The 56,527-nt window shown below is 62.2% G+C and carries 53 protein-coding genes and 3 pseudogenes (1 of these 56 cut by a window edge); 24 read left to right on the top strand and 32 right to left on the bottom strand.

The genetic code is table 11. From position 1 onward, the window contains the following. The 5 genes and pseudogenes from EOA16_RS25475 to EOA16_RS25455 form a co-directional block, all read right to left on the bottom strand. Positions 1-2,044: the 5' portion of an ATP-dependent helicase gene (locus tag EOA16_RS25475; RefSeq protein ID WP_127260663.1), read on the bottom strand. 50 nt of this gene lie to the left of the window's left edge; the window shows 2,044 of its 2,094 coding nt (coding positions 1-2,044); the start codon lies at positions 2,042-2,044; its stop codon lies off the left edge, out of view. An 89-nt stretch (positions 2,045-2,133) separates the two neighbouring features. Continuing rightward, the gene (locus EOA16_RS25470; protein WP_127260662.1) at positions 2,134-2,307 is read right to left on the bottom strand and encodes a hypothetical protein; all 174 of its coding nucleotides are present in this window, start codon (positions 2,305-2,307) and stop codon (positions 2,134-2,136) included. Positions 2,308-2,699: 392 nt separating this feature from the next. Next, positions 2,700-3,921, bottom strand: a pseudogene (locus EOA16_RS25465) (M20 aminoacylase family protein). Between the two features lie 18 nt (positions 3,922-3,939). After that, a pseudogene (locus tag EOA16_RS25460) lies at positions 3,940-5,165 on the bottom strand (Zn-dependent hydrolase). Further along, the gene (locus EOA16_RS25455; protein WP_127260661.1) at positions 5,162-6,370 is read right to left on the bottom strand and encodes a diaminopropionate ammonia-lyase; all 1,209 of its coding nucleotides are present in this window, start codon (positions 6,368-6,370) and stop codon (positions 5,162-5,164) included. Before EOA16_RS25455 ends, EOA16_RS25460 begins: the two are co-directional and overlap by 4 nt. Before the next feature lie 221 nt (positions 6,371-6,591). On the opposite strand from EOA16_RS25455, the gene EOA16_RS25450 reads away from it, so the two are divergent. Further along, complete coding sequence (locus tag EOA16_RS25450) at positions 6,592-7,071, top strand: Lrp/AsnC family transcriptional regulator (RefSeq protein ID WP_127260660.1); 480 nt, start codon at positions 6,592-6,594, stop codon at positions 7,069-7,071. Between the two features lie 76 nt (positions 7,072-7,147). Then, positions 7,148-8,290: an NAD(P)/FAD-dependent oxidoreductase gene (locus tag EOA16_RS25445; protein WP_127260659.1), complete on the top strand. Its 1,143-nt coding sequence runs from the start codon at positions 7,148-7,150 to the stop codon at positions 8,288-8,290. Between the two features lie 27 nt (positions 8,291-8,317). Here the strand turns inward: EOA16_RS25445 and EOA16_RS25440 are convergent, their stop codons facing one another. The 6 genes from EOA16_RS25440 to EOA16_RS32755 form a co-directional block, all read right to left on the bottom strand. Then, positions 8,318-10,426: a molybdopterin oxidoreductase family protein gene (locus EOA16_RS25440; RefSeq protein ID WP_127260658.1), complete on the bottom strand. Its 2,109-nt coding sequence runs from the start codon at positions 10,424-10,426 to the stop codon at positions 8,318-8,320. A 218-nt stretch (positions 10,427-10,644) separates the two neighbouring features. After that, positions 10,645-12,522, bottom strand: coding sequence for an ABC-F family ATP-binding cassette domain-containing protein (locus EOA16_RS25435; RefSeq protein ID WP_127260657.1), 1,878 nt, complete (start codon positions 12,520-12,522; stop codon positions 10,645-10,647). 124 nt (positions 12,523-12,646) lie between these two features. Next, positions 12,647-13,096, bottom strand: coding sequence for a MucR family transcriptional regulator (locus EOA16_RS25430; RefSeq protein ID WP_013532467.1), 450 nt, complete (start codon positions 13,094-13,096; stop codon positions 12,647-12,649). A gap of 162 nt (positions 13,097-13,258) precedes the next feature. Next, on the bottom strand, positions 13,259-13,462 hold the full coding sequence (locus EOA16_RS25425; RefSeq protein ID WP_127260656.1) for a hypothetical protein: 204 nt from the start codon (positions 13,460-13,462) through the stop codon (positions 13,259-13,261). Further along, positions 13,455-14,381, bottom strand: coding sequence for a DMT family transporter (locus tag EOA16_RS25420; RefSeq protein ID WP_127260655.1), 927 nt, complete (start codon positions 14,379-14,381; stop codon positions 13,455-13,457). The genes EOA16_RS25425 and EOA16_RS25420 overlap by 8 nt, the downstream gene beginning before the upstream one ends. A gap of 45 nt (positions 14,382-14,426) precedes the next feature. After that, positions 14,427-15,260: a hypothetical protein gene (locus EOA16_RS32755; RefSeq protein ID WP_164754385.1), complete on the bottom strand. Its 834-nt coding sequence runs from the start codon at positions 15,258-15,260 to the stop codon at positions 14,427-14,429. Between the two features lie 110 nt (positions 15,261-15,370). Here EOA16_RS32755 and EOA16_RS25405 point away from each other — a divergent pair, with 110 nt between their 5' ends. Both EOA16_RS25405 and EOA16_RS25400 read left to right on the top strand, forming a co-directional pair. Beyond that, positions 15,371-16,330 (top strand): LysR substrate-binding domain-containing protein, encoded by a 960-nt coding sequence (locus tag EOA16_RS25405; protein WP_127260654.1) that lies wholly within the window; start codon positions 15,371-15,373, stop codon positions 16,328-16,330. A gap of 1 nt (position 16,331) precedes the next feature. Beyond that, the gene (locus EOA16_RS25400) at positions 16,332-16,919 is read left to right on the top strand and encodes a GNAT family protein (protein ID WP_206517366.1); all 588 of its coding nucleotides are present in this window, start codon (positions 16,332-16,334) and stop codon (positions 16,917-16,919) included. Positions 16,920-16,970: 51 nt separating this feature from the next. On the opposite strand, the gene EOA16_RS25395 is transcribed toward EOA16_RS25400, so the two are convergent. Continuing rightward, the gene (locus EOA16_RS25395) at positions 16,971-17,483 is read right to left on the bottom strand and encodes a DinB family protein (RefSeq protein WP_013532473.1); all 513 of its coding nucleotides are present in this window, start codon (positions 17,481-17,483) and stop codon (positions 16,971-16,973) included. A 59-nt stretch (positions 17,484-17,542) separates the two neighbouring features. Between EOA16_RS25395 and EOA16_RS25390 the strand changes: the two genes are divergently transcribed. Continuing rightward, positions 17,543-18,235: a glutathione S-transferase family protein gene (locus EOA16_RS25390; RefSeq protein WP_127260652.1), complete on the top strand. Its 693-nt coding sequence runs from the start codon at positions 17,543-17,545 to the stop codon at positions 18,233-18,235. Between the two features lie 11 nt (positions 18,236-18,246). Here the strand turns inward: EOA16_RS25390 and EOA16_RS25385 are convergent, their stop codons facing one another. After that, entirely contained in the window at positions 18,247-18,504 is a 258-nt protein-coding gene (locus tag EOA16_RS25385; RefSeq protein WP_127260651.1) for a DUF2934 domain-containing protein, read from the bottom strand. A gap of 164 nt (positions 18,505-18,668) precedes the next feature. Here EOA16_RS25385 and ndk point away from each other — a divergent pair, with 164 nt between their 5' ends. Next, positions 18,669-19,091 carry a nucleoside-diphosphate kinase gene (gene ndk, locus EOA16_RS25380; protein WP_013532476.1) on the top strand — a complete coding sequence of 141 codons (423 nt, stop codon included), beginning with the start codon at positions 18,669-18,671 and terminating at the stop codon, positions 19,089-19,091. A 143-nt stretch (positions 19,092-19,234) separates the two neighbouring features. Then, positions 19,235-19,843: a class I SAM-dependent methyltransferase gene (locus EOA16_RS25375; RefSeq protein ID WP_127260650.1), complete on the top strand. Its 609-nt coding sequence runs from the start codon at positions 19,235-19,237 to the stop codon at positions 19,841-19,843. A gap of 31 nt (positions 19,844-19,874) precedes the next feature. On the opposite strand, the gene EOA16_RS25370 is transcribed toward EOA16_RS25375, so the two are convergent. The 7 genes from EOA16_RS25370 to EOA16_RS25340 form a co-directional block, all read right to left on the bottom strand. Continuing rightward, positions 19,875-20,144 (bottom strand): hypothetical protein, encoded by a 270-nt coding sequence (locus tag EOA16_RS25370; RefSeq protein ID WP_127260649.1) that lies wholly within the window; start codon positions 20,142-20,144, stop codon positions 19,875-19,877. 285 nt (positions 20,145-20,429) lie between these two features. Next, on the bottom strand, positions 20,430-21,194 hold the full coding sequence (locus EOA16_RS25365; protein ID WP_127260648.1) for a YbaY family lipoprotein: 765 nt from the start codon (positions 21,192-21,194) through the stop codon (positions 20,430-20,432). 94 nt (positions 21,195-21,288) lie between these two features. After that, positions 21,289-21,765: a molybdenum cofactor biosynthesis protein MoaE gene (locus EOA16_RS25360; RefSeq protein WP_127260647.1), complete on the bottom strand. Its 477-nt coding sequence runs from the start codon at positions 21,763-21,765 to the stop codon at positions 21,289-21,291. A gap of 1 nt (position 21,766) precedes the next feature. Further along, positions 21,767-22,024, bottom strand: coding sequence for a molybdopterin converting factor subunit 1 (gene moaD / locus EOA16_RS25355; protein WP_013532479.1), 258 nt, complete (start codon positions 22,022-22,024; stop codon positions 21,767-21,769). 1 nt (position 22,025) lies between these two features. Next, a complete protein-coding gene (gene pgsA, locus EOA16_RS25350; protein WP_023673449.1) occupies positions 22,026-22,622 on the bottom strand; it encodes a CDP-diacylglycerol--glycerol-3-phosphate 3-phosphatidyltransferase in 597 nt (198 codons plus the stop codon). 97 nt (positions 22,623-22,719) lie between these two features. Next, positions 22,720-24,783 (bottom strand): excinuclease ABC subunit UvrC, encoded by a 2,064-nt coding sequence (uvrC, locus tag EOA16_RS25345; RefSeq protein WP_127260646.1) that lies wholly within the window; start codon positions 24,781-24,783, stop codon positions 22,720-22,722. Then, positions 24,780-25,544: an SDR family oxidoreductase gene (locus tag EOA16_RS25340; RefSeq protein WP_127260645.1), complete on the bottom strand. Its 765-nt coding sequence runs from the start codon at positions 25,542-25,544 to the stop codon at positions 24,780-24,782. Before EOA16_RS25340 ends, uvrC begins: the two co-directional genes overlap by 4 nt. A 412-nt stretch (positions 25,545-25,956) precedes the next feature. On the opposite strand from EOA16_RS25340, the gene EOA16_RS25335 reads away from it, so the two are divergent. Then, on the top strand, positions 25,957-26,619 hold the full coding sequence (locus tag EOA16_RS25335) for an outer membrane protein (protein ID WP_127260644.1): 663 nt from the start codon (positions 25,957-25,959) through the stop codon (positions 26,617-26,619). Between the two features lie 118 nt (positions 26,620-26,737). Here EOA16_RS25335 and EOA16_RS25330 read toward each other — a convergent pair whose 3' ends face one another. After that, on the bottom strand, positions 26,738-27,334 hold the full coding sequence (locus EOA16_RS25330; RefSeq protein ID WP_127260643.1) for a glutathione S-transferase family protein: 597 nt from the start codon (positions 27,332-27,334) through the stop codon (positions 26,738-26,740). Between the two features lie 266 nt (positions 27,335-27,600). Here EOA16_RS25330 and EOA16_RS32940 point away from each other — a divergent pair, with 266 nt between their 5' ends. Together EOA16_RS32940 and EOA16_RS25315 are read left to right on the top strand one after the other, a co-directional pair. After that, entirely contained in the window at positions 27,601-28,317 is a 717-nt protein-coding gene (locus tag EOA16_RS32940) for a hypothetical protein (protein ID WP_206517365.1), read from the top strand. A gap of 464 nt (positions 28,318-28,781) precedes the next feature. Then, positions 28,782-29,093, top strand: a complete 312-nt coding sequence (locus EOA16_RS25315; RefSeq protein ID WP_127260640.1) for a transcriptional regulator — start codon at positions 28,782-28,784, stop codon at positions 29,091-29,093. A 37-nt stretch (positions 29,094-29,130) separates the two neighbouring features. Here EOA16_RS25315 and EOA16_RS25310 read toward each other — a convergent pair whose 3' ends face one another. The 5 genes from EOA16_RS25310 to EOA16_RS25290 form a co-directional block, all read right to left on the bottom strand. Beyond that, positions 29,131-29,967 carry a DMT family transporter gene (locus EOA16_RS25310; protein ID WP_127260639.1) on the bottom strand — a complete coding sequence of 279 codons (837 nt, stop codon included), beginning with the start codon at positions 29,965-29,967 and terminating at the stop codon, positions 29,131-29,133. Further along, the gene (locus EOA16_RS25305; protein WP_127260638.1) at positions 29,964-30,545 is read right to left on the bottom strand and encodes a TetR/AcrR family transcriptional regulator; all 582 of its coding nucleotides are present in this window, start codon (positions 30,543-30,545) and stop codon (positions 29,964-29,966) included. Before EOA16_RS25305 ends, EOA16_RS25310 begins: the two co-directional genes overlap by 4 nt. A gap of 134 nt (positions 30,546-30,679) precedes the next feature. Continuing rightward, the gene (locus tag EOA16_RS25300) at positions 30,680-31,132 is read right to left on the bottom strand and encodes a hypothetical protein (protein ID WP_127260637.1); all 453 of its coding nucleotides are present in this window, start codon (positions 31,130-31,132) and stop codon (positions 30,680-30,682) included. 193 nt (positions 31,133-31,325) lie between these two features. Continuing rightward, on the bottom strand, positions 31,326-32,180 hold the full coding sequence (locus EOA16_RS25295; protein WP_127260636.1) for a 23S rRNA (adenine(2030)-N(6))-methyltransferase RlmJ: 855 nt from the start codon (positions 32,178-32,180) through the stop codon (positions 31,326-31,328). A 62-nt stretch (positions 32,181-32,242) separates the two neighbouring features. After that, a complete protein-coding gene (locus EOA16_RS25290; protein WP_127260635.1) occupies positions 32,243-32,848 on the bottom strand; it encodes a hypothetical protein in 606 nt (201 codons plus the stop codon). Positions 32,849-33,900: 1,052 nt separating this feature from the next. Here EOA16_RS25290 and EOA16_RS25285 point away from each other — a divergent pair. Both EOA16_RS25285 and galE read left to right on the top strand, forming a co-directional pair. Next, positions 33,901-34,938 (top strand): UDP-glucuronic acid decarboxylase family protein, encoded by a 1,038-nt coding sequence (locus EOA16_RS25285; RefSeq protein WP_127260634.1) that lies wholly within the window; start codon positions 33,901-33,903, stop codon positions 34,936-34,938. Next, positions 34,935-36,014 (top strand): UDP-glucose 4-epimerase GalE, encoded by a 1,080-nt coding sequence (galE, locus tag EOA16_RS25280; protein ID WP_127260633.1) that lies wholly within the window; start codon positions 34,935-34,937, stop codon positions 36,012-36,014. The genes EOA16_RS25285 and galE overlap by 4 nt, the downstream gene beginning before the upstream one ends. 667 nt (positions 36,015-36,681) lie before the next feature. On the opposite strand, the gene EOA16_RS25270 is transcribed toward galE, so the two are convergent. Then, positions 36,682-37,185, bottom strand: coding sequence for a DUF995 domain-containing protein (locus tag EOA16_RS25270; protein ID WP_127260631.1), 504 nt, complete (start codon positions 37,183-37,185; stop codon positions 36,682-36,684). A gap of 325 nt (positions 37,186-37,510) precedes the next feature. On the opposite strand from EOA16_RS25270, the gene EOA16_RS25265 reads away from it, so the two are divergent. The 3 genes from EOA16_RS25265 (at position 37,511) to EOA16_RS25255 (ending at position 41,303) form a co-directional block, all read left to right on the top strand. Beyond that, positions 37,511-39,139 carry a glycosyltransferase family 39 protein gene (locus EOA16_RS25265; RefSeq protein WP_127260630.1) on the top strand — a complete coding sequence of 543 codons (1,629 nt, stop codon included), beginning with the start codon at positions 37,511-37,513 and terminating at the stop codon, positions 39,137-39,139. 191 nt (positions 39,140-39,330) lie between these two features. After that, complete coding sequence (locus EOA16_RS25260; RefSeq protein ID WP_127260629.1) at positions 39,331-40,257, top strand: lysylphosphatidylglycerol synthase transmembrane domain-containing protein; 927 nt, start codon at positions 39,331-39,333, stop codon at positions 40,255-40,257. A gap of 44 nt (positions 40,258-40,301) precedes the next feature. Further along, the gene (locus tag EOA16_RS25255; protein WP_245456026.1) at positions 40,302-41,303 is read left to right on the top strand and encodes a glycosyltransferase family 2 protein; all 1,002 of its coding nucleotides are present in this window, start codon (positions 40,302-40,304) and stop codon (positions 41,301-41,303) included. Between the two features lie 157 nt (positions 41,304-41,460). On the opposite strand, the gene EOA16_RS25250 is transcribed toward EOA16_RS25255, so the two are convergent. Both EOA16_RS25250 and EOA16_RS25245 read right to left on the bottom strand, forming a co-directional pair. Then, positions 41,461-41,877 (bottom strand): hypothetical protein, encoded by a 417-nt coding sequence (locus EOA16_RS25250; RefSeq protein ID WP_127260627.1) that lies wholly within the window; start codon positions 41,875-41,877, stop codon positions 41,461-41,463. Between the two features lie 317 nt (positions 41,878-42,194). Continuing rightward, complete coding sequence (locus EOA16_RS25245) at positions 42,195-44,078, bottom strand: cellulose synthase catalytic subunit (protein ID WP_127260626.1); 1,884 nt, start codon at positions 44,076-44,078, stop codon at positions 42,195-42,197. A 623-nt stretch (positions 44,079-44,701) separates the two neighbouring features. On the opposite strand from EOA16_RS25245, the gene EOA16_RS25240 reads away from it, so the two are divergent. Next, positions 44,702-45,625 (top strand): glycoside hydrolase family 26 protein, encoded by a 924-nt coding sequence (locus tag EOA16_RS25240; RefSeq protein ID WP_127260718.1) that lies wholly within the window; start codon positions 44,702-44,704, stop codon positions 45,623-45,625. 114 nt (positions 45,626-45,739) lie between these two features. Further along, on the top strand, positions 45,740-46,225 hold the full coding sequence (locus tag EOA16_RS25235; RefSeq protein ID WP_127260625.1) for a DUF995 domain-containing protein: 486 nt from the start codon (positions 45,740-45,742) through the stop codon (positions 46,223-46,225). A 31-nt stretch (positions 46,226-46,256) separates the two neighbouring features. Here the strand turns inward: EOA16_RS25235 and EOA16_RS25230 are convergent, their stop codons facing one another. Both EOA16_RS25230 and EOA16_RS25225 read right to left on the bottom strand, forming a co-directional pair. Continuing rightward, a complete protein-coding gene (locus tag EOA16_RS25230) occupies positions 46,257-46,706 on the bottom strand; it encodes a DNA polymerase III subunit chi (RefSeq protein ID WP_127260624.1) in 450 nt (149 codons plus the stop codon). A gap of 27 nt (positions 46,707-46,733) precedes the next feature. Further along, positions 46,734-48,245 (bottom strand): leucyl aminopeptidase, encoded by a 1,512-nt coding sequence (locus tag EOA16_RS25225; protein ID WP_127260717.1) that lies wholly within the window; start codon positions 48,243-48,245, stop codon positions 46,734-46,736. 51 nt (positions 48,246-48,296) lie between these two features. Between EOA16_RS25225 and EOA16_RS25220 the strand changes: the two genes are divergently transcribed. The 7 genes from EOA16_RS25220 to rsmA all read left to right on the top strand — a co-directional run bounded on the left by EOA16_RS25220 (position 48,297) and on the right by rsmA (position 56,212). Beyond that, entirely contained in the window at positions 48,297-48,485 is a 189-nt protein-coding gene (locus tag EOA16_RS25220; protein WP_127260623.1) for a hypothetical protein, read from the top strand. A gap of 113 nt (positions 48,486-48,598) precedes the next feature. Next, a complete protein-coding gene (gene lptF, locus EOA16_RS25215) occupies positions 48,599-49,801 on the top strand; it encodes an LPS export ABC transporter permease LptF (RefSeq protein ID WP_127260622.1) in 1,203 nt (400 codons plus the stop codon). Beyond that, positions 49,798-50,883 carry an LPS export ABC transporter permease LptG gene (gene lptG, locus EOA16_RS25210; RefSeq protein ID WP_206517367.1) on the top strand — a complete coding sequence of 362 codons (1,086 nt, stop codon included), beginning with the start codon at positions 49,798-49,800 and terminating at the stop codon, positions 50,881-50,883. Before lptF ends, lptG begins: the two co-directional genes overlap by 4 nt. After that, positions 50,883-53,303: an LPS-assembly protein LptD gene (locus tag EOA16_RS25205; RefSeq protein ID WP_164754384.1), complete on the top strand. Its 2,421-nt coding sequence runs from the start codon at positions 50,883-50,885 to the stop codon at positions 53,301-53,303. Before lptG ends, EOA16_RS25205 begins: the two co-directional genes overlap by 1 nt. A 90-nt stretch (positions 53,304-53,393) precedes the next feature. Next, positions 53,394-54,332, top strand: a complete 939-nt coding sequence (locus EOA16_RS25200; protein WP_164754383.1) for a peptidylprolyl isomerase — start codon at positions 53,394-53,396, stop codon at positions 54,330-54,332. Position 54,333: 1 nt separating this feature from the next. Further along, positions 54,334-55,362, top strand: coding sequence for a 4-hydroxythreonine-4-phosphate dehydrogenase PdxA (gene pdxA / locus EOA16_RS25195; RefSeq protein WP_127260618.1), 1,029 nt, complete (start codon positions 54,334-54,336; stop codon positions 55,360-55,362). 10 nt (positions 55,363-55,372) lie between these two features. Beyond that, positions 55,373-56,212, top strand: a complete 840-nt coding sequence (rsmA, locus tag EOA16_RS25190; protein WP_127260617.1) for a 16S rRNA (adenine(1518)-N(6)/adenine(1519)-N(6))-dimethyltransferase RsmA — start codon at positions 55,373-55,375, stop codon at positions 56,210-56,212. A 124-nt stretch (positions 56,213-56,336) separates the two neighbouring features. Here the strand turns inward: rsmA and EOA16_RS33320 are convergent. Continuing rightward, positions 56,337-56,527: pseudogene (locus EOA16_RS33320) on the bottom strand (ISAs1 family transposase); the annotation flags it as partial.

Raw genomic sequence — 56,527 nt, 5'->3', positions numbered from 1 at the left:
GCCGCGCCGCCCTGCCCTGTACCGCCTGTGCGCTCGGCCACGACACCTGTTGGAATGCGGCAAGGATCGATGCCGGGATGAATCGGGTGCGCGAGGCATAGAGATGGCGGTCGCCGCGCGCCGCCTGGCCATGTGGAAAGAATCGCTGCGGCATGACCAGGTTGAGATTGTCCTTGGCCCGCGTCATCGCCACGTAGAGCAGCCGGCGCTCCTCCTCGATGTCTTCCTTGGTGCCGACGCCGAGATCGGCCGGGATGCAGCCATCGACCGTGTTGAGCACGAAGACGTTCTTCCATTCCTGGCCCTTGGCCGAATGGATGGTCGACAGGATCAGATAGTCCTCGTCGCGATGCGGCGGCCCGGCCTGGTCGCTGGTGGCGTCCGGCGGATCGAGCGTCAGTTCGGTGAGGAAGCGCTCGCGCGAGGCATAGCCCGAGCCGATCTGCTCCAGTTGCAACAGGTCGGCCCGGCGCGTCGTCGCGTCCTCGTGGATGCGCTCCAGATGCGGCTCATACCACAGCCTGATCTGTTCGAGATCGGCCGGCCATTTGGCGCCGGCGCGCAGACCGGAATAGAGCGAGACAAAGCCCGGCCAGTCATCCGCCGCGCGTTGCGGCGGACGCCAGCCGGCCAGCCCCATGGCCTCATCCAGCGCCGTCGTCATGGTCTCGACGATCTGTGCGGCGGCCGAAGGGCCGATGCCCGGCATCAATTGCAGCACGCGGAAGCCGGCGACCCGGTCGCGCGGGTTCTCGGCAAAGCGCAGCACCGCCAGCACATCCTTGACGTGAGCGGCATCGAGAAATTTCAAACCACCGAACTTGACGAAGGGAATGTTGCGCCGCGTCAGTTCGATTTCCAGCGGCCCGCTGTGATGCGAGGCGCGAAACAGCACCGCCTGGGATTTCAGAGCTGTGCCCGCCTCGCGCTCGGCCAGGATCGTGTCGCAGATGAAATTGGCCTGCTCGACTTCGTCGCGCACGCTCACCAGTTTGGGCCGGTCGCTGGATTTGCGCTCCGACCACAGGTTTTTGGTGAAGCGCTCCGAGGCTTCGCCGATCACCGCATTGGCGGCAGCCAGGATCGTTTCGGTCGAGCGGTAATTGCGCTCCAGCATCACCACATCGGCGGCTTGCGCGAACTGGTTGGGGAAGTCGAGGATGTTGCGCACCTCGGCGGCGCGGAACGAATAGATCGATTGCGCATCGTCGCCGACCACCGTCAGCCCGGCGCCATCGGGTTTCAGCGCCATGAGGATCGAAGCCTGCAGGCGATTTGTGTCTTGGTATTCGTCGACCAGCACATGGTCGAAACGCCCACCCAGATGCGCTGCTATCTCGGGCTCCGCCGCCATCTGCGCCCAATAGAGGAGCAAATCGTCGTAATCGAGCACGTTTTGCGCCTGCTTGGCCTCGACATAACCGGCGAACAATTCTTTCAGCTGCTCCGCCCAACCGGCGCACCAGGGAAAGGCGGAACCCAATATCTCGTTGAGCGGCGCCTGTGCGTTGACGGCGCGCGAATAGATGGCAAGGCAGGTTCCCTTGGTGGGGAAGCGCGCTTCCGTCTTCGAGAAGCCTAGTTCGTGGCGGACCAGGTTCATCAGGTCGGCGGAATCCTCGCGATCATGGATGGTGAAGGCCGGGTCGAGGCCGATCTCCAGCGCATAGTCGCGCAGCAGCCGCGCGCCGATGCCGTGAAAGGTGCCGGCCCAGGTCAGCGCATCGGTGATGACAGCCGCATCGCGGCCGAGCACCTCGCCGGCAATGCGCTCGACGCGCCTGGCCATTTCGGACGCGGCGCGGCGCGAAAAAGTCATCAGCAGGATGCGGCGCGGGTCAGCCCCCTTGACGATCAGATGGGCGACGCGATGCGCCAGCGTGTTGGTCTTGCCAGATCCGGCGCCGGCAATGACCAGCAGCGGGCCGGCGATCTTGCCGTCGCCATGCTCGACGGCCTGGCGCTGGGCGTCGTTCAGCCGGGCGAGATAGGCAGGCTGGACGGTCGGTTCCCGAAAGGTCGAATCAGCGGTGGCGAGGTTCATCGCCCATCAAGCATCGTTTCTGCTTTGTTCGCAACGTCGATGCGAGGCTGGCCTCGTGCTCGACAAGCCGAAGCGCGACATCCGTGTCTTTAGCGTTGCGGATCGACACCCATGTCGGCCGACTGCCGCCGCAAGGTCTCGCGATCATATTGCGACGGTGGCAACAGCAGCAGGTCGACCGTATCGGGCACGTTTTCGATCATCTTCCTGGCGATACGATAGGTGACATAGGCGAAGGCGCCGGCGACGAGCAGACGGAACATGGTGCAACACTCCTTTGGAGCAGAACCAACCGGGGAAACCCCCTTTGGTTCCCTTGCCAATCGTCCACGCGGGCAGTCGAAGATGGAGGGCGGCCATGGTTTCGCCAGCGATTCCCCGATGCATTCTCGAGGCACCGGAGGCGGAACTTGGCGTTTGCGAGGTTTGTGTCCGCCGCATGCCGCTGTGGCGCCCCGGACGGGTTTTTGGGGAAGAAGGCCGGCGCCGCTTGGGAGGAGGAATGAAGCGCCGGCCAAGCGGATAATTAGGTCCGCCGCACAGCGGAAGGTAGCTGAGTCTTTCCCTGGCGTCATCGGAGGATTGTCTTTGTTAAAAACGTACCGACGCGCACAGCCCTATCGGTCGCCGGTCCGTCACAAGCTTGTCTTGACCATCATCCCGGCAATTTCAATAGACCCGGGAGCTGGCTGTCGGTAGCGGTGGTGTTGGGCCAGCGGCGATCGCCAGCCAGTCTTTGCCTGACCACGGCGACATGGAAATTCGTGCCGAACAACAGCCCCTCATCGTTGAAGTCGTAACTGGAATTGTGCAGCGGCGCCGAGCCCTCGCCATTGCCGAGGAAGACGAAGCAGCCCGGCACATGATCGAGAAACCGGGCGAAATCCTCGGAGGCGGTCATCGGCTCGCGGGCGACGGCGATGTTGCCGGGCTCGAAGACGCCTCGCGCGGCGGCGAATGCGGCATCGACCAGCTCGGCATCGTTGCGCAGCGGCACGAACTCCCTGCTGTAACGGACTTCGGCGGTGACATTGTAGGCGGCGGCGGTGCCCTCGGTGATGATGCGCATCTGCCGTTCGATCTCGGCGCTGACCTCGGGACGGAAGCTGCGCGCATCGCCGAGAATGCGGGCAAGGCCGGGAAGAGCGTTGCGGGTGCCGTCGGTGATCAGCTCGGTCACCGAAACCACCGATATGTCGGCCGGGCTCAGCCGGCGCGAGACGATGGTCTGCAGATTGGTGACCAGCGCGCAGGCGGCGACCAGCGTTTCGTTGCCCGCATGCGGCCGCGCGGCATGACCGCCGAGCCCTTTGAGCACGATCTCGAAGATATCCTCGGCCGACATTATGGGGCCGGCACGGGTCTCGAAATGCCCGATGGGCAGGCCGGGCATGTTGTGCAGGCCAAATATCTCGTCGAAGGGAAAGCGCTGCATCAGCCCATCGTCGAGCATGGCGAGCGCGCCCCTGCCCCATTCCTCGGCCGGCTGGAAGACGAACCGCACGGTCGAAACCGCCCTGCTCCGCCAGCAGCTTTGCCGCGCCGAGCAGCATGGTGGTGTGGCCATCATGGCCGCAGGCATGCATGATGCCGGGATTGCCGGAACGGTGGGGTGCGCCCGACTGCTCTGATATGCGCAACGCATCCATGTCGGCCCTGAGCGCAATCGACCGGTTGCCGCTGCCGCGCTTCAGCGTGCCGACGACACCGGTGCCGCCGACGCCTTCGGTGACATCGTCGAGGCCGAACTCACGCAGTTTGGCAGCGACGAAGGCTGCGGTGCGCTTCTCCTCGAAGCCGAATTCGGGATGCGCATGCAGATCGCGCCGCCAGAGAATCATTTCCTGCTTCAGCGCATCACGATCGAGTTCAGACATTCTGCTGCCCCTCCTGACCTACTTTGCCAGTTGCGCGGCCACATCAAGCAGGATGTTGGCGCCGGCAACAAGCTCGGCGTCATCAGTGTGTTCGCGCGGATTGTGGCTTATACCACCGGCGCTCGGCACGAAGATCATCGCCGCAGGCGCGATACGCGCCAGCATCTGCGCGTCGTGGCCGGCGCCCGATGTCATGCGCCTGACGCCAAGGCCGCGCTGTTTCGCGGCGGCCTCGATTTGTTCGACGATGCGCCGGTCGAAGATCACCGGTTCGAAGCGGGCCAGTTGCTCGACCGAGATGAACACGTTCTCGGCGGCGGCAAGCTCCTCGAGATAGGCGGCAAGCGCCGCCTCCTCCGCCTGCAGGCGCTGTTCGTCGGGGTCGCGCAGATCGATGGTGAAGACGGCGCGCGAAGGGATGACGTTGATGGCATTCGGCTCGAAGCGGATTGTACCGACGGTGGCGACAGTCGGCGCGTTCGAGGCTTTGGTCCGGTCGAGCAGGAAAGTGATGACCCGGGCCGCGGCGTGGCCGGCATCGTTGCGCATCGACATCGGCGTGGTCCGGCATGGTTGGCGACGCCGTCGATGGTGACGCGTTGCCAGGAGATGCCTTGCAGATTCTCCACCGCGCCGATCGGCAAACCTTCGCGCTCCAGCACCGGCCCCTGTTCGATATGCAGTTCGAGATAGGCATGCGGCTTGAGGAAGCCGGGCTCCCGGTCGCCGGCATAGCCGATGCGGGCGAGTTCCTGCCCGAGCACGCTGCCATCGGTGCCGACAGCCGCCAGCACCGTTTCGGCATCGATGCCGCCGGCGTGGACCAGCGAGCCCATCATGTCGGGGGTATAGCGTACACCCTCCTCATTGGTGAACGCGGCGACCGCGATCGGGCGCGACGGCGAAAAGTCCGATGCCTTGAGCGTCTCGATCACCTCCAGCCCGGCAAGCACGCCGTAGCAGCCGTCATAGATACCTGCATCGATGACGGTGTCGATATGCGAGCCGATGAGCAGCGGTGCCTGCCCGGTGTTTTCCGGGCTTTGCCAGATGCCGAATATGTTGCCGACCAGGTCGATGGCGATATCGAGCCCGGCCTGCCGCAGCCAGCCGACGAAGAGGTCGCGGCCCTGTTTGTCGGTGTCGGAGGCGGCCAGCCGGATCAGCCTGCCCTCGCCATCACGGCCAACAGCACCAAGTTCTCGGATACGGCCGAGCAGGCGCTTTGCATCGATGGCGATCATGCCGTTGCCTCGGCCGGCATCTTGCCGGCCAGCACATCGGCCGGGCTCATGCCAACCAGTTCGGCATAACGATGCGGATCGGTGGCGCCTTCGGTGTTGATCACCAGCACCCGGGATTTGCCACCAAGTCCAAGCTCGGCCTTGTTTTCGGCCACCGCCCGGATCAGCCCGGCAACGCCGACGCCGCCGCTTTCGCCGGCGACGATCACCGGGTCACCGCCGGCCGGCCGCGCCAGCCGCCGCATCACCGCGACGGCGTCGTCCTCATCCACCGTCATGAAGGCATCGGCGGCGCGCGCCAGCACCCGCCAGGCGACGGGCGAGGCTTCGTAGCATTCGAGCATGGCCATCACCGTCGGCCGGCCGTGCGCGACCTTGAGCGGGCGCCCGACCTGGGCGGCTGCAAAAACACAGGCGGCACGCGCCGGCTCGACCACGATGAAGGTCGGCCTGGCATCCCCGAGCACGATGGCAAGATGTCCGGCCAGCGCGGCGGCAATGCCGCCGACACCGGCCTGCACGAAGACGTGGGTTGGCGTCCGAGGGAGTTGGCCCAAGGCTTCGCGCACGATCGCGGTATAACCCTGCATGACGAGGCCGGGAATGCGCTCATAGCCCGACCACGAGGTGTCGGAGACCACGGTCCAGCCCTTCTCGGCCGAAACCTGAGCAGCTTGCCTGACCGAATCGTCATAATTGCCGTCGACGCGGATCATTTCGGCGCCATAGCGGGCGATCGCGGCGATGCGCTCCTCGCTGACGCCGGCATGGACAAAGATCGCCGCCCGCGCACCGACGAGTTGCGCGCCTTGCGCGACGGAGCGGCCATGGTTGCCGTCGGTCGCACAGGCAAATGTCATCGCCGCGGCAACGGCACGCACGTCGGGCTGATCCAGATCGGCCACATCGACGGGCCGGCCAAGCCGGCTGCCGGCCTCCTCCAGCACCAGGCGGAAGACGGCATAGGCGCCGCCAAGCGCCTTGAAGCTGCCGAGGCCGAGGCGAAAGCCTTCATCCTTGATATGGATGGCGCCAAGGCCGAATTCGCTGGCGAGCGCCGGCAGCGCATGCAGCGGCGTCATCCGGTGATTGTCGCGATGGACAAGAAAACGCTCGACCGTGTCGGCGCCGGCAACGCCAAGGGTATCGGCATCGGCCGGATCGAGTGGCAGGCGATGCAAAGCATTGCGGTTGAGCAGGAACACTGGCGGTCTCCCTAGAGCCGGATGATTTCGGGTCGAATCGACCCGAAATCTGAATCCGTCTCTAAATCAAAGAGATAGAGAGCATGATGTCGTCCGAAAACCGCTTCACACTTTTCGTCATCATGCTCTGACATTCAGCGAGAATATATTGCAGGATTGGCGCAAGGAGCGCTGTAATATGGCCTCCCAAATGCAAGTTTGTTTCGCCAGGGATATCTCCATTGCCTCCATCGCCACCCTCGCTCGACGGTTTCGATCTCGCCATTCTTGCCATCCTGCAGCGCGACAACACCACGCCGCAGCGGCTGATCGGCGAGGCGGTGAACCTGTCGGCGCCGGCGGTGCAGCGCCGCATCAAGCGCATGGAGCAGAACGGCGTCATCGCCGGCAATGTCGCGATCATCGAGCCGGCAGCGGTCGGCCAGCCGATCACCATCTTCGTCGAGGTGGAACTCGAGAGTGAACGCGCCGAACTGATCGACGCGGCCAAGCGGCAATTCTCGGCGACCCCTGAAATCCAGCAATGCTACTATGTCACCGGCGAGGCCGATTTCATTCTGGTCATCACCGTGGCCGACATGGGCGCCTATGAGGCGCTGACGCGAAAACTGTTTTTCGACAGCAACAATGTCCGCAAGTTCCGAACGTTTGTTGCCATGGACCGGGTCAAGGTCGGACTGACGGTGCCCTTGCCCGGCTGAGCTCTGCAGGCATGACAGGCTCCGGCTGCCATGTTTTTGCCATTCTCCGGAAGCGAGTTTGTCGGCGGAGGCGCGCTTGGACGACACCACACCAGTTGCGATCATCGGTGCCGGGCCGGCGGGCCTGGCCATTGCCGCGTGCCTGCGGCAGGCAGGGCAGGATTTCGTCCTGCTCGAAAAAGAGCAGCAGGCCGCACCCGCCTGGCGACGCCACTACGAGCGCGTCCATTTGCACACGACCAAACGCTATTCCTCGCTGCCCTTCGCACCCTTTCCCAGGGACTATCCGCGCTATGTGCCGCGCGATCTCTTCGCCGACTATCTCGATGCTTATGCGCAACGTTTCGATCTGCGGCCCCGATTTGGGGAAACGGTGCGGGCGGTGACCCGGCAAAGCAGAAGCTGGCTCGTGGACACGACAACAGGCCCCCTGCACGCTTCAAACGTCGTGATTGCGTCTGGCAACAACGCAGAGCCGCTGATGCCGGGATTTGCCGGCGCCGATGCCTTCAAGGGCAAAAGCCTGCATAGCGCCGACTATCGCAACGCCGTGCCTTTTGCCGGCCAGTCGGTGCTGATCGTTGGCATGGGCAACACCGGGGCCGAGATTGCGCTCGATCTGGTGGAAGGCGGTGCGCGACCGACGATTTCGGTGCGCGGCGGCGTTCATATCGTGCCGCGCGAGTTGCTCGGCGTGCCCATCCAGATGATCGGCATGGCGGCTCGCCTGATGCCGCAACGCATCAACGATGCCTTGTTCCCCATCATCCTCGATCTGGCCTTGGGCAGGCTGGGGAAGTACGGGCTCAGGCGGCCGCAGCAAGGAATGCTGCAGCAGATCGCGCTCTCGTCGCGCATCCCGACGATCGATATCGGCACGGTCGGCAAGATCCGCGAAGGTGCGATCAAGGTCGCACCCGATATTGCCGAGATCACCGAACGAGGCACCCGTTTTGTCGACGGCAAGCATGGCGAGTTCGATGCGATCATCTTCGCCACAGGCTTCCGGCCGGGCTACGCCAAATTGCTGGAGCCCGGCGTCCAGCCAGGCGGCAGCGGCGTCAATGCGAGGGCTTCGGACCTCGGTCTTTATCTGATTGGCTTTCACAATCCGGTCACCGGATTGCTGCGTGAAATCTCGATCGAGGCAGAGCAGATCGCCGACGACATCCGCCTGCGGCGAAACCGAAAGAAAGCTGCAGAAACACTGCCGGTGTGATTTAGCGAGATTGGATTCTCGCCAGCCTTAGCCTGCCGCGCGCAGCCAGACCTTGTTGTCGTGGAAGGCAGCGCCGCCATAGGGCGCCGGCGCATCGGCGCCGGTCAGAACGTTGATGCCTTCGCCGCGCTCATGGGCGCTGTTTGGCCAGATGCCTTCGGCGATGACGACGCCGCGCTTGAGGCCGTCAAACAGCTTCGCGTGCAGCACGACTTCGCCGCGGGTGTTGCCGACCTCCACACGGTCGCCGTCGGCCAGCCCAAGGGCCACGGCATCGTCGGGGTGCAGCAGGAGTTCCGGGCGGCCTTCCCTGGCCTTGGACACCGGTGTTTCCGAAAAAGTCGAGTTGAGAAAATTGCGCGCCGGCGACGTCGTCAGCCGGAACGGATGCGCCTCGTCGGCAACCTCGATCAGGTCGACATGGTCGGGAAATTCCGGCAACCGCGCCACCGGGCCGAACAGGCCCATGCTTTTCGGCGGCCGGTTGGGCGCCGCCTGCCCGGTCCAGTCGGCGCGGAAGCGGAATTTGCCGTCCGCATGGCCAAAGCCGTTGATGAAGTGCGCGGCCTCGAAATCCGGCTGCAGGTCGACCCACTTGTCTTCCTTCAAGCTGTCGAAGCTGCCCAGCCCGCGTTTGCCCAGGATGATGTCGATATGCTGCTGCTCGGTCAGGCCGAAGCCCGGACGGTCGGCGACACCGAGGCGCCCGGCCAATTGCTCGATGACGAAATGGTTGGTGCGCGGCCCTTCCGGCGGCTCGATCAGCTTGGGACCGAGCGTGATGTGCTGGTTGCCGCCGCCCTTGTAGACGTCGTCATGTTCCAGGAACATCGTCGCCGGCAGCACGACATCGGCAAGCTTGGCCGTGTCGGTCATGAACTGCTCGTGCACGCAGGTAAACAGGTCGTCGCGCAGGAAGCCTTGGCGCACCAGCCGCTGCTCCGGCGCGACATTTACCGGATTGGTGTTCTGGATCAGCATCGCCGTCACCGGCGGGCCGCCATAGAGCGCGTCGCTGGCTCCCATCAGCACCGGGCCGATGCGCGAATGGTCGAGATAGCGGATCGAGGGATCGCGCATCTTGGTGCCTTCCAGCACATCCTGGTTGAGCTTGAAGATGCCGGAGTTGGAATGGAAGGCTCCGCCGCCCTCATATTGCCAGCTGCCGGTGACAGCCGCGATGCAAGATGCGGCATGCATGTTGACGGCGCCATTGCGCTGGCGCGCGAAACCATAGCCGAGCCGGAAATAGGTCTTTCTGGTTGTGCCGACGAGCCGGGCGAAGGCCTCGATCTCGGCGGCCGTCAGGCCGGTGATATCAGCCGCCCAATCCGGCGTGCGTGTCACGAGATGTGCTTCCAGTCCCTTCGGATCGTCGGTGTATTTTTCGAGATAGGCGCGGTCGGCCATGCCTTCCCTGAACAGCACATGCATGACCGCGCAGGCCAGCGCGCCGTCGGTACCCGGTCTCAGCACTAGGCCGAGATCGGCCTGCTTCATCGTCGCGTTTTCGTAGACGTCGATGACGACGATCTTGGCGCCGCGCTCCTTGCGCGCCTTGATGGCGTGGGTCATGACGTTGACCTGCGTGACCACCGCATTGGTGCCCCAGATCACCACGCAATCGGATTTCGCCATCTCGCGCGGGTCCGGCCCGCGCAGGGCGCCCGTCCCCATCATCCAGCCGGTCCAGGCCAGATTGGTGCAGATCGAACCGAAGAAGCCGGAATACTTTTTCGCGTGGCGCAGCCGGTCGATGCCGTCGCGCTGCACCAGCCCCATCGTGCCGGCATAGTAGTAGGGCCAGACCGTCTCCGAGCCGTATCTCTCCTCGGCCGCAATGAACTTCTCGGCGACGAGGTCGAGCGCGGCCTCCCAGCTTGCTTCCTTCCAGGCGCCGCCACCCTTGGCACCGGCGCGGATCAGCGGCTTCAGCAAACGGTCGGGATGATGGACGCGGTCGGCGTAACGCGCGACCTTGGCGCAGACGACGCCGGCCGTGTAGCTGTTGGACTTGGCGCCGTGGACGCGGCCGATGCGGTTGCCGTCGAGCAGTTCGACTTCGAGCGCGCAGGTCGAAGGACAATCATGCGGACAGGCCGAATGGCCGATGCGGAGCTTGGCGTGCTGGTTCATGAATTGAGGTTAGCCGGTTCCAGACGTAGCGTGTAGGGCCAGATTTGCCCACAAGCTGCCTTTGGGAGATGTCTTATCCACCTGATATGGCGCGGCAGTGGTTCACCCTCCCCTTGACGGGGAGGGTCGGCGCGCAGCGCCGGAGTGGGGTGAACTGCCGCGCTGCCCCCACCCGCTCCGCTTCGCGGATCGACCCTCCCCACAAGGGGGAGGGTAAATCACTCCGCCGTGCCTTCCTCATACTCTGCCGACATGGACAGCCACTTTTCCTCGTGGCCGGCCAGCGTCTGGGCCAGTTGCGAGCGCTCCTTGGCCAGCCGTGTCGCCGTCGAGGGATCCTTCTCGTACACCGCCGGATTGGACAGTTCGTCCTCGATGCCGTCGATGCGCTTGCGGATGCGGTCCATCAGCGCTTCGGTGGCGCGGATTTCCTTGGCGAGCGGCTCGAAGGCGGCGCGGCGTGCCGCTGCATCGCGGCGGCGATCGGCCTTTGACGCCTTGTCCGCCTCGCGCTTGCCGCGGCGGTCGCCGGACACGCCGGTGACCAGCGTCTTGTAGTCTTCCAGATCGCCATCATACGGATTGACCGCGCCGTCCTTGACCAGCCACAGCCGGTCGGCGGTCGCCTCCAGCAGATGGCGATCATGCGAGATCAGGATGACGGCGCCAGGGAATTCGTTCAGCGCATGGATCAGCGATTCGCGGCTGTCGATGTCGAGGTGGTTGGTCGGTTCGTCGAGGATGAACAGGTTTGGGCCCTCGAAGGCCGACAGACCCATCAACAGCCGCGCCTTCTCGCCGCCCGACAGGTCCTTGGCGGCGGTGTTCATCTTCTCGGTGGTGAGGCCGAATTGGGCGACGCGGCCGCGGACCTTCGATTCCGGGGCCTCCGGCATCATCCGGCGGACATGCTCGTAGGCGTTTTCGTCCGGTCGGAGATCGTCGAGCTGATGCTGGGCGAAGATCGCCACCTTCAACCCGGGCGCCACCGTCATGGTGCCGCTCTCCTGCTTCAGCCGGCCGGACAGCAATTTGGCGAAGGTCGACTTGCCGTTGCCGTTGGCGCCGAGCAGCGCGATGCGGTCGTCGGCGTCGATGCGCAGCGTCATCTTCTTCAGGATCGGCTGGCCCTCGGTGTAGCCGACATTGACGTTGTTCAGCGCAACGATCGGCGAGGCCACCGTCTTCACCGGCTCGGGGAAGGAGAACGGCCGCACCGAATCGTTCACCAAGGCCGCGATCGGCTTCATCTTTTCCAGCGCCTTGATGCGCGACTGTGCCTGTCTCGCCTTGGAGGCCTTGGCACGGAAGCGTTCGACGAAGGATTCCATATGCTTGCGGGCGGCTTCCTGCTTGACCCGGCCCTTCTCCTGCAATTCCTTCTGCTCGGTATATTGACGCTCGAACTGGTCGTAGCCGCCGCGCCAGAAGGTCAGCTTCTTCTGGTCGAGGTGAACGATCGAGTTGACGGCGCGGTTGAGCAGGTCGCGATCGTGCGAGATCAAAAGCACTGTGTGCGGGTATTTCGATACATAGTTTTCCAGCCACAGCGTGCCTTCGAGATCGAGATAGTTGGTCGGCTCGTCGAGCAGCAGAAGGTCGGGCTCGGCAAACAGCACCGCGGCGAGCGCCACGCGCATGCGCCAACCACCGGAGAAGGACGAGGCCGGGCGCCTCTGAGCGGCGTCATCGAAGCCAAGGCCGGCGAGAATGGTGGCGGCGCGGGATTCGGCTGAGTGCGCGTCAATATCGGCCAGCCGCATATGGATATCTGCGATGCGGTGCGGATCGGTCGCCGTCTTTTCCTCTTCGAGCAACGCCGTGCGTTCGAGATCGGCCTTGAGCACGATCTCGATCAGCGGATCCTCGGTGCCTGGTGCTTCCTGCGCCACCTGGCCGATGCGGGTGCTCTTCGGCAGGCTGATCGATCCTGTCTCGGATGGGAAATCGCCGGTGATGGCCTTGAACAGCGTCGTCTTGCCGGTACCGTTGCGGCCGACAAGGCCCGCTTTGGTGCCAGCCGGCAAGGTCAGCGAGGCATGGTCGAGAAGCAGGCGTCCGGCCATGCGGAGCGATAGGTCGTTGATGATCAGCATGGCCGCGCTTTTGCACCGGACATCAACGCTTCGCAAGGCCTTGCGGGCCAGTTGGCCGCACAAGGCCTCGAAACGACGCCCGCGAGGACACCGTCAAAGCAGCCGAACAGTGGCTTGCCTGTTCTCAGGCAGTCGCCTTGCGCTTCGTTGCCTTGGCGACAGCGGCCGGCGCTGCTGCCGGCTTGCGGCCAAGTCCCGTCGACTTTGCCAGCGCCGATCGCGTCGCCGAGTAGTTTGGCGCAACCATCGGATAGTCCGGCGGCAAGCCCCATTTGGCCCGATAGTCGTCCGGGCTCAGGCCGTAGTCGGTCCGCAGATGCCGCTTGAGCGACTTGAACTTCTTTCCGTCCTCCAGGCAGATGATGTAGTCGGGAAACACCGACTTCTTCGGATTGACTGCCGGAACCAGGTTTGGAGTTTCCGCGACAACTGCACCAGCGAGCTTGCGAACCGAAGCACTGACGCTGGCAATCAACTCAGGCAGGCCGGAAGCCGGAAGAGGATTGTTGCCTACATAGGCCGAGACAATATCGGCCGTCAGCTCGATAACGGTCTTATCATCGATATTTGACAATTCTTTCACCTTATTTGCGACAAAATCATCCACCCCAGCGAAGACTTGTGTCGATGTATCTCTTTAACCGCGTCCCCCAACGGACCGCCAAGCCTCATAAAAGAATCAAGAATCGGCAAAAATAGCATTCATGCGAAATCGACGCCGTGCAAATTAGAAAATCTAATACTTGGAACCAGCAGACTTCGCGGCAGGACTTTCGTCCAATATCTCCAGAATACGCTTCCAGCGGGCGCAACGCGCGAAATCCTTTTGTTCTATCGCCTTTTCGGCCCTCATCGCGGCGTAAAGCGGTGCCTCGGCGCCGCATTCGTCGATCAGCCAACGCGCTTCCTGAATGGCCAGACGCTCATTCTCGTCAAACATGGTCTTCGGCCTCCGAACGTTCCACACCGACCGCGACACAACTGCCGATGACGAGGATGGCTCCGACAATGGCCGTCACCGTCAGCCGTTCGCCGGACAAGGTCAAAAGCAGGGTCGAGGCGATCGGCGTGAGATAGGCGACCACCGCGACCCTGCCGCTGCCTTCAAGCTTCAAGGCGCGCGACCAGAAATAGTAGCCCAGGCCCATCGGACCGACGCCGAGATAAAGGCCGAGAGCCAGGTCCGCGCCGACGGGCCAGGCGAAACCGTCGCGAGCGCACCACAGAAACGTCAAAGCGACGCCGATCAAAGACGATGGCAGCAACAGGCGATCCGCTGGGGTGGCGACCCGTCCCACCATGATCGAATAAAAGGCCATGCACAGCGCCGACCCGAATGCGGCGAGATAGCCGACCAGATCGCCCTCGAACCAGGATTGATTGCGCCCTCCCGAAATCACCAGTGCGACGCCGATGAAACCTACCACCGCGGCGAGACCCAACACTGCCGGACGCCGCGGATTTTCCAAGGCAATGACTGCCGCCGCGACCATCAAGGGCCAGGTGTAGGCCACCAGATTGGCCTCGATCACCGGCATCGAAGCGAAGGCGATGTATTGCAGCACCATGGTGCCGACCAGACCGATGAAGCCGACCGCGAGAGAGATGAGCGCCGCCCCGGCCGTGACCGGTGCTACTCTTTCCCGGCTCATCAATCGGATAACGGCGAAGACGAGTGCGGCGCCTGCAAATTGCAGGAACTGGACCTGCGCCACCGGGTGGCTGGCCAGCAGGGATTTGCCGACCAGCGCATTGGTGGACCACAACGCCACCGCACCGGCAGCGAAGACCAACGCGGATATCGAGCCGGATCCCTGCCGAAACAATCGGCATGGGATTCTATTTTGTTGTTCGACCATGATCCTGTCCGAAACCCGGTTCCGACTTTTCGGGATCATGGTTCATTACCATGATTCCCTGGCTCCGCCCGGAGCCGGCGCATCGACGGGGGCGGGCACGGGATGCTCTGCCTCGAACCGGCGATAGGCCGGCAACTGGTTGGTCCAGACATCTTCGGCCAGTTCGCTGACCCACTCACGGTCGTGGTCGTTGTCGGCGGCGAGATAGAACATTCTGTTGTCGTCTACATAGGGTTTGGCCACCGAGCGCTGGTTGAGCACCAGCGTGACGCGCTCGCCGAACCGGATCGGCGCGGTGCGATGCAGGACGCCCAGGAATTGCCCGAGCGTCGCGTAGTTCATCTTGTGATCGATGCGCATGACACTGTTGCGCGGGATCGCGCGGCCGGCTTCGAGGATGGCGCGGCCGGTTTCGGAGTCGTCGCAGTAGATTTCGAGGTGGCCGCCGACCAGCGGATTGCTGATCGACAGCGGAATGAGCTCGGTGACCGGAACGCCATCGCAATGCCACTCCACGGCGCCGTCCTTGGGATTCATGAAGGTGACCGTCGAACCGACGATCGACAGCGGATAGGGCTCCAGCTTGGTGCCCATCATGTCGGACAGGCGCTCCAGGCGCAGCTTGTCATGAAGCAATTCCTTGATCTCGGGGATGAAACGGTCGGCCCCGGTGATGAAGGTCAGATCGAGGTGCTTGTGCACGGCATGGCTGGCCTTGAGCTTCAGGGCAGCCTCCTCGATCGCGGCAAGCAGTGCCGGGTCATAGCCGTGCAGATATTGCGCGACACCGAAACTCGACACTTTCCAGGCGGTTTCATGGCCGATAATGGCTTCGCGGCTCATCGCATAACGCAGTTCGGGAATGGTATGGGCGTTCATTGTACTTCTCCAGGATGGGGGCAACACTTGGTAAACAGTCGATTAATTCACCCACCCCTGTAAAATTAGGAATGCTGGTGCTAGTGTAAGCCAAGCTTAAGGTCGAAACCGTGCGTCTGCTCAGTCAGGTCAACCTCAATTCGCTTAAAATCGTGGAAAGTGCTGCAAGGCACGGTAATTTCACGCGTGCCGGCGAAGAACAGTTTATTACCGCTTCAGCGGTCAGCCAGCGCGTGAAAAGCCTTGAGGATCAGCTGCGCTTCAAGATTTTCCAGCGCGGCGGCAATGCGGTGTCGTTGACGCCGGAGGGCGAGACCTATGTCTCGCGCGTTCGCGAGGCGCTGGAGCGAATCGTCGCCGCCAGCATGGAAGCGACCGGGCAATCGCAGGAGCATGTGCTAAAAATATCGGTGCTGCCGACCTTTGCGGCACGCTGGCTGTTTCCGCGCCTGCCGCTGTTCCAGCAGCAATATCCCGATATCGTGATGCGGGTCTCGACCTCCTACGCGACGCATGAGTTCACGGCCTCGGAGTTCGATCTCGAAATCCGTTATGGCGACGGTCACTTTCACGGGCTGCAATCCGATCTGCTGTTTCGCGAAGACCTGACACCGGTGTGCAGCCGCAAACTGTTCCACGAAGTCCTCGGCGATAAGCGGCTGTCGAAGATGACACCGGACGACCTCAAGCACTTCACCCTGCTGCATTCCGACACCTGCACCCAGAATTGGCAATCCTGGCTTGGTTTCGCCGGCGCCAGCTTCGTGCTCAGCGAGACCAAGAGCATCTATTTCGACTCGTGCATGATGTCCTACGAGGCAGCCAATTCCGGGATGGGTTTTGCGGTGGCCAACCGTGCCTATATGGCCAGCGACATCCGCGCCGAAAGGCTGGTGGCTCCCTTCGCCGTCCATCATCCGAACACGGCTGGTTGGTATTTTGTCTCTCCGCAGAAAGGCCTTGCCGCACGCAAGGTCCAGTTGTTCAAGCAATGGGTGATGGCGGAAGCGGCTCTGACGCAGTGCCAGCTGGACAGCGAAATCAGGGGCGAGGCTTCGACGGCTGCCTGAAATGGACGTGCAATCCAGACAACCCACCTTGGTCGGCAAGACCGTTGAACTCACGCCGCTTCAGCGGGACCATTCGTCGGCGCTTCTAAGCGCCGCAGCGGACGGTGCGCTGTGGAACCTGAAGTCCACAGTGGTGCCCGGGCCGGACACGATCGATGGATACGTAGCCAACGCTCTGGCTGGGCGACAGGCCGGCACTGTCATGCCTTATGCAATCGTCATGCGCAGCACCGGGCTGATCTGCGGAAGTACGCGGTTCTGGAAGATCGATCACGCGAACAGAAAGCTGGAGATTGGGCATAGCTGGCTCGGCAGCTCGGTTCAGCGGTCCGGAGTCAATACCGAGGCGAAGTATCTTCTCCTTAGCCATGCATTCGAGGTCATGGGATGTGTCCGTGTGCAATTCACCACGGACGAACTGAACGACTGGTCAAGGGCAGCCATTCTGCGAATTGGGGCCAAGCAGGAAGGCATTGTTCGCAATGAGCGGATCATGCCGGACGGCCGGAAGCGCAATTCCGTCCGGTTCAGCATCATCGATTCCGAGTGGCCGGACGTAAAGACAATGCTGCAGCATAAAATGCGGTGATAGTCCGCGCGACCCTCAACTCGGACTCAACAACCGCAGACGTCGCAGGGATCAGGCGAAAGCCCTGCCCTCCTCGGTGCGCTGGAAGAGCATCAGGTCCAACCCCAGGCTTGGCCGTCCCAGGATGGTCAGGATCGTATGCGCCTGGCCGCGATGGTGGGTCTGGTGGTTAAAGACATGGTCCAGCGCCGGTGCCAGCCTTTGCGAGACGGTGCGCATGTCCGAGACGGTCATGTAGGTGAAGCGGCCCGTCAACGCCTTGTCATTGAGGCCGCCGACCCAATCGATTATCCTCCTGTCCTCGGCTTCACGCGCCGCCCGCAGGCCGGTCAACCCCCGATGCAGAATAGCGTCCAGCGTCGTCGGCGCGTCACCCTCGCCGGTGAAGCGCTTCATCCAGATGCGGTCGGCAGTCAAAAGGTGGTTGAGCGTGCCCATCATCGAGCCGAAGAAGGCGCCAACATCGCGGTTGAATTCCTCATCATCGAGTTCGGCGGCGGCATCATAGATGCGGCCATTGGCCCATTGATTATAGGCCGCAAACATCATGAAATGCTGTCTCATGGCTTCCCTCGGCTCGCGTCGATGCGGGGCCTACCTAACCCGCGAGGGAGCCGCCGCCAATGACCATTCTGCTCTATGATCTCGTCGGACGCGACACCACACGGCCGTTCAGCCCGCATTGCTGGAAGGCGACCATGGCGCTCGCCCACAAGGGGCTCGACACATCGACCGTGCCGACGCGCTTTCTCGAGGTGCCCGCTGTCGAGGGCGGCGTTTCGAAAACCGTCCCGGTGATTCGCGACGGCGAGACGGTCGTCGCGGATTCCTTCGCCATCGCGCTCTATCTCGATGAAACCTACCCGGACCGGCCGACGCTGTTTGGCGGTGAAGGCGGCAAGGCGATGGCACGCTTCATCGAACGCTGGTCGCAAGTGACCATTCATCCCTACGTAACCACCGCGGCCATCATGGACCTTCATGCCATGCAGGACGCGGAAAACGCCGTCTATTTCCGCCAGAACCGGGAGCAGCGTCTTGGCAAGCGGCTGGAGGAGGTGATGGCCGCCAGAGAGGCCGGGCTCGGCAATTTCAGAGCCTCACTGGAGCCACTGCGCTCGATGCTCTTCTATCAGCCATTCATCGGCGGCGCGTCGCCGCTGTTTGCCGACTATATCGTCTTCGGCGCGCTGCAGTGGGCGCGGATAGCCTCGCCCTACCAATTGCTCGACGACGGCGACGTGGTGGCGCAGTGGTTCGACCGCTGCCTCGACCTGCATGGCGAGCTGGGACGAAAGGTGGCCGCAGCAGCTTGACGCCGTAAAGCTTACTTGGCCGCCGCCTTCTTTGGCTTGCCGGCCTTCGTGGCAGCCTTTGCCTCCTCCTTGGGGGCGGCCTTTGCCTTGGCGACGCCAGCTGCCTTCCTGGTCGGCTTTTTGGCTGCCGACTTGCCCGCGGCGTCCTCCTGCTCGACATCGGCCGCCGCCTGATGCCAATGGCGCTCATGGTGGCCAGCCGGTTGTCCCTCTTGCAGCCAGAGCTGGTGCGCGCGGTTGCGAATGCGTTCCTGACGATCGTCTGCCATGGTCGTGTTGTCTCCATGCGAGCCGACTTCAGCGCGGCCCCGACACGCGACTATAGCAAGCAAAGCGTTGCTGTGCAGCCGTCTGATCTCGCCTCTTGGCAATGGCCCGGGCGGCTTGTATAGAGCCCGCCACTCTCAATTCCATTCTCAGACAAGGACGACCCATGGCGCTCGAACGCACATTTTCCATGATCAAGCCGGACGCAACCCGGCGCAATCTCACCGGCGCCATCACCAGGATGCTGGAAGAGGCAGGCCTGCGCGTCATCGCCTCGCGCCGGGTCTGGATGAGCCGCCGCGAAGCGGAAGGCTTCTATGCCGTCCACAAGGACCGTCCTTTCTTCGGCGAATTGGTTGAATTCATGTCGTCGGCGCCGACTGTCGTCCAGGTACTGGAAGGCGAGAACGCCATTGCCAGGAACCGCGAAGTGATGGGCGCCACGAACCCGGCCAACGCCGCCGAAGGCACCATCCGCAAGGTTCATGCGCTGTCGATCGGAGAAAACTCCGTGCACGGCTCCGACGCGCCGGAGACCGCGGCAGAAGAGATCAAGTACTGGTTCTCGGACACCGAGATCGTCGGCTGAGCCGACAATCCAGATTTTGGATTATGAAAAAGGCCGGCGTTTCGTCGGCCTTTTTCATGGCCTAACGGTCAGGCTGCGCGCGAACTGCATGTGCTAGGATGGGACATGACGCGTATGTAGCCGACAATGGAGCGGACCGCAGCATGACCGGCGCCATTCCGGGCTTCTTCCAAGGCACAGAGATGCCGAACAGCGACTGGTGGGAGGCGCTTTGGCCAGACCCTGCCGCCGTGGTTTCGGCAACGGGGATCAAGCCAGGCATGGAGGTGATCGATCTGTGCTGTGGCGACGGCTGGTTCACGCTGCCGATCGCCAGGATGGCGCGCCATGTCGTCGCCATCGATATCGACGCCGATCTGGTCGAAGCCGCCCGACGCCGGTTGGCTGAAAGCGGCGCGACGAATTGCAACTTTATCGAGGGCGACGCCTATGAGCTTGCAAGGCTGGCGCCTCGACCCGCCGATTTCATCTTCATGGCCAACGCCTTTCACGGCGTTCCGGACCGGCCGCGTTTGGCGCGCGCGGTGCGGGCGGCACTCGGTCCGGGCGGACGTTTCGCCATCGTCAATTGGCACCAGCGTCCGCGCGAAACAACGATCGTTCAGGGCGAGCCCCGCGGACCGAGGACCGAGTTGAGGCTGTCGCCGGAACAGACCGTTGCTGCCGCCGAAGCGGGTGGGCTAAGGCTCGCCGACCTGATCGAGGTGCCGCCCTATCACTATGGCGCCGTGTTCGAACAACCGACGGCTTGAGAGGCTTGCCGCCTCCCGCAGCGGGTTCTGGTCACTTCGGTTGACGATCCTTTACGTTCGCATGGGCGTTCGCTGCTGCCGTGTCGGTGGACGGTGTCTGGGTATCGGCACCTGCGAATGGGCTACCCTGCCCAGGCGCGAGATCGCCGCTGTGACCGGCCTTGTTGGTCGTGAAGGCATGGCCATCGGCATTGAGACCATGTTGAAGAGCATTGAACAGATGGTCGTCCGCCGTCGCGAGGCCGGTAAGAGCAAGGAGCGATACGCCTGCGGCAGTAAGGACAAGCGCGTACGTTTTCATCTCTGGACTCCTTTGAGTTAAGCCAGAACGAGCCGCAGCAGGTCTGGCGGTTTCAACGAAGGGATATTCGGAAATATCCCTTTGCCCCATCCGCCATGTCTGGGAGAGAAACGCTTCTCTTGCCGGAATTATTCCCGAAAAAGTGGCGATCCAAGTACGCGCTGGAGCGGTTCACTGTTTCACGGAAACAGTGAACCGCTCTAACTCTTTGTTTTGACGCAATTCCCATGGGAAAACGCTATGCGCTTTTCGCGGAAAAACCGCTTTCAAAATTTTCCAAATACTCTAACTCGCGGCGCTAAGGCGCAGGATCTCGCGGCCATCCTTGTCGGCTATGACGAGCTTGCCGGCAATGACGCTGTATGAAGCGGCCTTGGCCAGCGCATCGAATAGCGCCTTTTCCTCAGCCATCACCTCGGGCGCGCAGGCCTTGTAGGTCGAGCCGATGTCGCTGATCGCGATTGCCTGGCCATCGACCTTGGCGGTGGCGAAATAGGTGTTGCAGGGACCGCTGCCGCCGGCCTTGCCGGCCTCGCTGACCCTGAACGTCGCTTGCGGGGCGGTGATGACGCCGATGCCGTCGACATAGTCGACCAGCCAGAGCTGGTCAAAGACGGAAACCATGGGCTCGGCGCTCGGGGTGACCATCTTCAGCATGATGGTCTGCGGCACGTCGGTCATCGGATCGACCTGATGGCGCATATCGGAGATGAACAGGAGCTTGTCGTCGACGGTGATGCGGGCTTGCAACGCGTAAGTCATCTGCGACCGGATGACGGAAGGGTCGAATTTGATCTCGAAGCTGATCGGCACCTGGCCGGTCGGCTTCACTTTCTGCTCGCCGATAATGGTGGCCGGCGCATCGGCCAGCGAGACATCGGCAAGTTGCACGGAGAGCACGGCACTGGGCGGCAAGGCGATGCGTTCGCGATAGATCACCTCGCCTCTCATAGCGTTTTCGGCGGCGACAGACTGCTCAGGCACGGCCAATATGCCGACGACCAGAGGCACGAAACCGAAGACGAAGAACTCCGCGATCCTGTCCAGCATGACCATCTCCCTCGCCCAGGGCTGCCAATGCCCAGGCTGACCAATTCCGCCAATTGGCCAAAGGATTGCGGTCAATGCATGGCTGCGGCGGATCTTATTCGGGCGTTTTCCAGCGTTGCGCGGCCGTTGCATCGGCGTCCTTGGCCTCGACCCAGCCACCCTCCGAGCCGTCAGCACGGTGCTCCTTCTTCCAGAAGGGCGCGCGCGATTTGAGATAGTCCATGAGAAAATTCGCCGCCTCGAACGCCGCATGGCGGTGCGCGGAGGCTGCCACCACCAGCACGATGTTCTCGCCGGGCGCGATCTTGCCGTGGCGGTGGATGGCGGTGAGCCCCTGCAAGGGCCAACGCTCGACCGCTTCAGCAGCGATGCGGGCGATTTCTGCTTCGGCCATACCGGGATAATGTTCGAGCTCGAGCGCCGAGAGCGCGCCCTGCTCGTCGCGGCAAAGGCCTGAAAAGGTCACCACGGCGCCGATATCGGCGCGGCCTTGCGTTAGTCTGGCGATCTCGGCGGCGACGTCAAAGTCTTGGCGCTGAATGCGCACGACAGGTAAGACCGCGCCGGTCATATCAGCCCCCGGTCATCGGCGGGAACAGCGCGATTTCGCGGGCGCCCGCGATCTTCTCGCGGTGCTCGACATGCTCCTGGTTGATGGCGACGCGGATCACATCGGGATATTGCAGCGCGTGCTCATAGCCCTCGCCGCGCGATTTCAGCCAGCGCAGGAGATCGGCGACCGTCTCGATGCCGGCAGGCAGGTCGACATCCTCCTCAGGCATGCCGATGCGTTCGCGCACCCAGGCAAAATAAATGAGCCGGGTCGTCATCTCACTCGTCCATGATGTGCTTGAGGCCGGCGCGGAAATAGTCGTAGCCCGTATAGAGTGTCACCAACGCCGCGATCCACAGCAGGACCAGCCCGGTCTGGGTGGTTAGCGGAAAGATCTTGTCGCCGGCCGGTCCGGCCAAGAGGAACGCTATGGCGACCATCTGGATGGCGGTCTTCCATTTTGCCAGCTGCGTCACCGGCACCGAGACCTTTAGCGCCGCCAGATATTCGCGCAGGCCCGAGACGAGGATTTCGCGGCACAGGATGATGATCGCGGCCCACAACGACCAGCCGGCAATGCCCGCATGGCGATCGGTATCGGCGGCCAGCAGCAGCAGGCAGGTGGCGACCAGCAGCTTGTCGGCGATCGGGTCGAGCATCTTGCCGATGTTGGAGGTCTGCTGCCAGGCACGCGCCAGATAGCCATCCAGATAATCGGTGATCGAGGCGAGCAGGAAGATGATCAGCGCCGACCAGCGGGCGAAGTCGCTCGACTTCAGATGTCCTTCGAGAAAAAAGCACAGCACCACCAGCGGCACCGCGACGATGCGGGCGTAGGTGAGCATGTTGGGCAGGTTGAACGCGCGCTTGGCCATGTCTGGGAAACTCTTTCTGCCTGCCTACTCAAATCAGATGCGAATGTGGGGGGTCAACAGGCCAGATTCGACAGGCCAGATGAAAGTGCCGGATTTTTCAACTCTCGTGGAAGTGATTGTAGACCAGTTTCGCCACCTGTTCGGAAATTCCGTCGACTTTCCGCAGATCCTCGATGGCCGCGCGGCTGACCGCCTTGGCGGTGCCGAATGCCAGCAGCAATGCCCGCTTGCGGCCGGGACCGATGCCGCTGATCTCGTCGAGCGGGCTCTTGACCATCTCCTTCTTGCGGCGGGCCCGATGCGAACCGATCGCGAAACGGTGGACCTCGTCGCGCAGGCGCTGGACGAAATAGAGCACGGGATCGCGGACCGGCAGCGAAAATGAGTCCCTGCCTTTGACGAAGAAACGCTCACGGCCGGCGTCGCGGTCCTGGCCCTTGGCGATGCCGATCGCAACCACGCGGTCCTCGATGCCGAGATCCGAGAGGATCTTGCGCACCGCGGTCATCTGGCCCTGGCCACCGTCGATCAGGATGACATCGGGCCAGGCCGGGAAACTGCCGGAGATATCGTCCTCCATATCGTCTGCCGAACCATCAACTGCATCGCCAGCGGGGACATCGCCATGCTCCTTCAGCAACCGCGAAAAACGTCGTTCCATCACCTCGCGCATCATGCCGAAATCGTCGCCAGGCGTGATCTCGGTCGAGCGAATGTTGAATTTCCGGTACTGGTTCTTCACGAACCCTTCGGGTCCGGCGACGACCATGGCGCCGACCGCGTTGGTGCCCATGATGTGCGAATTGTCGTAGACCTCGATGCGCACCGGCGGCTTGGCCAGGCCGAATGTCTCGGCGAAACCGGCAAGCAGGCGTCCTTGGGTGGAGGTTTCAGCCAGTCGGCGTCCGAGCGCTTCGCGGGCATTCTGCAGGGCGTTGTCGGTCAGGTCTTTCTTTTCGCCGCGCTGCGGCACCGAGATCGCGACCTTGCGGCCGGCGCGGGTGGAGAGCGCCTCGGCCAGCAGTTCCTGATCCTCGACGCCATGCGACAGAAGAATGTTCCGCGGCGTCGGCTTGTCGTCATAGAACTGCGCCAGGAACGACCCCAACACCTCGGCTGCTTCCAACGCCGGATCGGCCTTAGGGAAATAGGCGCGGTTGCCCCAGTTCTGGCCGGTGCGGAAGAAGAACACCTGGATGCAGACCTGGCCGCCTTCCTGATGGATGGCGAAGACATCGGCTTCGTCGACGGTCGCCGGATTGATGCCCTGGTGGCTCTGCACATGCGACAGGGCCGCCAACCGGTCGCGATAGATCGCGGCGCGCTCGAAATCGAGAGCTTCCGACGCCTGCTGCATGGCGGCCGAGATTTCCGTCTTCACCTTCTGGCTGCGGCCGGACAAGAAGTCCTTCGCCTCGCCGACCAGTTCGGCATAGTCCTGATGCGAGACCTCGCCGGTGCAGGGGCCGGCGCAGCGCTTGATCTGATAAAGCAGGCAGGGCCGCGTGCGGTTCTCGTAGAACGAGTTGGTGCAACTCCTGAGCAGGAAGGCGCGCTGCAGGGAGTTGATGGTATGGCCAACTGCACCGGCCGAAGCAAAGGGGCCGAAATAGTCGCCTTTGCGCGACCGCGCGCCGCGATGCTTGTAGATGCCGGGCGAAACATGGTCACCGGTCAAAAGGATATAGGGAAACGACTTGTCGTCGCGCATCAGGACGTTGAATCGCGGCCGCAAGCGCTTGATAAGGTTTGCTTCGAGCAGCAGCGCCTCGATCTCGGTGCGGGTGACGACGAACTCCATCGTCGACGTCTCGCGCACCATGCGGCCGATGCGGGTGGTGTGGAAACGGCCTTGCGCGTAGTTGGTAACGCGCTTCTTCAGGCTGCGCGCCTTGCCGACATAGAGCACGTCGCCGGCAGCATTCATCATGCGGTAGACGCCGGGCGCGTTGGGCAGCCGCTTGACCAGCGTCTGGATCACCTCGGCGCCGATCATGCCTTCGGCGTCGCCCGCATGCGGCGTCCAGTCGATGGCGGTGAAGGCGACATCGGGACCGACGGTTTCAACGATCTCCTCGACCGCCTCGTCCTCGAGGTCGATATCGGGGGGCAGATCGTCGGCGCCGCCGCGCGGCTTGCTTTTGTGGTCTACAGGACTCATTCCGTCATGCCTGTCACATCGGGCGTCTGCCACGCAAGATGCTGGCCGCCATCAAGCGCGATCATGTGGCCGGTGACCGAGCGCGCTTCCCAGAGATAGCGGATCGTGGCGCCGAATTCCGGCAATTCCGGGCCGCGCTTGAGGATCAAGCCATCGACCTGTGCGGCAAAATCGCCGTCGTCCTGACGCGCGTTCTTCAGTGTCGGCCCCGGGCCGATGGCATTGACGCGGATGCGGGGACCGAGCGCTTGCGCCATCATCTGGGTGGCCGTCCACAGCGTCGATTTGGACAGCGCATAGGAGAAATAGCGCGGCGTCGGCCGCCAGACGCGCTGGTCGATCATGTTGACGATCAAGCCCTCCTGCCCTGCCGGCAACGCCCGGGCAAAATTCTGCGCCAGGAGCGCGGGCGCTTTCACATGGACGGCAAAGTGCCGGTCCCAGGCACGCCAGTCGAAATCCAGAACCGAATCGTCCTCGAACAGTGACGCATTATTGACCAGCAGCCGGATCGGCCCGAGCGCTGCTTGCGCCTGGCCGACGAGATCGCCAACGGCATCCATGTCGGTCAGGTCGGCGGCGACCACGGCGGCGCGGCCACCTCCGGCAATGATTTCGGCAGCCAACGCATCGGCCTCGGTGCGCGAGCGGTTGCAATGGATGGCGACGGCAAAACCGTGGGCGGCGAGATCCTCGACGATCGCCCTGCCGATCCGCCTGGCCCCGCCCGTCACCAGCGCTGTGACAGTGGCTTTGCTCATATAGTGTCAATCCTCAATTTCGGCCCGAAAAAGCAGTGCCGGCGAAATATGGCCCGGCATGCGTTAAATGGTGTTCGCACCCTGGGCAGCATTGTGGCGAAACGGCCGTTTGATATCCCGACCCCGCCCTGGCTCAGGTGTGCCCCACCGCAATATAGGGTGCTGGAGTCCTTGCACCAAGCGGTGTGCAGCGCAGCACGGGATGGTTCCTGCCATTTCGCTGTTGCGAAGATGCAACGTCAAGGTTCTGCCTCATTCGTGCCGGGGAATGACCCAAGTTCAGGTTCGCTTCAGCCGCATTTTGACACGACATTTGGAACCGACGAACGCCAGATCCGTTTCACCCCCCGGACGGGTCGATGGCGATCGTGAGAAACAAGCCTGTGTCCTGTGGCTTAAGGAGTAAAGAACAATGCAAGCCAATCTAAAATTCGCACGGCCGCTGGCCGTGGCGCTCGGCCTCTTCGCCCTCAGCGGAACTGCGTATGCTGCTGACGTGGTTTCGGAAGAGCCGCCGGCACCTGCGCCGATCGCTGAGCTTCCGGTCGCTTCGTGGGCCGGTCCCTACGCCGGTCTCAACGTCGGCTACGGCTTCAGCGGCCATACCAAGGAAAAGGATCTGGGTGTTGACAATGTTGACGTCGGCACCAAGGGTTTCGTCGGCAGCGTCTTCGGCGGCTATCAGTGGCAGCAGGAGAACTTCGTCTACGGCGCTGAAGCCGAACTCGGCTACAACGGCGTCAAGGGCGACGAGGATGGCGTCAATTCCAAGGCCGGCTTCGAGGGTTCTTTGCGAGCTCGTCTCGGCTACGCCGTGACTCCGGAAATCCTGCTCTATGGCACCGGCGGTCTCGCCGGAAGGAGCCTGAAGGTCGAAGATGACGTATATGGTTCGGACCGCGCCACCATGCTCGGCTGGACCGCCGGTCTCGGCACCGACATCAAGCTGACCGACAATGTCTTCGGCCGCGTCGAGTACCGCTACACCGACTTCGGCAGCAAGAGCTTCGACGGTATCGGCAAGGTCAAGGCCACCGACAACCGCGTCACCTTCGGCGTCGGTATGAAGTTCTAAGTCGTTCAAGCCACGACACGAAAAAGCCGGGCCTCGTGCCCGGCTTTTTTTGTGCCTGAGTGATTTTCCCGGGTGATCGAACTGATAACCGGGAAATCAATTCCGGGGTAATCGGCCATCAACCGGGAATGCAGGGCTTCAGTTCTGGAAACTTCTCGTCGAAGCGCGCAGCCCATCGTGTCAGCCGGGCGCGACCCTTTTCCCATTTTCCGGCAAAGCGCAGCGCGAGATAGCCAAGGCAAGCGCGCAGCGCCATCTGGCCGGCGGTGATCTTTTTCGGCAGCTTCGGCGGATTGGCATTGAGCAGGTCGAGTGCCGCCGTGATCTTCGCCCACTGGCGATCGAGCCAAGGCTGATAGACCATCTCCTCTGGCCGCGTGCGCCGTTCATAGACCATCGACAGCGCGCAGTCGCAAATGCCGTCGGCCAATGCCTCCAGCACTTCCGCCTCGAGCCGCTTGTCGGGATTGCGTGGAAAAAGCGCGTTCTTCGACAAACGGTTGAGATGCTGGGTGATGGCGCGACTGTCATGGATGGAGCGACCGTCGTCGAGCACCAGAACCGGGATCTTGCCGAGCGGGTTGGCGCCGGTCAGTTCAGCCGGTTTGTCCTCGGTTCTGACCGCCACCGTTTCGATGTAGATGCCGGCATAGGCTGCTGCCATGCGCACTTTGGAACTGTAGGGAGAGGTGGACGCATAGAGCAGTCTGGGCATGATCGGTTTCCTGTTTTGCAGGCCGGCAGTGTTGACCGATCAGGCGCGATCGAGCAATGGCCAGAAGCGGAAAACCCAGCCGCCAGCGAGCGACGCATCGGCCAGGGCCGTTTGGCGAGCGCTCCAAGAAGACGGCGCTTCACCATGGTCGCCGAGTTGCCGGGATCGCGCGGATCAGCCAGCCGACAGGCAAGACCGAAGAGCCTCGCGCCAATATTTAATCACCCGCATTAATGACACAAAAAAGCCCCACCGGACTCCGCCCTATGGCGAAGTCCTGGGAGCTGCGAAAAGATATCCTCCGTCCGCCTCTGTTCTCGCCTTCCGACTGCCTGAACAACGAGCGGGGCGCCTATCAGGCACCCGCCCTCGACTGTTTCGGCACCGCCCCCGGCGAGGGAAGACGCGACTACTTCTTGCCGGCCTTCGCGGGCGCTGCCTTCGGCTTGGCCGCAGGTGCCGCTTTCTTCACCGGTGCTGAGGATTTCGCTGCCGCAGCCTTCTTTGCCGGAGCAGCCTTCGCAGCCGGCTTCTTGGCAGGTGCAGCCTTGGCAGCCGGTTTCTTGGCAGGCGCTGCCTTCTTCGCCGCGGGTTTCGCCGCGGCTTTCGCTGCAGGCTTCTTGGCCGGTGCCGCCTTCGCAGCCGGCTTTGCCGCTGCCTTGGCGGGTGCTGCCTTTTTCACTGCCGGTTTTGCAGCAGCTTTCGCTACCGGCTTCTTGGCCGGCGCTGCTTTCGCCTTGGCCGCCGCGGCCTTCGGCTTGGCAGCGGGTGCTGCTTTCTTCACTGCAGCTGCGACCTTTGCCGTCGCTGCTTTTGCGGGTGCTTTCTTTGCCGGTGCTTTGGACGCCGGCGCTTTGGATGACTGCTTAGCCATGCGATGCCCCTTCCTTTGTGCCGACGGCCGTAATGACCCGGCGCGCTCATGCATATCTGACTCGCGGCTTGCTAGCCAGCGAAGCAATAGACTGATTTTCGCAGCTTAAATTTCGGTTACGATCGGCACATGATCATGCTGATCGTCGCAGAAACTCACTGCTGATCTTCGACCAATGGCTGGAATGTGTCGCCGACATTCTCCACACGCCGCGGGACCGCTCCTCCGTTAAGCTCCGAAGGTCAGTGAACAGCTTTGGGTGTCGATCGTCGGCCGCCAATATCATGACCGCCGCCTCATCGGTGCGATCATCTCGTGCAGGCGGACGATCTATACTGCAATGCGACAGCCGGTCGGTGCATCGTCTTGTCAAGCACGATCGCAGACAGGCTTGCTCGTGAATTGACAGAGAACTCTACGTGACAGAGTATTCTGTACAGAATGCGAGAGCACTTCAATGTCGATCGCACAGGAGCAAGCGGCGCTGTCGCCGTTCGAGATTGCCAAGACGGTCCGCCACGGCGGCGGCATGGTTGTCCGCGGCCTCCGGCTTGGCTGCGCCGGAGCCAAGCGGTGAGTGCCGACGAAATCATCCACCAGAGCACCAGGCTCAGGATCATGGCCGCGCTGAGCATGCTGGAAAGGCGTCAAACGCTGGACTTCACCGGGCTGAAGGCCATCGTGGACGTCACCGATGGCAATCTCGGCGCGCATCTCGATACGCTGGCCAGGGCCGGTTATGTCGACATCGAAAAGCTGTTCGTCGGCCGCCGGCCGCAGACGCGCGTCAAGGCGACGACGAGCGGACGGCGCGCGTTCCGCGGCCACGCTGCATTCCTGCGCAAGATCCTCGACCAGGCCGAGGCGGCGGCGCGCAGGAAATAGCGTGGTGACCGGGCATCTTGCGCGATGCGCATTTCCGTCACGGCTGATAGCCAAGGCAGATGGCGCCGAGCGCGACGATGGCGCAGGCGCCGACCCGCCGCGGCGTCAGCACCTCGCCCAGGAACAGGCGTCCGATGAAGGCCGCGAAGACGACGCTGGTTTCGCGGATCGCGGTGATCGGCCCTGCCGGTCCAAGCGCGAAAGCCGCGACCACGACTCCGTAGGCCAGTAGTGCAAACAGGCCGCCGCCCAGCGCCTTCCAGGTTTCCGGCGCACGCAGGTCGACTATGAGCCGGCCACGGCAGGCGACGAAGGCCGCCGGCAGCAACGCGCCGTAGATCAGCAGGACCCATGCGGTGTAGGCGCCGGCGTTTCCCGCCGCCCGAACGCCGAGCGCATCGACCGTCGCATAGGCGGCGATGATAGCTCCCGTTGCCAACGCATAGAATATCGATGTCGTGGCGGCCCTGCCCCTTCCGAGAGAAAGGCCCATGATGCCGCCCGCGACCAGCGCGACACCGATGGTCTGCGGCAGAGTGAGCTGCTGGTTGGCCAGGAAGAACCCGCCGAGCGTGACAAGCAGCGGCACGCTGCCGCGAACGATCGGATAGACCTGTCCCAGTTCGCCATATCTGTAGGCGGCCACCAGAAACAAACTGTAGCCAACCTGCAGGCTGGCCGAGAGCACGATGTAGGACCAGGCCGGCGCGGCTGGAAGGGCGTGGAAGAAGGCGAAGGGGATGGCGAGCGCCGTACTGGAAAAGCTCATGACGGTGACGGTCCACAACCTGTCGGCCCCCGTGCGCAGGAACGCGTTCCAGGTTGCGTGCAGGATCGCCGCAAACAATGCGAGCCCGATGACCAGCGGGCTCATTGCGGCCTGCGCGAAGCAGCGACGATGCCCATGGCCGCCTTGCGGGCGTCGCGAATGGCGGCGTCGGCCTGCCCCATCTGCGCCAGCAAGGTCGCACCTTCGATCAGCATAAGCAGTGTCGCCGCCACGCTCTCGGCGCGGCCGCGCGGCATCACCTCTTCGAGGATAGACCGCATGCGCCGCTTGAGGCCGTTCTTCTGCCTGACAACGGCCTTGAAAACCGGATGCCCGGGATCGCCGAACTCGGCCAGCGCATGTGCGAACAGACAGCCATGGAAATCCGCACTGCGGAACCAGCGTGCATGCCAGTCGAAGATTCTTCCGATCTTCTGTTCCGGCGGAATGCCCTCTTGGGCGAGCCGGTCGAGCTGGCGGTCGAAACGCATGGCGCGATAGTCGAGCACCTCGACGATCAGTTCGTCCTTGCTGGGAAAGTGGCGATACATCGTCATCTTGGCCACATCGGCCTCGGCGATGATCCGGTCGATACCGGTCGCATGGAAGCCGGCCCGCTTGAACAGCACGTAGGCCGTTTCAACGACGTGCTGGCGCTTATCGGAAACGGGCGATGGTGTCATGGCGCCTACCGAGTGATGAGACAGGTCTGTCTCATAGTTATGCGACGGATCGCGCCTGCTGTCAACGCGGCACGAAAAACGCCTGCAGCCGATCAAGCCACAGGCGCGAAAGAGATTGGAAGGGGAAACCGGGTTTAGCGCAGAATGCGGCAGCGGCCGTTGTAGACCATCCAGCGGTCGAAGCCCGAGACGCAGAATTCGACGTTGTCGCCGATCGAGGCAAAGCCCTGGCCTTCCTCGATCAGGTACCAGATGGTGCGATCGCGGCCGTCGGACAGGCTGACGGTGGCCCCGCAATAACGGCGACCGATCGGCCAGGTATCGTTGGCCGCCAGATAGCGATGCTGGTGAATGCGCCGGAAATCGGTGATCTGCACATCAGGCAGATGCGGCACGTGATGCACCTGATAGGAAAAGCGGCTGGTGATCTTGTTCAGCACCCAAGGCTGACCGCAGACCCCGCTGTCTTCATCGGAATAGACCGCAAGATCGGCGGCCTGCACGGTCTGGGTGACACCGAGAGGCGCGGCAAGCGGGGTGCAGAGCGAAATCAGGGCGGCAAGGGCGGATTTGGCGAAGCGAGTCATGGCAGCCTCTCAAGGTCGATTGCGCGCACTGTGCGGATTCGCTCGGCGGCGGTCAAGCGGTTGCGTTGACAATGGTTTCCCAGTTTGAAACTGCTTTTTGACCAAAGCCGAATTTGCACCGCACCGGAATGGCTCTGGCACGTCCATGTCCGGATCCAAAAGAGCGCGGTCCCGGGTCGTCAATGAGCCCGCCTCAAGCCTGCTCGCCGGCCAGCCATTCCAGCGACCAATGCGCTGGCCTGCCCACCGCAAGCAGCCTGTGCAAGCCGGGCAGCAGCGTCCGCAGCTCACCCTCCAGCGTGAAGGGCGGGTTGACGACCACCATGCCGCTGCCGTCGAGGCTGGGCTCCGAAGAGGCCGGCCTGATCTCGAATTCGATGTCGAGCAGCTTCGGGATGCCGGATTGCTTCAGCGCCTTGCGGAAAGCGATGATCGCCTTGCGGTCCTTGAGCGGATACCAGAGCGCGTAGATGCCGCCGGGCCAGCGCTTGTGGGCTCTCACGAGCCCGTCGACGAGGCGTTCGAACTCACCCGCTTCCTCGAATGGCGGATCGATGAGGACCAGGCCGCGCTTTTCCTTCGGCGGCAGATGGGCGCCGAGCGCCAGCCAGCCATCGAGTTCGATGATCCGGGCCTGGAAATCGCCGGCAAAGAACATTCTCAGCCTCGCGGCATCCTTGGGGTGCAGCTCGATCGCCGTCAGCCTGTCCTGTTTGCGCATGAGATGGCGCGCAATCAATGGCGATCCCGGGTATTTCTGAATGCCGCCCTCGGGGTTGAGCGACCGTATTGTCTCCAGATAGGGCGCGAGCAGCGCCGCCACCGGCGCGGCAAACGGGGCATCGATCAGCCTGCCGATGCCGCCTTGCCACTCACCCGTCTTCTGCGCTTCGAGCGACGACAGGTCGTAGCGGCCAATGCCGGCATGGGTGTCGACGACCCGAAACGCCTTGTCCTTCTGCTTCAGATACTCGAGCAAGCGCGTCAGCACGACATGCTTGACGACGTCAGCGAAATTCCCGGCATGGTAGGCGTGGCGGTAGTTCATGGTTTTGTGCCGTTATGCATGTCGTTGTCCCAAAACCGCTGCACACTTTCGGGCGACATGCATCAGCCCCTGCCCCAGCGCGGCGGTGGCGGCTGCGAGTTGGGATTTTCCGGCCGGCCGCCACCAGTGCGCAAGGTCAGCAAGAATCCGATCAGGCCGATCGCCATCAGCGCGAAGCCGACCGGCCGGGCACGGCTGTCGATCTCGCCCGCGCCGGAGCGCAGGATGAGATCGACCGCCCGCATCGGTATGTCGTCGGCATCACCCGGTCCGACGGTGAAGATGTAGGGACCCGGGCTGACGGTCGCGATCACGCCGGCCTCGTCGCGAAAGATCTTGTCGGGCAGTTGCGGGCTGGCCTGGCGAGGATTGTCGGAATGGTTGAACTGCAGCGTCGAGGCGAGCACCGTGCTGCCATTGCTGGCGGCGGTCAGCGTCAGCACCGTGCGCTGCTGCGAAACGATGCGCTCGGCCCTCGCGGTCAGGTCGACCAGCACCCGCACCGGCGCGTCGCGACTGCTGAGCGGCACCGTCAGCGGCTTGAAGCGGCCTTGCTCATAGACCCGCCAGGTGCCGATCTGATGGCCGGAGAAATTGCTCATCGCCCAGGGATAGACGACACCGATGCCGGCGCCGGCGAACAGGATCAGGACAAACAGAAAGCGCATTCACATCACCATGAACTGTCGTGACCTTGCCAATAGCGTCCCGACGATCAAAAGGCGATGGCCAGCCGAGTCGCCACCCCAGGCGATCGAGCCCGACGTGCGCAAGCAACAATCCGGTGGCGGCGTGGCCGCGCGCCAATGCGGGTTCTACCTATGCGCTTAAAATGCGTTGCCGAAATGACCGCTCCTCCACTATGAAATGAGGCGCGCATGCGCTTTTCGGCGAAATGGATCATCGGCGCGCCTTGCGAATCAGAGGCCTTGATGCGCAAAGTTCATGAACAGCGGCCTCAAAAGAAAATGAAGTCAAAATTCGTCCCCGTGAATGAATTTGCTTACAAATCCTTAGCCCTTGCCCTTCTTCCAACTATAGCCAGCTGCGGCGTGCCTACGATAGGTCAAGCCCTATGGTGTGAATATTCGCACCCTGGAATTTATATTTGCACTCCGAGCGGTTTTGGGCAGCAATCTCGTTGCTACCTGAAATTTTCCCGTCGCTCGGATCGTTAAATCCACTTTTCGGCTGAATCCATCCCGACCTCGCCCTGAATTGTGCAACCCCTCATTCATGGCGATCTTGGCTGCCAAGCGCTGATTCGACATAACGAACAGCTTGTGGCGTCGACTGCCAGCGACCGGACCCAATACCCTGATTCAAAATGAGGAACTGCCCTGGACATCTCCTGGTTCAGCTTCGAGGCCGATGCCGGCCCGTGATTAACCATTCGCAAACAGATATGGTTAAGAAATACCTAATTTAGTTGACTATGATTTCCACAGGTATATTTTCGATGTGTTGGGATGTGCAATTTGGGCGAGCAATCGACGATGGTGACACCGAGCGTGTGATCGCGATTTCGGGGCGAAGAGAATGCTGAGCGGCAGCACGGAGGTCGTGTAGTCGCACCAGCTTCGCGAAAGCCAAAGAACAATTGACGCACATCAGTGATGGCGGTTCCGCAGATGCGGAGGTTTGCCACGTTCGCAGGAACGTGGCCGGGCGATGCTTTGTCCAGCCCGGCGGTAGCGTGTGCGGTGCGTATGAGGAAAGCATGAGTAAGCTTGTCAAGGTTCTGAAACTGGAATCCGGCAGCCAAAGGGGCGCCAACCAAAGCCGACGACGCGCCCTTGTCGCCGGAGGAGCGGGATTTTTAGGATCGCATCTGTGCGAACGTCTTTTGCGGGACGGATACGACGTTGTCGCGCTGGACAATTTCCACACCGGCAAAAGATACAATCTCAATACCCTTCTGCGTAATCCGGGCTTCAGCTGCATCGAGCACGACATCGTCGATGCACTGCCTTCGGATCTTCAATGCGACGAGATCTACAATCTCGCCTGCCCCGCCTCTCCGCCGCACTACCAGGCAGATCCGATCCACACCTTCAAGACAAGCGTGCTTGGATCGCTGAACCTTCTGGAACTCGCGCGACAGAACAAGGCCAAGATATTCCAGGCCTCTACGTCCGAAGTCTATGGCGATCCGTTCGTGCATCCACAGCCCGAGAGCTACTTCGGCAACGTCAACACGCACGGACCGCGTTCCTGCTACGATGAAGGCAAGCGCTCGGCAGAAACCCTGTTCTTCGACTATTCGAGAACCTATGGCCTCGATATCCGCGTCGCCCGCATTTTCAACACCTACGGTCGCCGCATGCAGCCCGACGATGGGCGTGTGGTTTCGAACTTCATCGTCCAGGCGCTGCGCGGCGAGGACCTGACCGTCTATGGCAGCGGCCAGCAGACGCGCTCCTTCTGCTATGCCGACGACCTGATCGAGGGCTTTATCCGGCTGATGAACGCGCCGAGCGCGCCCGCCCACCCGGTCAATCTCGGCAACCCTGCCGAATTCACCATCATGGAACTGGCGACGCTGGTCGTCGATTACACCAACGCCCGATCGAAGATCGTGCATCGGCCGCTGCCCGTCGACGATCCCCGGCAGCGCAAGCCGGACATCTCCTTTGCCAAGGCCAATCTTGGCTGGGAGCCGAAAATCAGCTTGAGCCAGGGGCTCGCGCGCACCGTCGAATATTTTGATACCCTGCTCTACGGAAGTCACATCGCCAGGGGAGTTGCCGCTTCATGAGCCGGCCGGCAGTCCTGGTGACGGGTGGAGCCGGTTTCATCGGCAGCCACACCTGCAAGCAGCTGGCCACCGCCGGCTACATGCCGGTGGTTTTCGACAATCTGAGCCGCGGCAATGAGAGATCCGTCGGCTGGGGTCCGCTTGTCGTCGGCGATATCCGGGATCGGGATGCACTGCGGCGGGCGATGGAAACGTACCGGCCGACGGCCGTGATCCATTTTGCGGCGCTGGCCTATGTCGGAGAGTCCGTGCGCGAGCCGGCCGAATATTATTCGACCAATGTGACAGGCACCATCGCGGTGCTCGATGCCGCACGCGCGAGTTCGATCGAAAACATCATCTTCTCCAGCAGCTGCGCGACCTACGGCGTGCCGGAAGCGTTGCCGGTTCGCGAGACCTCCTCGCAAAATCCGATCAGCCCTTATGGGCGCACCAAGCTGATGGGCGAACAGATCATCGGCGATTATGCATCCGCGTACGGAATGAAGTTTGCGATCCTGCGCTATTTCAACGCTTGTGGCGCCGATCCCGACGGCGAGCTTGGCGAGTGGCATTCGCCGGAAACCCATCTGGTTCCCAGAGTGCTCATGGCCGCAGCGGGCATCATCGACGCGATCGAGGTTTTCGGTACCGACTACGACACGTCGGACGGCACCTGCGTAAGGGACTATATCCACGTCACCGATCTGGCCCGCGCCCACCTGAAAGCGCTCATCTATCTCGAGGGTGGCGGGCGAAGTCTTGCGGTCAATCTCGGCACCGGGCGGGGCGTCTCCATCAAGGAGATCGTCAAGGCGGTCGGCCGAATGACGTCGAGGCCGGTTCCGGCAGTGCTCAGGAGCCGACGCCCTGGGGATCCGGCGGAGCTCTACGCCGATCCGGGGAGCGCACGCGAACATCTTGGCTTTGTGCCGGAGCTTTCCGACATCGACACGATTGTCAGGACGGCCGCTCCCTTTTTCGGACTGAAGACCAAGCCAATGAAACTGCCGCCAGCCAGGGCGGCGGCGTCGGTCGTCGCTCGACGGGTCAGAGATAGCGTGGGTGACAGCTCGCGCGCTGGCCAAATCCGCTAGGGCTGCAGATAAAAGGCGAGCCGCCGGAGAACGTGCTGCCATCGCCCGGATTGAACGAGATTTTCACCGGCGCCGGCGTGCTGGCTTTGATCTGTTGCGGCGGTGCAAAGGCGTAGGCACTTTCAGTCCCTATTGTGCTTGTCATCTGGATCGGAAGGTCGGCACGGAGCGAGCGCACGAGAAATCCGGCCTGCACCGGCCGGACCGCGGGCTGACTGCGGACCGGGTGGACGATGGGCCTGATAAGGACCGAACCGGTCTCAGTTGCGTCCATACCTTGACAACCTGCCACCATGGAGCTCAGCGCCACAGCCGCGGCAATAGATACGACAGATACGACATTTTTGCTTGAGCGAAATACGCTCGCGGAATTTCTCATCCTCTGTCCCTTGCTATCAAGTATAAGCCAAGGGCGCGTTGCGACATACTATACTTGGGCCGCTTTCACGCCGCATGAGTGACCACTCGCACATCACACATTATATTAGATATCACTAATTATTAAATTTCATCAAAACCGCATGGCAGGCCATCGTCTTGTCGTTTTGGCAGATGTAATGGAATGCGACTGAATGCGATCAATTGGCGGTCGGCGCGCTGATCGCGCCTGCCGAACCGCTCAAGGCTTCACCATAAGCGATTCGCCGGTTGCTTGACAGGGCGCGACCTACTTCTTGGAATCGACCAGCTTGCGGGCCTCTTCGAACTGCGCGCCCTTTGTGTTGCCTGCTTCGAATTTCAGGTATTCGTCGGAAGTATCCTGCGGAGATCGCTTGAAACCGTACCATTCCCCATCCGGGTCCTTGCGTTTCTCGATGTTCCCGCCCTGGATCCGGTGGCTGTAGCAGGTGCGATTTTGCTTGCCGCTGTAGCCCTTCGACCGCCACGCGAGTTCCATGCACATCTTGCCGTTGCTGGTCACCAGCCATCTGCCCGCCGCGAAAGACGCCGTGTCAGGCCCGGACGTCCAGGCCTCGAGGCGTCGATCGCCCTGCGCGAAATAGGCCGCTCCATTTTTCCACACCCATGTGCGGTCGGCGTAAAGAAGCGACAGCTCGTAGGCAGTCGGAACAGTGGCGGGAACCGCTTCCGCGGGCCCGCTGTCTATGGCGGCCGCCGCGTGCGCCGTTCCTGGAAGCGCCGTCTGGCCGCAGAGCGCCAGGAAAAACATAAGTTGCGTGCAACTTGCGAACCAACGGTGTTTGCGTCGCCGACGGTCGGCACCAAGCGGCGGCAATCTGGTCAGAGCTGTCGGTACAATTGGCGTTCGCATGCCTGTTTGGCCCAAGGTAGCACTATCAGGGCTCTGACAGTCTACGAAACTATTTAACAGTCGCGAGAACGGTGATGTCAACCTTTGCTAAGCGGATGGGCAACAACTATTCGAGACGCGCGCACAGGCGCGTCAAAATTAAGAATTGCGTCGTATATTCCTCCGCCTCTGACAATCGCGCACAAAAGCAACATCCGCGGACGTCAGGAGGACGCGGTTTCAAATGACGGACGATCCGGAGTTGAATCAGACCGAAGGCATGCAATACCTGCAGCAGTCGACCGACCGGCACAAGGCTGCTCGCAACATCCTGAGCCCCAACACGGCAATCCTGTTGGGGATCCTGTTCATTGCGGTCGTGTTCAGGTTCCACAACATCACCTTGCCGCTCGTCGATGCCTTCAGCTGGCGCGAAACAAGCACGGCAATGATGGCCGACAATTTCCAGCAGCGCAGCTGGAACATCTTCTTCCCGGAGGTCAGCTGGACCGGGCCCGGGCCAAGTTATCAAGGCCGCGAGTTCCAGATCGTCAGCTATCTGACCGCCCTGCTCTACCAACTCTTCGGCTGGCACGACTGGTTCGGCCGCATGGTTGCGGCCTTTTTTGGCCTGGTGACGGTATTTTCGCTGCACAGACTAACGGCGCTATGCTGGGACGAGACCCACGCCCACGCCGCGGCACTTGCCTACGCGCTGATGCCGGCGGCGATTATGATCGACAGCTCGTTTCTTCCCGATCCCTCGATGCTGGCCCTGGTGACAACAGGCGTCTGGCTGTTCGCGAAATACTGGGCCGGCGGCAGCGGCTGGCTCTTGCCGCTCGCCACGGTCAGCTTCTCGCTCGGCGCACTGTCAAAGCCGCCAGGCCTCGCCGCCGGCGCCGTCATCTTCTACCTGATGGTCTGCTGGATTCTGGAGAAGAAGCGAAAGCAGGCGGCCAAGGTCTTCCTGTCGGGGCTTTTGAGCCTGGCCATCATCGGCGCCTATTTCAGCTGGGCCATCTATCTCGGCCTGAGCTATCCGCCGTTTCATGTCGCGGGCAGCGGCTATATCTGGGATTCCGGTTTCTGGACATTCTTCAGGAACAGCTTCTACTTCAAATCCGTGTGGAACACCTCGGTCTGGTGGTTCTACGGCTATCCGTTCATGGTGCTGATCGCGGTCGGCTTCTGGATGCCGCCCAGACCCGTCGAAGACCCCAAGCAACGCACTCTTTCGGCCATCCCCTATGTTTGGCTGGCTGCGGCCATGGTCGTCTATCTGGCGGCGGCGCGCGAGATCACCAGCAATCCCTGGAACTATCACATCTTCCACGTGCCGTTCGCGATGTTCTGCGGCCGCGGCGCGCTGCTCCTGGCAACGCTGGCATCGGGAACCGTTCTGTCCCCCGCGGTCGTGTTGCGCGCGATCTGCATCGCTGCGGTCACACTCGTGTGGTCGACCTTTCCCCTCGTCAGGACAATGAAGACTCCGATCGCCATGAACGGCAAGTTGCTTGGCGAGGAACTGGCGCGGCTGGTGCAGCCGGGCGACCTCGTTGTCGCCATCGCGCCTGAGGTCGGCGATCCCGTCGCCGTCTATTACAGCAGGGCGCGCGGCTGGGTGTTCCCGCCCGGCGGCGGCGATGTCGAATGGTCGAACTTCGTTGCGGACGACGCCACCGCGATCGCGCAGCTCGAGGCGTTGCGCGCGCAAGGCGCGGACCTGTTCGGCGTCGCCAAGAACGCGGCCGACAAGAAGGACCGGCTGTTCGTCGAGCATCATGACGGGGTCATCGACTATCTGGACAAGACCGGAACCAAGCTTGTGGATTCGGATGATTTGCTGGTCTATAGGATCAGCCGTCCATGAGAACCGCGACAGTCCGAGGCTGTGGGCCTTGGACAGGATATGGTCCCGACGGTTCAGCGGCCCCGCATTCGCCTGCCGAAGGCTGGCAAGGCGGCGAGCCAGGCGAACCGATCCCGGATGGCGCTGGGGATATTCGGGCACCACGCGATGCTGCCACTTGAACTCGACGGTGGAAACCGGCGGAGAATTGGTTGAAAAGAGCAATCTCGATAGTCGTGACGCTGGCCCTGCTGGCTTGGCTCGCCAGCGACTCGCGCTGGCGGATGGTCGGCGACGCCTTCGCCCGCATCACGCCCGGCACCTTCGCCGTGGCGACGATCGCGTTCTTCGTCACCTATGTCTTGCGTGCGCTGCGCGTCTGCGACGAGTTCCGCGATGAGGTGCATGGCCGCTTTGGCGCCTGCCTGCGCGTCATTCTGATCCACAATGCGATGATCAACGTCGTACCCTTCCGCGGCGGCGAGACGGCCTTTCCCCTGCTCCTGCGCCAGGTCTTCGGCATACCCATCATGCGCGCCAGCGCCTCGCTGTTGTGGTTCAGGCTGCAGGACGCCTTCGTCGTCGGCGTGCTGGCCCTGGCGGTGTGGCCGGGCCTGCATCCAGCGATAAGGATCGCGGGCGGGGTCGTCTTGATCGCCACCGCCTGGTACCTGCCGCGCTGGGCGCGCGCGCCGCATGACTGGGCCGGCCGCGGCAAGATCGTGGCGAAGCTCGGCAGGCTGCGCGATGTGTTCACCGAAGCAACCGGGCGCTCGCGCTACGGCTGGTGGTGGACGATCGCCAACTGGTCCCTGAAGCTCGCCGTACAGGGATGGTTGTTGGCAATGCTGCTGGGGACATCCTTTTCTACCGCCTTTCCAGGGGTCGTCGGGGCCGAAGGCGCCGCCATACTGCCGGTGCAAGGCGTCGCCGGCTTCGGCACCTATGAAGCGGGAGCGGCGGCGGCGCTGCTCACCTCCGGAATCACGATGAAGAATGGCCTGCAGGCGGCGCTGGCGCTGCACCTGTTCATCTTCTGCTCGGCTGTCGTCACCGGTGCGATCGCCTGGTTGTTTCCCTCGAAATCGACGCTGCCGGGGAACCCGGCTGTCGGACCTGCAAGGAAATCATCCCAATGAACGTATTGCCCATCCCTGCTTCGGGACTGCCTGACGGCGCGGTAATGCCGAGCCATACGCTGTCCATCGTCGTTCCCATGTACAACGAGGCCGAAAACGTCGAGCCGCTGCTGGCACGGATCCACCAGGCAATGGAACGCTACGACCAGCCGTGGGAGGTCGTGCTGGTCGATGACGGCAGCACCGACGCGACGGTGAGCGAGATCAGGCGCCTCGCAGCGCATTACGGCCCGCATGTGCATGCGGTCGAGCTGGTGCGCAACTACAAGCAAACCGCTGCGATGCAGGCTGGTATCGACGCGGCACGCGGCGACGTCATCGCCACCATCGACGGCGACCTGCAAAACGATCCCTACGACATCCCGCGCATGGTCTACCGCCTGCTGGGCGAGGATCTCGACCTGGTGGTCGGCTGGCGCAAGGATCGCCAGGAAGGGTTTTTCATGCGCAGGCTGCCCTCGCGCATTGCCAACGCGCTGATCGCACGCGTCACCGGGGTGCGCCTCAAGGACTATGGCTGCAGCCTCAAGGTCTATCGCGGCAACGTCATCCGCAGCGTCAAGCTCTATGGCGAGATGCACCGCTTCATCCCGGCATGGCTGGCCACCGTGACGACCCCCAGACGCATCGCGCAGGAGGTGGTCACGCACCATGCCCGCATCCACGGCCAGTCCAAATACGGCATTTCGCGCACCTTCAGGGTCGTGCTCGATCTGGTGTTCATGTACTTCTTCATGCGCTATCGCACGCGGCCCGGGCACTTCTTCGGCGGCATCGGCATCGTGCTTGGCGCGCTGGGTTCGCTGATCCTTGCCTACCTGCTTTGCCTGAAGCTGCTTTTCGCCGAAGACATCGGAACACGCCCGATGCTGTTCACCGGCTTCTTCCTGCTCATCGCCGGGGTGCAGATGGTGACGTCGGGCGTGCTGGCTGAAATGCTGGCACGGGTCTATCACGAGGCGAATGGAGCATCGGCCTATGTCGCGCGGCCACAGCCGGCGCCCAGTGACAATGACGGCTGGCTCCGCCCGGGCCGGCCATCATGATCTGACCACGTCTGCCAGCGGCTTCCGGATAGCGGTCAGAGGGCAAGAGGTAAGCGCAACGTCTGCGCCAACCTCTCGCCCTCGACTCGCGCCCCCAGCGAAGACAGGAGCGGCGGACTCTTCAGTCAAATCGCGCCGCCACTTTTAGGTCTGATGGTTAGTAGCGCGAACGGCAGCTGGCGCGCTGGCCGAAACCGCTCGGGCCACAAATCCAGGGCGAATGACCCAGGAACGGGCCACCATTGCCCGGGCTGTAGGAGACCTTCACCGTCGCCGGCCTGCCGACCCGGTGCGGCCGCACGAAGGCCGCATAGGCCTCCTCCCTCGTACGCGTCACCATGGTCGTCTGTGTGAGCGGCTTGCGGTAAAGAACCTTCTTTCCGACGCGATCGAGCTTCCTGACGTGCTGGACCTTCTTGCCAAAACCTTGATCAACGATCCGTCCGTTGATTGAGCTGGTCTTGGTCGTGTCCATCGTCTGGCAGCCTGACACCATCGAGGCCAACGTTATGGCGGCAACAGCATAGGCAAATCTTTTGCCGGTATTGGCTGAATTTCCGATAAAATTTTTCATCGCCAAACCCCTTTTTGCTTAGGATATGCTTTGTATCCTTCGCTTTTTCGCGGCTCGTGAATGGTCGTTTTCCACTCACATCGCTTCTGTATATTAGATGATACTTATTAAAATTCACGCAAACAGCATGATGAACACAGTCTTTCCCCGTTCACTCGGATGTGATGGAAATTCAGCGGATCGGATCGGGATTCGCAGCTCGCCATACGATGCATCGGCAGACGACGCATCGGCAGACGACGCATTCGCGCCGGCTGCAGGCAGCGGTCAGCGCTCAGGCTGACCGGGTCGGTGGCATTGGTGGTTTTACGAGACGCTCAGCGCCGCGTTTCCCAACCTGGATCGAAGTAGAAATTGCGGGCGCCGATGTTGCCCTGACCAGCGCCGGAAACCACATAGGCGATGCGGACGATGCGCAGACCGCCGGCGCCCTGCTGCAGCCCGTAGACGCCTTCCATGCCACGATCGTAGAAGCCCACGACCGGCACGGTGAGCGCTAGGACGGCGAGCGACGCCTGAAAGGCGACTTTCGCGGCATTGGCGCGCAACGGAATCCTGTTCTCGATGACGTGCCTTACGACGATGACCACCACCAGAAGCCCGTAAAGGAAGGCGTTGAAGGCGGCGAACCAATAGAAACCAGTGGCGTCGAAGGGATGCTCAACGAGCAGCACGGGCAGCGCCGCTCCGATCGCCAGCGCCACATAGGGGGCAAAGACGCGGGCCGGCAGAAGGTGCTGCTTTGGGCCGTTGCCCTTGGGCGTTACGCGGAAATCCACGAACGACTTCGTCAGATAGTCGCGCAGCGACGACAGCGTGCCGGCCAGCACCCACGGCCAGCGCGCGAAGAAGAGGAACAGCGTGCCTTCCCAGCTGATCGTCTTGGCCGTGATCGGCCGCGACACGCCGAATGCCTTCAGCATCATCACCATGCCAACCAGGGCGACCGCGTTCGGCAGATAGTAGAACAGGAAGTCGACATACATGACATTGGCGAAGTTGCGTCCAGTAGAGAGAGCATAGATCGGCATGACGTACATCAGCAATGCGAAGACAGCGAACAGCGGGTACCAGAGCTGGCAAAAGAGGAACTGGAATCTCAGCCGCGGCGACAGCTTGGGGAGGTAGCTCGGCGAATATTCGAGCAGGATCGTCATCAGGCTGCGCGACCACTGAAATTCCTGGGTGATGAGATCGGCGAAGGTCTGCGGGCCGTCGCCATGCGCGATGGCGTCGAGCGCGTGCACGCCGTGCCATCCGGCTGCGCTGATCAGCATCGAGGTGGAATGATCCTCGGCCAGTTCCGGACCGAGCCCGCCCGCCTGCTTCAGCGCCGTGGTCCGCACGGCATAGTGCGAGCCGATGCAGAGCGGCGCCCCACCTCCGGTATGACCGGACTGCAAGGGGCCGTGGAACATTCCTTCTGGAAACAGCCGGCCCCGCGCCGCCCAGCTTTCGTCGGCATTGTTGTCGCAGATGCTCGGCGCCGAGACATAGCCGACCGCGGGATCGGCGAAGGGATAGAGTATCTCCCTGAGATAGGTCGGTGTTGGCACATGATCGGCGTCCATCTGGGCGACGAAGTCGTAACGCTCATAACCATAATGGTCGTAGAAGAACGCCAGGTTGCCTTCCTTGCAGCGGGTGCGGCGCGGCCATGTCTTGCGATGATAGTCTTCCCGGCCGCGCCGCGTCGAAATCTTGACGCCGTGGGCATCGCACCAGCGGACCGTAGCCTCGCAAGGATCTTCGTCGGCCAGCCAGGTGTCATGCGGATAATCCTGCGCAAGCATTGCTTCCAACGTGCGCGCAACCACGGCGAAGGGTTCTGAAGGAGCCTTGGTCACCACCATGGCGACCCGCGAACGCTTGGCGATCATGTGAAGCTTGGACGGCTTTTTCGACGCATGCACGTTCAACAGGAAGTACAACGGCATGAGCGTGAGCCATACCAGAATGAGCGTCGCGAATGCGTATGGTCCGAGATTGTCGACATGCTCCGGCTTCAGCCACCAGATCCAGAAAAACCCGAGCGTTACGAACCAGGCGGCCAGCGCCAGTCTCAGGATCCATTGCCGAACGGGGGACAGCACGGGCACCAGAAAAGGAGGCTTCTCCGCCGCCTTCCCCGGAGCCGCCCCCTGCCCCCGTTTCGGCATGGTCTTGCCGCTGATGATCCCCACGTCCGCGGAAACACTCATACACTTACCGCCACCCGAACATCAGCCGAACGACGGCTGACGAGCCTTGAAAACCCGCCCTAAGAATCCACCTGGGTGTCTTAGAGTCAACTAAATTAAGTGTTGGTTAACTATACTTCTTGCGAATTGGTTAACTTAACATCTTGAATCGGGAGGGTAATTCCGTCGACGTCTCCCCCGATCAGCACTGCAATCACAGCCGGCAAAAGTTTCCGCGTTGGGAGAATCCGTCGAAGGGGCCGAGGCTATCCGCAGGAAGACCCGCTCAAGGCAGCGTTAACCATGTTGCGAGCATCATGGTTAAGCAACCATTAATTGCGCTTGACTCTTTGGTCGGTCCGGCTCTTAAATTAGACAGGGATGATATATCGGAATATTGACGCGAATTTGTGAGTATCGCGGCGAAACTCTCTCGACGCCTCCTTCTGTGTTGGCGCCTTGAGAAGTAATTTTGGGTGTGCTCCGTGCGAAGGTTCGCACAACCGCCAATGATCGCTCCGAAATCCCGCAGATTCCGCCAATGGAGCCGATAGGTTTTTGGGTAGCCGTGTCGATCAGGTATCGATGCGCACGGGCGAAGCCTTAACTTCCGCGAGAAGTCGAAGGCCATGGGAGAATATATGATGACACACTCCGCGGCAAAGGTACTTGCAATCGCACTGGTATTGGGCGGAAGCGCCGCCTACCCTACTGCGGGAGGGGCCGGCTCCGTAACCGCGACCGACCCCGTTCAGACGAGCAGCGCTGCGTCGGCGTTCGGTTCCTATGATCCCTACGGGGACTTCAGCACCGACAAGAGCGCCAGCATCGAAGAGCTGTTCCTGCCCTGGGAAGACGTCGATCTGTCGACGCTGCCGCTTGCAGACGCTTACGCGCTGCAGCGCGGCCGCTCGCTTCTGATCACGATTGAGCCGTGGACATGGTCCAAGGACTGGCGCATCACCCCGCCCGAATTGCGTGACGGCATTTTGAGCGGCAAATATGACGCCAACATGCAGGCGATCTGCGACCTGGTGGGACAGATGAAGAGCCCGGTGACCATTCGCTGGGCGCAGGAAATGGAAGACAAGAACGGCCGCTTCACCTGGGCCAACTGGGCTCCCAAGGACTGGATTTCCGCTTACAAGCGCGAAGTCGACATCTGCCGCAAGGCTGCCCCCGCCGCCAAGTACATGTGGTCTCCCAAAGGCGAAGAGGGCCTGGAAAAATACTACCCCGGCGACGACTATGTCGACGTCGTCGGCCTGTCGGTGTTCGGTCTGCAGAAAAAGGACAATGACGAGGCCGGTCGTGACCGCACCTTCGCTGAGCTGCTGAAGCCCGGCTACGACCGCGTTGCAGTGTTCAACAAGCCGATCGTCGTTGCGGAACTCGGCTATGTCGGAAAGCAGGACTATGTCTCGAAGTGGCAGGACGATAGCCGCAAAACCTATGCGGAGTTCCCGGCGCTGACTTCGGTCGTCTACTTCAACCAGAAGGAAGTGTGGCCGTGGCTGGGTGGCTATGGTCTGCCCGACTGGAGGGTGACCCAGCATGTCTTGCCGTAGACGCATCGCGATCGGGATGGATCTCCATCTCTCTGTTTGGTCGTGATCCATCCCGAACCAGCGGTTCGGAATGATGGTTGAGGCGTGGCGTAGATCAATCTGTGGAGCAGTTCCGTGAAACGAGTATTGGGAAATTGTCTCGGAACGGCATTCGCCTGCTCCGTTCTTGTTTTTGCCTTCCAGGTCCCCGCGACCGCCAAGACAGCGACGAAAATCGCCAGCCAGGCGCAAAAGGGCGCCGTGGTGCCCGATGAAGGCGTCTACCAGATTTATCAGAACCATTCGTGGATGTGGGGCAATCACGGAGCCGCCTTCTTTGCCGTGAAGCAACGGCAGTTCGACGCCTGGTCGACGGATAAAGGCAATCCAGGCTATGGCGACGGCATGTGGTTCATCCCGGGCGGCGGCAAGCTGTGCTACCGCGCGAAATGGCACGGCTCCTGGGGCGTGAAGGGCTCGATGACCTGCTTTGAGCATCGCAAGGCCGGCAAGGTGATCTACCAGCGCAAGTCTCCGGACGGCGACTGGTACGTTTTCAAGAGATTGAAATATGGCGACTATGCCACCAGGAAACAGAACCGGATCAAGGCAAAGCTGTAGACCGTGTCATCCACGACAAGCCGCCGCTTAATTAAGCCTTGCGCTCCCAGCGGCGGTCCGTTGTCTGCTGCCAGTAGGTGACGGCATGGCCGGCGTCCTTCATCACCTTCCAGTGGCCTCGCGCCGCCTCGAGCTGGGCGGCATCGTGGCCATCGAACAGGAACACAGCGCGCTCGTAGCCGCCAAGGTCAGGCGGCGCCGCGCCGTCGACCAGGAACCTTATCTTGGCGTCGTTGGGATTGCCTTCGCCGGTGGTCAACAGAATCGGCTGTTCGCCGGGATGAGCCTCACGATCGGTTGCGTGCGCCAGGAACGAATCGTCGCGGAACGTCCAAAGATGCTGGTCGAGCGCATCGCGGCGTTCCTCGGTGCCTGTCTGCACCACGGCGCGCCAGCCGCGGTCGACGCTGCGCTCCAGGAGGCCTGGCAGCGCATCCTCCAGCGTCGATTCGGTCAGGTGGTAGAACAGGACGTCGGCCATCGCTTCAGCCTATAGTGATTGAACTCGTCACTGCTCATAATTGTCGCGCACCAGCCGGTCGAGCAGTCTGACGCCGAAACCGGAACCCCAGGACTGGTTGATCTCGTTCGACGGCGCCCCCATCGCCGTGCCGGCAATGTCGAGATGAGCCCATGGCGTGTCCTTGACGAAGCGCTGCAGAAACTGCGCCGCGATGGTGGCGCCGCCAAAACGGCCGCCAATGTTCTTCATGTCGGCGTTCTTGGAATCGATCAGCTTGTCGTATTCGGGGCCGAGCGGCATGCGCCACAGCCGTTCCTGCGTCGCCTGCCCCGCCGCCGCCAGCTTTTCGGCCAGTTCGTCATCGTTGGAAAACAGGCCGGCGTAATGTTGGCCGAGCGCCACCATGATGGCGCCGGTCAGCGTCGCCAGATTGACCATGAATTTCGGCTGGAAGCGGTCGTTGCAGTACCACAACGCATCGGCCAGCACGAGGCGGCCCTCGGCGTCGGTATTGAGCACCTCGATGGTCTGACCCGACATCGAAGTGACGATATCACCGGGACGCTGGGCATGACCATCGACGGCATTTTCGACCAGTCCGATGATACCGACGACATTGGCTTTCGCCTTGCGGGCCGCCAGCGCATGCATCAGGCCGGTAACGGCGGCGGCACCGCCCATATCGCCCTTCATATCCTCCATGCCCGAGGCCGGCTTTATGGAATTGCCGCCGGTGTCGAAAGTGACGCCCTTGCCGACGAAGGCGATCGGGCTGTCCTTCGGCTTGCCGCCGTTCCACTGCATGATCGCCATGCGGGCGCCGCGCGGCGAGCCTTGCGCGACACCGAGCAGCGAGCCCATGCCGAGCTTCTTCATTTCCTTCTCAGCCAATATCTCGACCTTGACGCCTAGTGCCTCGAGTTCCTTGGCGCGGGCAGCGAACTCGACCGGCCCAAGCACGTTTGCCGGTTCGTTGACGAGGTCGCGCGCCAGAAGGACGCCGTCGATCACTGCCTCGGCATCGGCGAAGGCCTTCTTCGCAGCGGCCGGATCGGCGGTGTGGATGGTCACCTTGACCGGCTTCTTCGGCTCCGCCTTGCCGTCGTCCTTGTCCTTCCTGGTCTTGTACTTGTCGAAGGAATAGCTGCGCAGGAGAATGCCCGCGGCAAGGCTTGCCGCGTCTTTCGCGCTCGGCGAGGCGCCGACCACATCGAGGACCACCGCAACCTCGGTCGCCTTGCGCAGCGACGCGGCAACGGTACCGCCAAGCTTCAGCCACGCATATTCGTCCACTCCCGATACCTTGCCGGTGCCTATCGCCACCAGTCTGTCGAGCGACGCTCCCTGCGGCGCCAGAACTTCCACCGTGCTGGCGAACTTGCCCGTGAACTCAGCCACGGGAAAGGCCCGCTCCAGTGTCTTGCCGGGATCGCCGGCCTTGGCGATGTCGCTCAGGCCGCCCTCATCCGCCGCGAGCACGAAGACCGTGCCCTTCTTGTTCACCGCGCTCTGGGACCCGGAAAATTTGGCGAAGGCGATCGACGGTCTTTGATTCATCATGTCCTGCTTTCAGGGAATGCGCGACTTTTGGGGAAGCGGTTCGAAACGATGCGCGACATTTGGTCGTTTTCCGGCATTTGGCAAGACTTTGCCGAAATGGCATCCCATATGACCTATGGAATCGATGACGATTCGTCGCGGCACGGCCCCGCTTTTTGCCGCAACCTGTTGTTAACCATCGATGTTCGCCCTTTCTTATCCATTCCCGCCGACACTCCGCCCAGCCGGGGGGCGTGATATGGGACAGAACCCGGATAGACCATCTGATGAGCCAGTTGTGCAGGCGCTGCCGGACAGCTACCTTGTTCGGTGGCATGATGCCGTTCGAAAAAAAATCGAGAAAAGCCTTCATGAAGGTCGTTGAACGCTACATCATGCGCCGCGCTTTCGTGGTCTTCATGGCCGCTCTTGTGTGGACGCTGGCGATCGTATGGACGACGCAGGTGCTGGCAAAGATCGATCTGGTCACCGACAGCGGCCAGTCGGCGCTGACCTTCTTCGAAGTCGCCGCCCTCATCCTTCCGTCCATCATCCCGATCGTGGTGCCTTTTGCGCTGGTGGTGGCGGTCGCACAGACACTCAGTGTCATGAATTCGGATTCCGAACTCGCCGTCGTCAACGCCGCGGGCGCCTCGCGCTGGACGATCGTGCGGCCGATCATGTTGCTGGCGCTCGCCGCCGCCGTTTTTTCCTTTGCCGTCGACAACGGCATCGACCCTTACGCACGGCAGAAGAACCGGGCCCTGGTGGCGTCGTCGCGCGCGGATCTGTTGTCGCTGATCATCCAGGAAGGCACCTTCCGCAAGATTGACGACGGTTTGTTCCTGCAGGTCGGCGAACGCCTTCCCAACAATCGGCTGGGTGGCATCTTCGTCGCCGATTCGCGCGAAGAAGGCGTCAACCTCGTCTACTACGCCAAGACCGGCAGCATCGTCGAACGCGGCGGCGAAAAGGTGCTGATGATGAATGACGGCGTCATCCATCGCAAAACGCTGACCGGCGATCTCTCTGTCATCCGCTTCACCTCCTATGCCTTCGACATGTCGGCCTTCATGGCGGCGGCTTCGGCGGTGACGCTCCTGCCCAAGGACCAGACGACGCAGTACCTGCTCAACCCGGGCGCCAACGACAAGTATTATCAGCAGAACCCCTACGAATACCGGGCCGAAGTCAACCAGCGGTTCTCGGAATGGACCTATTCCATGGTTTTCGCGCTGATCGCGCTTGCGGTCGCCGGGGATGCGCGCTCGCACCGCGAGGCGCGCGTCAATCCGCTGATCACGGCGATCACGATATCGCTGTTCGTGCGTTGGCTGGGCTTTTTTGCCGCCAGCAAAGCGGATGAGATCCCGCAATATGCGTATATGGTCTATGGCGTGCCGATCGTGGCTTCCGCGGTGGCGATCTGGTTCATCGTCTCCAACCGGACACTGGAACTGCCCGTGACCTGGGCGGACTGGATGACAAACTTCGCCACGCGCATCGCTGACAGCTGGAATGCTTTCAAATTGCGTTTGTCCAGGCGCGGCGCATCAGGGCAAGAGGTCGGCTGATGGGCTGGACACTGGGCCGCTATTTCTTCTTCCGCTATGTGACGATCACCGTCTGGTTCTTCATCGGCCTCCTGGCGCTGGTGTTCCTGATCGATTTCACCGAGTTGTCCGGACGCACCACCGGCCTGCCCGGCTTCACCTACGGCACGGCGGTAGCCATTTCCGGCCTCCGTATGCCGATGATCATGCTGCAGACGGTGCCGTTCGTCGGTCTCTTCTCGGCAATGGCGACGCTGGTGTCGCTGAACCGGCGCTACGAACTGGTCATCGCGCGTTCCGCCGGTGTTTCCGCCTGGCAGTTCCTCTTGCCCTGCTGTATCGGAGCCTTGCTGTTCGGCGTCCTGTCGGTTGGCGTCATCAATCCGCTCGCCGCGCACGCATTCTCCTGGTCCGAGCAAATCGAAACCCAGCTGCGTTCCGGCAAATCGAATACGGTCTCGGCCAATGCCACGCCCTGGATCCGGCAGAAAACCAGTTCGGGGGACACCATCATCGGTGCGCGGGCCATCCTGAACCAGGGCCTGGAAATGGCCGATGTCGTATTTTTCATTCTCGACCCGCAAGGCAACATCGTCGAGCGCAAGGACGCCGCCCGTGCCTTCCTGCGCGACGGCTATTGGGAATTGCAGGACGTCAAGACGTTCCAGAACGGCACGATCCAGGCATCGGCAACCGATCGCGTACCGACCAATCTGAAGCCCGAATTCGTGCAAGAGCGGCTGGCGCGCCCCGAAACCATCCCCTTCTACGACCTGCCCGGAAAGATCGAAGTTGCCCGCTCCTTCGGCCTCAAGGCAAATGCCTTTGCCATGCAGTTTGATTCGCTCGTGGCGTTGCCGTTCCTTCTCGTCGCCATGACGCTGATCGCGGCAACGGTTTCAATGCGATTTGCTAGGATGGGACAGTCGGCGACGATGATTCTGGGTGGCATCATCGCTGGCTTTCTGCTTTATGTCGTTTCGGTGCTGGTGAAGGCATTCGGCGTGGCGGGATTCGTGCCGACTGTCGTAGCCGCCTGGGTACCGGTCATGGTGGCTATGTTCTTCGGGGTGACTTTCCTGCTATACAAGGAAGACGGCTAGTGAGGGAGGCGTTTTTGCCCAGCAACAGGCAGGCCGGTTTGGCGCGCCTCTATGCGGCGACCGCCTTGGCGTGCGTGCTTGCCTACGCCGTTCCGGCACCGGCGCTTGCGCAGGACGTCGGCGACATGGCGACATCGGTTCCGTCCGGCTCGCAAATGCTGCTGGCCGCGGATACGCTGGTCTATAACAACGACAACCAGACCGTGACCGCCGTTGGCGGCGTGCAGATCGACTACGGTGGCAATCGCCTTGTCGCCCAGCGGGTCGAGTACAACCGCAACACCAAGCGCATGGTGGCGAGCGGCAACGTCGAAGTCATCAACAGCGACGGTACCAAGATCAATTCGCAGCATATCGACATCACCGATGACTTCGCTGACGGCTTCGTCAACGCGTTGCGGGTCGAGACCATCGACAAGGCCTATTTCGCCGCCGAAAGCGCCGAACGCATGGGCGGCGTGCTGACCACCTTCCACAATGGCGTCTACACCGCCTGCGAGCCGTGCGAGGACAAGCCGGACAAAGCGCCGACCTGGCGCGTCAAGGCCAAGAAGATCATCTGGAACGGCGAGAAGAAGACGGTTCGCTTCGAGAATGCGAATTTCGAGTTCTTCGGTTTTCCGCTTGCCTATCTGCCTGCATTCGAAATTGCCGATCCGACGGTGAAGCGCAAGAGCGGCTTCCTGATCCCGAGCATCATCTACAAGAGCGATCTCGGCGTCGGCGTGAAAGTCCCCTATTATCTCGCATTGGCGCCGACCTACGACCTGACCGTCACCGGCACCGGCTATACCAGGCAGGGTTTCCTCGGTGAGGCCGAGTGGCGTCAGCGCTTCAACAATGGCGAGTACAGCTTGAAGATCGCCGGGATACACCAGCAGAATCCCGACGCCTTCCTCGACACCACTGCCTTCCCCTCCAGTTCTGGCCACAACGTCAATTCGGGCAGCGCCGGCGACCCCAACAAATTCCGCGGCATGATGGGCACCCAGGGGCAGTTCGCCATCAACTCACGCTGGAACTTTGGCTGGGACGTGCTGCTGCAGACCGACAAGAACTTCTCGAACACCTACGGCATCGACAAGTACAATAGCAGCGTCCACCAATCGACGGTCTACTTGACGGGTCTCAACGGCCGCAACTATTTCGACGTGCGCGCCATGCATTTCGATGTGCAGGAAGATACGCCTGACGACAACGCCTCTGCGCGAAGCGGACAACAGCCCTGGGTGCTGCCGTCACTCGACTACGCCTATATTCCTGATGCGTCGGTGGCCGGCGGCCAACTGTCGCTCAATGTCAACGCGCGTGTCATCCGCCGCGACGAGCTCGATGACACGTTCTCCACCCCCATACAGCGTGTCCCAGGTATCGAAGGCGAATCAGGTCGTCTCACCGCCGAGGCCGAGTGGAAGCGGAGCTTCGTCACCGATGGCGGGCTGGTGCTGACACCATTGCTCGCGCTCCAAGGCGACGTCGATTATCTGAACGCGTCGTCGGCTTCGCTAAACGCCGTCAACCAGATGGCGACAAATTTGGGCGAGCAGGCCGATATGCGCTCGTCATTTGCCCGTTACATGGCAACCGCAGGCCTCGAGATGCGTTGGCCGGTGCTGTTTTCCATGGCCAGCGGGTCCAGCCATGTCATCGAACCGATGGCACAGGTCTTCATGCGTCCGAACGAGCAATATGTCGGCGGCCTCTCAGTGCCCAACGAAGACGCCCAAAGCATGGTCTTCGATGCGACTACCTTGTTCGAACGCGACAAGTTCTCCGGTTACGACCGCGTCGAAGGCGGTTCGCGCGCCAATGTCGGCTTCCGCTACTCCGGCTCCTACAACAATGGCTGGGGCACCAATGCGATCTTCGGCCAGTCCTATCAGATCGGCGGCGAGAACTCGTTCGCCGCGCCGGATCTGGTCAATGTCGGAGCCAATTCGGGCCTCGACACGACCAAGTCCGACTATGTCGGCCTGTTCGGCATCAACAGCCCCAACGGCTTCGCGGCCTCGGTCAGTGGCCGTTTCGACGAACAGAGCTTCGAGATTCGCCGCGCCGAGGTGAAGGCCGCCTATTCCGGCCTGCCTGTGTCGCTGAGCGCCAAATACGCCTTCATCCAGGCTCAGCCACTGTACGGCTTCACCACCGACCGCCACGAGGTCACGCTTGGTGCATCGACGCATCTCGCCGAAAACTGGCGCGTCTTCGGCACGGGAACCTACGACCTGCAGCAAAGCCTGCTGGTCAAGGACGGTGTCGGCTTCGCCTACAACGATTCCTGCTTCACTTATTTGATGACCTACTCGCAGTCGCGCGATCTGAACACCAGGGAGGTGTCGCAGACCATCGGCTTCAATCTGTCGTTCCGCACCCTCGGCGATTTCGGCTCGTCGACCAGTGCCATCGACACGATCCAGTAACAATCGGCGACATCGTTTCGCCGCATAGGGCTGGCACGGATTTCGCGCACCTGGAAAGACGAAATTGGGCGGGACCGGGATAGAATTGGGATGCCAACGATGAGGAAATACCTCTTTTCAGCAGGTTTCGCGTTGCTCGTGGCGGCGACGTCCATGTCGATAACCGCAATGACGCCACCGGCTTTCGCCAGCGAGATCAAATACGTCGTCAACGACATCCCGGTCACCACCGGCGACATCGCCCACCGCGCCGCCTTCCTGAAGCTGCAACGCAAGAAGGGCGATGCCGGCCAGGAAATGATCGACCAGACGCTGCGTATGGCAGAGGCCAAGCGGCTTGGTATCCGCATCAGCGAGGCGCAGGTCGATGCCGCGTATCAGCGCTTTGCCTCGAGCAACAAGATGCAGCTCAGCCAGCTCGACGGCGTCATGGAGAAGTCGGGCGTCGGCAAGAGCCACTTCAAGGAATTCATCCGTGCCCAGATGGCCTGGAACCAGGCCTTGAGCGCGCGCTATCGTTCCGGCGACGGTACCGGTGCCGTCAGCGAACAGGATCTCGTCAGGAAGATGCTCGAAAAAGGCGGCGCCAAACCGAGCGCCACCGAATACATGCTGCAGCAGGTCATCTTCGTGGTGCCGGCGGCTGAACGCAGCGCGACGCTGGGCAAACGCAAGCGCGAGGCCGACGCCATGCGCGCCCGCTTCAACGGCTGCAACACGACGCGCGAATTCGCCAAGGGCTTGATCGACGTCACCGTTCGCGATCTGGGCCGGGTGCTCGCGCCGCAACTGCCGCCGGACTGGGCCGAGCAGATCAAGGCTACCAAGGTCGGCGGTGCCACCGCCACGCGCGAAACCGAGCGCGGCGTCGAATTCATCGGCATCTGCTCGTCGCGCGAAGTGTCCGACGACAAGGTTGCCCAGATGGCGTTCCAGGCCGAAGGCTCCGGCGGCGACAAGGATGCCGACGCGCTCAGCAAGAAATATGTCGACGAGCTGAAGGCAAAAGCCCGCATCGTCAAGCGCTGACGTGGGCAACGCAGTGACTGCGCTCGCGTTGAGCGCCGGCGATCCGTCCGGCATTGGGCCGGAGATCGCCATCGCCGCCTTCATGGCGCGCGAAGCTGCCGCCCTGCCCCCCTTCTACCTGCTCGCCGATCCGGCGCTGATCGCTTCCCGGGCGCGCCTGCTCGGCATCTCGCTGCCGATCGTCGAAACCACACCGGCACAAGCGGCGCAGGTCTTTGCGCGCGCCTTGCCGATTGTTCCGCTGGCCGCCGGCTGCATCGACAGCCCCGGCCGGCCGGATCCGGCCAATGCGGCCGCCACCATCGAGGCCATCGACCGCGCCGTCGCCGATTGCCTTGCCGGCGAAGCCTCGGCCGTGGTCACCTGCCCCATCGCCAAGAAGCCGCTCTACGATGCCGGCTTTCGCTTTCCCGGCCACACCGAATATCTGGCGCATCTGGCGGCCCGGCACAGCGGCGTCGAGGCGATGCCGGTGATGATGCTGGCAGGCCCCGACCTGCGCACCGTTCCCGTCACCATCCACATCGCGCTGGCCGAGGTGCCAAAGGCACTGACCACCGAGCTGATTGTCGCCACTGCGCGCATCACCGCCGTCGACCTCACCGGCCGCTTCGGCATCGCCAAGCCGAGGCTCGCCATTGCCGGGCTCAATCCGCATGCCGGCGAAGGCGGCGCCATGGGTCTCGAGGACGAGCGAATCGTGCGCCCGGCGGTCGACATCCTGCGTGCCGAAGGGATTGACGCTTTCGGCCCGCTGCCGGCCGACACGTTATTCCACGCCCGGGCACGGGCCGGCTACGACGCAGCCCTTTGCATGTATCACGACCAGGCGCTGATCCCGGCCAAGGCGCTGGCTTTCGACGAGGCGGTCAATGTCACGCTCGGCCTGCCCTTCATCCGCACCTCGCCCGACCACGGCACCGCCTTCGACATCGCCGGCAAGGGCGTCGCGCGGCCCGACAGCTTGATGGCGGCGCTGAAGCTTGCCCGACGGCTGGCCGACACAAACACGAAGGCAGTTGCCGCATGAGACCGCAGACATGAGCATCGACGGTCTGCCGCCGCTGCGCCAGGTGATCGAGCGTCATGGGCTGCAGGCAAAGAAGGCGCTCGGGCAGAATTTTTTGCTCGACCTCAACCTCACCGGCAAGATCGCCCGCACCGCCGGCGACTTGTCCGATGCAACAGTGATCGAGGTCGGCCCTGGTCCCGGCGGGCTGACCCGCGCCTTGCTTGCCAACGGAGCGCGCCACGTGATCGCCATAGAGCGTGACGAACGTTGCCTGGCTGCTCTTGCCGAAGTGTCCGACCACTATCCCGGCCGGCTGGAGGTTGTTTCCGGCGATGCGCTGAAGACGGATTTCGTGGCACTTGCCAGTCGAACGACCGGCAATGGCGGCCCGGTCAAGATCGTGGCCAACCTGCCCTACAACATCGGCACGGAGCTGCTGGTGCGCTGGTTGACGGTCAGCGACTGGCCGCCTTTCTACACCTCGATGACTTTGATGTTCCAGCGCGAGGTGGCCGAGCGCATCGTCGCGCCCGCCGGCAGCGACAGCTATGGCCGGCTGGGGGTTCTTGCCGGCTGGCGGACGGAGGCGAGGATCGCCTTCGACGTACCGCCACAGGCATTCACGCCGCCGCCAAAGGTCACCTCCTCGGTGGTGCATCTGGTGCCGCGCCCGACCCCTCTGTCCGCCGAGGTGAAAAAACTCGGCCGCGTCACCGAAGCCGCCTTCGGCCAACGTCGCAAGATGCTGCGGCAAAGCGTGAAGAGCCTCGGTGGCGAGGCCCTGCTCGAACGAGCCGGCATCGACCCGACACGTCGCGCCGAGACGCTCAGCGTCGAGGAATTCGTGCGGCTGACCAACGCGGTGTAGCTCTCTTCTCCCCGTTCACGGGAGAAGATGCCGGTAGGCAGATGAGGGGCGGCGCGAACCGGCCAAGCATGGCTCTGCCCCTCATCCGGCCCTTCGGGCCACCTTCTCCCCGTGGACGGCAGGGCTATCGCATATGAGTAAAGAGGTCATGGAAGAAGTCTTTGCTCCAGTTTGCCCTTCGCATTTTGCTTGCGATTGGTTTGTCGAGCGGATGGGCAGCCAAGATGTTTTGCGCAAGCCTTCGGATGATAGCCAGGTTTTGGGGGGCGTTGTCCTTTCGGGTGCGGGCGTCATCTTCATGGAAGACGACATCAA

Source organism: Mesorhizobium sp. M7A.F.Ca.US.008.03.1.1 (assembly GCF_003997495.1).
Taxonomy (GTDB): Bacteria; Pseudomonadota; Alphaproteobacteria; order Rhizobiales; family Rhizobiaceae; genus Mesorhizobium.
The sequence above is the reverse complement of the archived record's forward strand: the minus strand, read 5'-3'. Positions and strand labels throughout refer to the sequence as shown.

Excerpts from the sequence above, each read along its gene's own strand:
- EOA16_RS25425 (WP_127260656.1), bottom strand. The coding sequence starts at position 13,462 with ATGTTTGACGAGAATGAGCGTCTGGCCATTCAGGAAGCGCGTTGGCTG.
- EOA16_RS25335 (WP_127260644.1), top strand. The coding sequence starts at position 25,957 with ATGCAAGCCAATCTAAAATTCGCACGGCCGCTGGCCGTGGCGCTCGGC.
- EOA16_RS25385 (WP_127260651.1), bottom strand. The coding sequence starts at position 18,504 with ATGGCAGACGATCGTCAGGAACGCATTCGCAACCGCGCGCACCAGCTC.
- EOA16_RS25390 (WP_127260652.1), top strand. The coding sequence starts at position 17,543 with ATGACCATTCTGCTCTATGATCTCGTCGGACGCGACACCACACGGCCG.
- EOA16_RS25400 (WP_206517366.1), top strand. The coding sequence starts at position 16,332 with ATGGACGTGCAATCCAGACAACCCACCTTGGTCGGCAAGACCGTTGAA.
- EOA16_RS25395 (WP_013532473.1), bottom strand. The coding sequence starts at position 17,483 with ATGAGACAGCATTTCATGATGTTTGCGGCCTATAATCAATGGGCCAAT.
- EOA16_RS25360 (WP_127260647.1), bottom strand. The coding sequence starts at position 21,765 with ATGACCGGCGCGGTCTTACCTGTCGTGCGCATTCAGCGCCAAGACTTT.
- EOA16_RS25365 (WP_127260648.1), bottom strand. The coding sequence starts at position 21,194 with ATGCTGGACAGGATCGCGGAGTTCTTCGTCTTCGGTTTCGTGCCTCTG.
- galE (WP_127260633.1), top strand. The coding sequence starts at position 34,935 with ATGAGCCGGCCGGCAGTCCTGGTGACGGGTGGAGCCGGTTTCATCGGC.
- EOA16_RS25340 (WP_127260645.1), bottom strand. The coding sequence starts at position 25,544 with ATGAGCAAAGCCACTGTCACAGCGCTGGTGACGGGCGGGGCCAGGCGG.
- EOA16_RS25470 (WP_127260662.1), bottom strand. The coding sequence starts at position 2,307 with ATGTTCCGTCTGCTCGTCGCCGGCGCCTTCGCCTATGTCACCTATCGT.
- EOA16_RS25420 (WP_127260655.1), bottom strand. The coding sequence starts at position 14,381 with ATGGTCGAACAACAAAATAGAATCCCATGCCGATTGTTTCGGCAGGGA.
- EOA16_RS25295 (WP_127260636.1), bottom strand. The coding sequence starts at position 32,180 with ATGAACTACCGCCACGCCTACCATGCCGGGAATTTCGCTGACGTCGTC.
- moaD (WP_013532479.1), bottom strand. The coding sequence starts at position 22,024 with ATGACGACCCGGCTCATTTATTTTGCCTGGGTGCGCGAACGCATCGGC.
- EOA16_RS25270 (WP_127260631.1), bottom strand. The coding sequence starts at position 37,185 with ATGTTTTTCCTGGCGCTCTGCGGCCAGACGGCGCTTCCAGGAACGGCG.
- EOA16_RS25310 (WP_127260639.1), bottom strand. The coding sequence starts at position 29,967 with ATGAGCCCGCTGGTCATCGGGCTCGCATTGTTTGCGGCGATCCTGCAC.
- EOA16_RS25265 (WP_127260630.1), top strand. The coding sequence starts at position 37,511 with ATGACGGACGATCCGGAGTTGAATCAGACCGAAGGCATGCAATACCTG.
- EOA16_RS25330 (WP_127260643.1), bottom strand. The coding sequence starts at position 27,334 with ATGCCCAGACTGCTCTATGCGTCCACCTCTCCCTACAGTTCCAAAGTG.
- EOA16_RS25230 (WP_127260624.1), bottom strand. The coding sequence starts at position 46,706 with ATGGCCGACGTCCTGTTCTACCACCTGACCGAATCGACGCTGGAGGAT.
- lptF (WP_127260622.1), top strand. The coding sequence starts at position 48,599 with ATGAAGGTCGTTGAACGCTACATCATGCGCCGCGCTTTCGTGGTCTTC.
- EOA16_RS25245 (WP_127260626.1), bottom strand. The coding sequence starts at position 44,078 with ATGAGTGTTTCCGCGGACGTGGGGATCATCAGCGGCAAGACCATGCCG.
- rsmA (WP_127260617.1), top strand. The coding sequence starts at position 55,373 with ATGAGCATCGACGGTCTGCCGCCGCTGCGCCAGGTGATCGAGCGTCAT.
- pgsA (WP_023673449.1), bottom strand. The coding sequence starts at position 22,622 with ATGGCCAAGCGCGCGTTCAACCTGCCCAACATGCTCACCTACGCCCGC.
- EOA16_RS25285 (WP_127260634.1), top strand. The coding sequence starts at position 33,901 with ATGAGTAAGCTTGTCAAGGTTCTGAAACTGGAATCCGGCAGCCAAAGG.
- EOA16_RS25200 (WP_164754383.1), top strand. The coding sequence starts at position 53,394 with ATGCCAACGATGAGGAAATACCTCTTTTCAGCAGGTTTCGCGTTGCTC.
- EOA16_RS25300 (WP_127260637.1), bottom strand. The coding sequence starts at position 31,132 with ATGACTCGCTTCGCCAAATCCGCCCTTGCCGCCCTGATTTCGCTCTGC.
- EOA16_RS25225 (WP_127260717.1), bottom strand. The coding sequence starts at position 48,245 with ATGAATCAAAGACCGTCGATCGCCTTCGCCAAATTTTCCGGGTCCCAG.
- ndk (WP_013532476.1), top strand. The coding sequence starts at position 18,669 with ATGGCGCTCGAACGCACATTTTCCATGATCAAGCCGGACGCAACCCGG.
- EOA16_RS25220 (WP_127260623.1), top strand. The coding sequence starts at position 48,297 with ATGCGCGACATTTGGTCGTTTTCCGGCATTTGGCAAGACTTTGCCGAA.
- EOA16_RS25240 (WP_127260718.1), top strand. The coding sequence starts at position 44,702 with ATGACACACTCCGCGGCAAAGGTACTTGCAATCGCACTGGTATTGGGC.
- EOA16_RS25375 (WP_127260650.1), top strand. The coding sequence starts at position 19,235 with ATGACCGGCGCCATTCCGGGCTTCTTCCAAGGCACAGAGATGCCGAAC.
- EOA16_RS25305 (WP_127260638.1), bottom strand. The coding sequence starts at position 30,545 with ATGACACCATCGCCCGTTTCCGATAAGCGCCAGCACGTCGTTGAAACG.
- EOA16_RS25255 (WP_245456026.1), top strand. The coding sequence starts at position 40,302 with ATGCCGAGCCATACGCTGTCCATCGTCGTTCCCATGTACAACGAGGCC.
- EOA16_RS25290 (WP_127260635.1), bottom strand. The coding sequence starts at position 32,848 with ATGCGCTTTCTGTTTGTCCTGATCCTGTTCGCCGGCGCCGGCATCGGT.
- EOA16_RS32940 (WP_206517365.1), top strand. The coding sequence starts at position 27,601 with ATGGCGAAGTCCTGGGAGCTGCGAAAAGATATCCTCCGTCCGCCTCTG.
- EOA16_RS25370 (WP_127260649.1), bottom strand. The coding sequence starts at position 20,144 with ATGAAAACGTACGCGCTTGTCCTTACTGCCGCAGGCGTATCGCTCCTT.
- EOA16_RS25250 (WP_127260627.1), bottom strand. The coding sequence starts at position 41,877 with ATGAAAAATTTTATCGGAAATTCAGCCAATACCGGCAAAAGATTTGCC.
- uvrC (WP_127260646.1), bottom strand. The coding sequence starts at position 24,783 with ATGAGTCCTGTAGACCACAAAAGCAAGCCGCGCGGCGGCGCCGACGAT.
- EOA16_RS25435 (WP_127260657.1), bottom strand. The coding sequence starts at position 12,522 with ATGCTGATCATCAACGACCTATCGCTCCGCATGGCCGGACGCCTGCTT.
- EOA16_RS32755 (WP_164754385.1), bottom strand. The coding sequence starts at position 15,260 with ATGAACGCCCATACCATTCCCGAACTGCGTTATGCGATGAGCCGCGAA.
- EOA16_RS25440 (WP_127260658.1), bottom strand. The coding sequence starts at position 10,426 with ATGAACCAGCACGCCAAGCTCCGCATCGGCCATTCGGCCTGTCCGCAT.